Origin of the sequence: Comamonas sp. JNW, assembly GCF_003105075.1 — a bacterium.
Lineage (GTDB): Bacteria > Pseudomonadota > Gammaproteobacteria > Burkholderiales > Burkholderiaceae_C > Comamonas > Comamonas squillarum.
The window spans coordinates 1-46,979 of sequence record NZ_QETI01000020.1 but is presented as its reverse complement, the minus strand read 5'-3'; the positions used below and the strand labels follow the sequence as shown (position 1 = coordinate 46,979).

Below are 46,979 nucleotides of genomic sequence, written 5' to 3'. Positions count from 1 at the left end.
CGCGCGCGCCACGGCCGCCGCCAGGCGTGCGCCCGGGTCGCTGACGCCGGGCGTGCCGGCATCGCTCACATAGGCAATGCGCTGGCCTTGCTGCAGGCGGTGGATGACCTGCTCGGCCGCCTCGGCCTCGTTGTGTTGGTGCAGCGCAATCAGCTGGCCGCCCGACTTGCCAACGCCATAGGCGCGTAGCATGCTGTGGGTGTGGCGGGTGTCCTCGCAGGCGACGGCATCGGCCAGCTCCAGCACATGCAGCGCGCGCAGGGTGATGTCGGCCAGGTTGCCGATGGGCGTGGCCACCACATACAGGGTGGACGCAGGGTAGTGCTGGGTGCCGGCTGCAGCCTGGGCTGCTTGCAAAGCGGAGGTGAAAGATGCAGACACCGTGGAAGATCCTTGAAAAATGGCGCGGCCAGGGCCCGTCTGCTGCATCGCCCGGCGCCACCAGCGAAGGGGCAGACAACAGCAAGCTGCGTGGCCAGCAGGCAGAAGATGCCGCGCTCCATTATCTCCAACAACAGGGGCTGCGCCTTTTGGCGCGCAATTACCGCACGCCCGGGCGCGGCGGCGGCGAGATCGATCTAGTGATGCAGGAGCGCGATGGTACCGTCGTGTTTGTCGAGGTGCGCCAGCGCCAGCACAGCGGCTTTGGCGGTGCGGGCGGCAGCATTGGCAGCAGCAAGCAGCGGCGCATCATACTGGCCGCCCGCCACTACCTGGCCAGCCTGCGCCAGCAGCCGGCCTGCCGCTTCGATGCGGTGCTGGTCGAGCAGGAGATCGTCTGGCTGCGGGCGGCCTTTGATGTGCCAGAAGGGGGCTAGGGCCCTCTGCAAAATTCGCTGCTTGGTCTGAACGCGGGCTCGGCCGATCCGCGCCCATCCCATGGGGCGAGGGTGGTGCAAAGGGCCCTGAAGCGCGCAGTTGCTGGGCTTTGCATGCGCATGGGGACTGAGAAAAGTCATCATCCCGACCCAAGGGGGAAACCGGCCAAGGTTATCATCGGGCCTCCATGCTTGAGCAACACATCCAACAGCACTTTATCGATAGCGCCGATCTCCACTACCAGGTGTCACAGGAGATGAGCGAAAGCGTCGCCAGCGCGGTCTACGCGCTGCTCGCCTGTGTGACCAGCGGCAACAAGGTGATGTGTTGCGGCAATGGCCTGTCCTGGGCGCAGGCGGCGCAATTTGCCGCCATGTGCGTCAGCGGCATGGAGCGCGAGCGCCCCGAGCTGGCGGCCCTGGTGCTCGACAACGATGCACTGGCGCAGGCCCAGCTGGGCAGCAGCCTCACGCCCGAAGGCCTGCCGCAGGCGCTGGCGCGCCAGGTGCGAACTTTGGGCCAGCCTGGCGATCTACTGCTGGTCATCAGTGCCGATGGCCATGACAGGGCCCTGTTGGGTGCGATCGAGGCGGCGCATGAGCGCGACATGTCGGCCGTGGTGCTGACCGGTCGCACCGGCGGCCTGCTGGCCAATGCCTTGAGCGAAACCGATGTACTGATGCGCGTGCCGCATGACCGCAGCACCCGCGTGCGCGAGGTGCACCAGCTGGTGCTGCACTGTCTGATTGACGGAATCGATACCCAATTGTTAGGAGAAGAGGAATGATGCCTGTGTCTTGGAAGCGATTGACCCTGTGTCTGGTGGCGACCGGCGCCGTCGCTGGGGCCGTGTCCGGCTGCGTTCCGCTGGTGATCGGCGGCGCTGCCGTCGGCGGCACGGTGATGGCGATCGACCGCCGCACCGCCGGCATCCAGGTGGAGGACGAGAGCATTGAGATGCGCGTGGCCAGCGCCATCCGCGAGCGTGCCGGCAATGACGGGCATATCAATGTCACCAGCTACAACCGCCAGGTGCTGCTGACCGGTGAGGCGCCCAACGAGGCCTTCAAGCAAAAGGCCGAAGAGGCCGCCAAAACCGCGCAGAATGTGCGCTCCGTCGTCAACGACGTGGGCGTGATGTTCAACTCCAGCCTGTCGCAGCGTTCGACCGATACCCTCATCACCGGCAAGGTGCGCGCGAGCATCATCGACGCCAAGGACCTGAGCTCCAGCGCCATCAAGGTGGTGACCGAGCGCAATGTGGTCTACCTGATGGGCCGGGTGACCGAGCGCGAATCCAAGCGTGCGGCCGAAATCGCACGGGGCGTGGCCAATGTGCAAAAGGTGGTGCGCGTGTTCGAGGTGATCAGCGAGGAAGAGCTCAAGTCGCTCAGCAACAACCGCAGCACCGGCAATGCCGCCCCGGTTGTCAACGACAGCAGCGCATCGGCCATCACCACCCAGCCTGCGACCGTGGTGCCCGCGCCTGCCGCCGCACCGGCAGCGCCTGCGGCAGCGCCGGTGTCAACGGGCGTGACCACCTCGCCGGTCAACACCACGCCGGTGCAGCCGCTCAACGATGGTTTCACGACCAAGCCCTGATCTGCACAGATCCTCCAGCAAAAAGGCCGCATCAGCGGCCTTTTTGCATGGGGTGATCCGTTTCAGGCCTTCTTGCCCAGGCGGGTGATCAGGCTGGACGTATCCCAGCGGTTGCCGCCCGATTGCTGCACATCGGCATAGAACTGGTCGACCAGGGCTGTGAGCGGCAGGCGCGAGCCGTTGCGCTTGGCCTCGTCGAGCACCAGGCCCAGGTCCTTGCGCATCCAGTCCACGGCAAAACCGAAGTCGAACTTGCCCTCGACCATGGTCTTGCCCCGGTTTTCCATCTGCCAGCTTTGCGCTGCGCCCTTGCTCACCACGTCCAGCACCTGGGGCATGTCCAGGCCGGCATTCATGCCAAAGGCAATCGCCTCGGACAGGCCTTGCACGACACCGGCGATGCAGATCTGGTTGACCATCTTGGCCAGCTGGCCCGCGCCGCTGCTGCCCAGCAAGGTGAAGGCGCGCGAGAACGCCATGGCCACCGGCTTGACGGTGTTGAACACCGCCTCGTCACCGCCGCACATGACGGTGAGCTGGCCGTTGACCGCGCCGGCCTGGCCGCCGGAGACGGGTGCATCGATAAAGTGCAGGCCCTGGGCCTGGGCGGCGGCATAGAGTTCACGGGCCACATTGGCCGAGGCGGTGGTGTGGTCGACAAAGATGGCGCCGGGCTTCATGCCGGCCAGCGCGCCATCGGCGCCCAGCACAACCGAGCGCAGGTCATCGTCATTGCCCACGCAGCAGAACACGATATCGGCGCCGGCAACGGCTTCGCGCGGCGTGGCGGCATGGCGGGGCGCCTTGGAGCTGGCAAATTCGTCGCACCAGCCTTGCGCCTTTTTCGCAGTGCGGTTGTAGACGGTGACCGCGTGCCCGGCCTGGGCCAGGTGGCCCGCCATGGGGTAGCCCATGACGCCCAGGCCCAAAAAGGCGACGTTCAGGGAAGGGGTGCTGTCATAGCTGCGTGCTTGAATACTCGATGCCATTGCGGTGACTCCAAAAAGAGCGGCACCCAAGGCGGGCCTGGGTGCCGTGTCGCTGAAAACCCAAAACGCTGACAGCTTAAACGATTGTCAGGTGCTCCGTGCCCTCGGCCAGGTCACTGCGCTTGGCGCGCTGGCTGCCCAGCTTGATCTGCAGGCGCAGGTCGTTGACCGAGTCGGCGTTGCGCAGCGCGTCTTCGTAGGTGATCATGTTGGCCTCGTAGAGGTCAAACAGCGCCTGGTCAAAGGTCTGCATGCCCAGGTTGCGGCTTTTCTTCATGATCTCCTTGATCTCGCCCACTTCGCCCTTGAAGATCATGTCGGAGATCAGCGGCGAGTTGAGCATTACCTCGACGGCGGCGACGCGGCCCTTGCTGTCCTGCTTGCTCAAAAGGCGCTGCGACACCAGACCGCGCAGGTTGAGCGACAGGTCCATCAGCAGCTGCGCGCGGCGCTCTTCGGGGAAGAAGTTGATGATCCGGTCGAGCGCCTGGTTGGCGCTGTTGGCGTGCAGGGTGGCCAGGCACAGGTGACCGGTTTCGGCAAAGGCCACCGCGTGCTCCATGGTTTCGCGGTCGCGGATTTCGCCCATCAGGATGACGTCGGGCGCCTGGCGCAAGGTGTTTTTCAGCGCCGCTTCCCAGTTGTCGGTGTCCAGGCCCACTTCGCGCTGGGTCACGATGCAGTTCTTGTGCGGGTGGACAAATTCCACCGGGTCTTCGACGGTGATGATGTGGCCGTAGGAGTTTTCGTTGCGCCAGTCGACCATCGCCGCCAAGGTGGTGGACTTGCCCGAGCCGGTGGCGCCCACCATGATGCACAGGCCGCGCTTGGTCATCGCCAGGTCCTTGAGCACCTGGGGCACGCCCAGGCCGTCAATCGTTGGCAGGGTCAATGGAATGGTCCGCAGCACGAGGCCCACATGGCCTTGCTGCATGAAGGCATTGACCCGGAAGCGCCCGATGCCCGAGGGCGAGATCGCGAAATTGCATTCCTTGGTCTTTTCGAACTCGGCGACCTGCTTGTCGCTCATGATCGAGCGGGCCAGCGTCAGCGAGTGGGTGGGCGACAGCGGCTGGCTGGAGACCTTGGTGACCTTGCCATCGATCTTGATGGCCGGCGGAAAGTCAGCGGTGATGAACAAATCGCTGCCATTGCGCTGCACCATCAGCTTCAACAGGTCGTTGATGAACTTACTGGCCTGATCCCGTTCCATGACAATCCTCTCTGCGCTCCGTTATTGTTGCGGATGCAGCAGAAGCGCCCTGGGAACGGCCGCCCTGAGGGGCTCAGGGCTCGATCCGGGCGCTGGTCTGCCGCAGCCGCGTGGAGAGTTTGCGCGTGAACAGGGCCAGCAAATAGGCGGCCGTGGACGCGTCCAACTCCATCATGGCATCCAGTGTATCGGCCTTCAGCACGGCCAGTGCACAGTCGGTGGTGGTGGTGCACGAAGAAAAACGCGGACTGCTGTCAAACAGAGACATTTCGCCCAGCACTTCGCCGGGGTGGGTGTCGGCCAGGTGCACGCTCTGGCCATTGGCGAGTTGCCGATCGACCCGCACCTGGCCGCTCAGCACGATCAGCAGGTAGTCGCCCAGCTCGCCTTGCTGGATCAGGGTTTGCCCGGCCGGCACCTGGTAGAACTCCAGGTACTGCACCATCTGGTCGATAAAGGGCGATTGCAGCATGGACAGCGCCGCATCCTGGGCCCAGACCATGCGCAGCGCGGTGGCCGGGTCGGCCGGGGCCAGCAGCTGGGCGTGGATGGCCTTGCGGCGCTGGCTCCAGAGCACATAGGGGGCCTCCGACGTGCTGGCCTGCTGGAAACCATGGAGGAAGAAGCCGGTGTCTGCCTCGGCGGCATCGTCTGCCGGGGATGCGGAATGCAAGCGGTTCATGGCCCAGGGTCTCCTTTGATCCCGCAAAGCATAAAGGGCACCCGCGGTACTGGCAATGACCGCTGGTGCCCTTCGTGCAACCGTTTGTCAGTTGCTGTTTGTCTAGGCTCTTAACCTGGGAAGTTTTCTGGCGTCTTCGCCTTGGCGCGGGCCTCGGCCGGGCTGATCACATTGCGGCGCACCAGGTCGGTCAGGTTCTGGTCCAGCGTCTGCATGCCCATGCTATTGCTGGTCTGGATGGTGGAGTACATCTGCGCGACCTTGGCCTCACGGATCAGGTTGCGGATGGCGGGCGTGCCCAGCATGATCTCGTGGGCGGCCACGCGGCCCTGGCCGTCCTTGGTCTTGCACAGCGTCTGGGAGATCACAGCCTGCAGCGATTCGGACAGCATCGCGCGGACCATTTCCTTTTCTTCGGCGGGGAAGACGTCGATGATCCGGTCAATGGTCTTGGCGGCGCTGGAGGTGTGCAGGGTGCCGAACACCAAGTGGCCGGTTTCTGCGGCCGTCATCGCCAGGCGGATGGTTTCGAGGTCACGCATTTCGCCCACCAGGATCGCGTCCGGATCTTCACGCAGCGCAGAGCGCAGCGCGGCGCTGAACGACAGCGTCTGCGGGCCCACTTCGCGCTGGTTGATCAGGCATTTCTTGGACTCGTGCACGAATTCGATTGGGTCTTCCACCGTCAGGATGTGGCCGTATTCGTTTTCGTTGAGGTAGTTGACCATGGCCGCCAAGGTGGTGGACTTGCCCGAGCCGGTCGGCCCGGTCACCAGCACCAGACCGCGCGGCTTGAGCGACAGGTCGGCAAAGATCTTGGGGGCGTTGAGCTGCTCGAGGGTCAGGATCTTGCTCGGAATGGTCCGGAACACGGCACCCGAGCCGCGGTTCTGGTTGAAAGCATTGACACGGAAGCGGGCCAGGCCTTCGATCTCGAACGAGAAGTCGACTTCGAGAAACTCTTCATACTGCTTGCGCTGGGCATCGCTCATGATGTCGTAGACCATCGCATGGACCTGCTTGTGGTCCAGCGGGTCGACATTGATGCGGCGCACATCGCCATGGACCCGGATCATCGGCGGCAGGCCTGCAGACAGGTGCAAGTCCGACGCTTTATTTTTGACACTGAATGCCAGCAATTGGGTGATATCCACTGCAGTTCCCTCGTTGTTTTGGTACGCTTTGCGTGCAAGGCCTCGTTGTCAACCAGTTCCAAGGCCGTGCATATTTTTACATTATGAGCACGATTCCCGAAAAAATTCAGCAGGTTCGCCTGCAAATCGACAACGCCTGTCGTGCCAGCGGCCGGCCCGAGGGCAGCGTGCAGCTGCTGGCCGTCTCCAAGACCTTTGGCGTGGACGCCATTGCCGAGGCGGCCGGGACCGGCCAGCGCGCCTTTGGCGAAAACTACATCCAGGAAGCGGTCGAGAAGATCCGCTACTTTGCCGAGCATGACAGCTGGAAGGACCAGGGCCTCATCTGGCACTGCATCGGCCCGATCCAGAGCAACAAGACGCGCCTGGTGGCCGAGCACTTTGACTGGGTGCATACGGTGGACCGGCTCAAGACGGCCGAGCGCCTCTCCGCCCAGCGGCCCGCGCAGCTGGCACCGCTGCAGGTCTGCATCCAGCTCAATGTCGATGGCGGCATCACCAAGTCCGGCGTCGCGCCGGCCGAAGCCGCGGCGCTGGTGCAGCAGATTGCGCAGCTGCCCCGGCTGCAGCTGCGCGGCGTGATGAGCATCCCCGATGTGCTGCCCGACTTTGCCGCCCAGCTGGCCGTGCACCAGCGCGTCAAGGCTGTGTTCGATGACATCGCCGCACTGGGCCTGCCGCAGCTGGCGCAGTGGGACACCATCTCGCTGGGCATGACGGCCGATCTGCAGGCCGCCGTTGAGGCCGGCTCGACGATGGTGCGTGTGGGCAGCGGCATCTTTGGCCAGCGCGACTACGGCAGCGCCCACTGAAGGGCCGCATCTGCCAGCCCGCCAGCCCCGCAGCAGCGCTTGAAGCTGCGTGCTAAGCTGGCCCCGATTGTTCTGTGTACCCCCTCAAATAGACAGGAGACCCCCATGCCAGGATTGCTACCCGACGTTGACCCCGATGGCCTGCTGGAGTTTTCGGTGGTCTACACCGACCGCGCGCTCAACCACATGTCGCACCGCTTTATCGGTGTGATGGGCGAGGTGCTGCGCATCCTCAAGACCACCTACCACGCACACACGGCCGTGATCGTGCCGGGCAGCGGCACCTTTGGCATGGAGGCCGTCGCCCGCCAGTTTGCCAACCGCGCCAAGGTGCTGATCGTGCGCAATGGCTGGTTCAGCTACCGCTGGACGCAGATTTTCGACGAAGGCGGCCTGGGCGGCAGTGCGGTGATCTGCAAGGCCCGCCCCCAGGGCACGGGCCCGCAAGATGCCTGGGCCCCATGCCCGGCCGAAGAAGTAGCCGCCGCCATCCGCAAGGAAAAGCCCCAGGTGGTGTTTGCCCCGCATGTCGAGACGGCCAGCGGCATTGTGCTGCCCGACGACTACATCCAGACCATCAGTGCCGCGGCGCATGAGGTCGGCGCGCTGATGGTGCTCGACTGCGTGGCCAGCGGCGCGATCTGGGTGGACATGCAAAAGACAGGCGTCGATGTGCTGATCACCGCGCCGCAAAAGGGCTGGAGCGGCCCGCCTTGCTGCGCGATGGTGATGCTGTCCGAGCGTGCGCGCAAGGCCATCGAAGATACCAAGAGCAGCAGCTTCTCTTGCGACCTGAAGAAGTGGATGCAGATTGCCGAAGGCTACGAAAAGGGCCAGCATGCCTACCACGCGACCATGCCCACCGATTCGCTGGTGCAGCTGAGCAAGGTGATGCAGGAGGCCGAGGCCTATGGCCTGGACAAGCTGCGCAAGGAACAGACCCAGCTGGGCAAGGAAGTGCGCGCACTGCTCAAGGCGCGCGGCTTTCCGAGCGTGGCGGCGCCAGGTTTTGAGGCGCCCGGCGTGGTCGTCAGCTTCACCACCGACCCCGAGATCCAGAACAGCAAGAAGTTCGCCAGCGTGGGCCTGCAGACCGCCGCTGGCGTGCCGCTGATGTGCGACGAAGGGCCGGAGTTCAAGACCTTCCGCATCGGCCTGTTTGGCCTCGACAAATGGCATAACGTCGATCGCACCGTGGGCCATCTGCGCCAGGCGCTCGATGGTTTGGGTATCAAGGGTTAACTTGTGTTTTTAACGTGTTCTGCGCCTGCTATCCGGGTGCAGAATGCTGGTTTTTCTGAAGAACATTGGATTGGATTTCGCCATGAAAGCATTGACCGCCAGCGCCCTGTTCGCTGCCATCGCCCTGACCGCCGGCTTTGCCCAGGCACAAAGCAAGCCTGTGACGACCAAGAGCGGCCTGGTGTTTGAAAGCATCAAGGACGGCACCGGCGCCAGCCCCAAGGCCAGCGACACCGTCAAGGTGCACTACAAAGGCACCTTCCCCGACAGCGGCAAGGAATTTGACAGCTCCTACAAGCGTGGTGAGCCGATTGAGTTCCCGCTGCAAGGCGTCATCCCCTGCTGGACCGAAGGCGTGCAGCTGATGAAGGTTGGCGGCAAGGCCAAGCTGACCTGCCCGGCCTCCATTGCCTATGGCGCCCGTGGCGCGGGCGGCGTGATCCCGCCCAACGCCACCCTGAACTTTGAAGTGGAACTGCTGGGCATCAAGGGCCAGTAAACGCCGCTACTCACAAGCTAAAAAGCCTCCGCGTCTTGCTGGCGCGGAGGCTTTTTATTTAGTCGCTTTTACTGTCAGTGGGCATCAATGCGTCCTTGTTGCGCAGCGCTTCCACCAAGGCCAAGGTGCCCGGGTAGTCCGGAATCAGCCGGAGCGCAGCATTTTTGAGCTGGCCTAAGCGATCACGACTCTTGAGCGTGCCTTGTGCATGCAGCGTTAGCGATGCATCGACCAACTGCTGCAACTCATCTGGGGTCGGCTTGGCAAGCAGAGTCAAAGCGGAATAGCGTTGAAACGCGCGTTTGGCGGCCATGCGCTGCACACGGCATTCGGGGCAATGCACGCAGTCGGCGTCTACGTAAAACTGCAACACTTCAAACCAGTGTCTTTGTTCGGCCGCAAAAAAGATGAAGGGACGTTTGCAGCTACGACAGGTTTTGCGCATGTCGACATAGCACTCGCGCGGGAAGATGCTGAAATTCTGCTTGCTGGTATCCGCCATCAGCACCGATTCTGGAAAAATCTCCTCGGATTTATAGGACCAATGGCACTGCAAAATGGCCTCTTCTGAGACGCCTTGCACATGCGATGGCATGGGTGCACTTCCATAGCGCGGGTGCGGTACAAAGTCAGTTGACTGGCTGTGCTTTTTCTTTTTCATGTGCCTCATGTGCGGATGCTGTCCGGCTTAGTGTCGTTCAATCCCCAACCGCTTGGCCAGCCGCTGTAGGTTGGCGCGGTCCAGTTGCAGCTCGCGCGCGGCGGCGGCCCAGTTGCCGTTGTGGCGGGCCAGGCTGGCGCTGAGCAGTTGGCGCTCGTAGCGCTCCACCTGGGTGCGCAGGCCCAAGGTCTCGGCGCTGGCTGTTAGCCCTCCGGCCACTTCGGCCATTTCGGACGCGCGCAGGGGCGCGATAAGGCCCGTTGCCTGCTGGCCGGGTGGCAGCGGTGCGGCGGCGGCGCCGTCCCACAGGTCCTCCTCGCCAATGCTCAGCATGCGCGGTTTGCTGCTGTCCTTGCGCTGGCCCAGGGTGCGGCTGAGCGCCTTGAGTACCGCGCGACTGATGCAGTGCTCCAGCTCGCGCACATTGCCCGGCCAGGGGTAGCGCAGCAGGGCGGCCTGGGCGGCGGCATCCAAGCGCAGGCCGCCCAGTTGCAGGCGGGCGCGGTTCTCTTCGAGAAAGCAGCCGGCGAGGACCAGGGTGTCGCTGTCCCGCGCGCGCAGCGGCGGCACCACGACGGGGTAGACGCACAGGCGGTGGTAGAAATCGGCGCGCATGCGGCCGGCCTGCACTTCGGCGGCCAGGTCGCGGTTGGTGGCGGCAATCACACGCACATCGACCTGGTGCTCGCGGTCCGAGCCCAGGCGCTGCAGCTGGCCGCTTTGCAGCACGCGCAGCAGCTTGGCCTGCACCGACAGCGACAGCTCGCCGACCTCGTCGAGGAACAGGCTGCCGTGCTGGGCCTGCTCGAACTTGCCGCGCCGCTCGCTCAACGCGCCGGTGAAGGCGCCGCGCACATGGCCGAACAGCTCGCTCTCGACCAGGTTGTCGGGTAGCGCTGCGCAGTTGATGCTGACCAGCGGCTGCGCTGCGCGCGGCGACTGCGCATGCACGGCCTGGGCGACCAGCTCCTTGCCGGTGCCGGTCTCGCCGGTGATCAGCACGCACAGGTCGCTGGCGGCGACCAGCGCAATGCTGCTTTGCAGTTGCCGGATGGCCGGGCTGGTGCCCAGGATCTGGCGGCTGCGATCCGCACCCGGGTTGCGCGGCGCCGGCGCGCTGGCGCTGCGTGCGGCCTGGGACAGCTGCTGCACGCGCTCGGCCGTGGCCACGGTGGCGGCAGCCAGGTTGCTGAAGGCCTGCAGCAGTTCGAGCGCATTGCCATCGGCAAAACGGTCGGGTTCCAGCGCATCCAGGGTCAGCAGGCCCCAGGCCAGGCCGCCGGTCTGCAGCACGCAGCCCATGCAGTCATGCACATGCAGCTCGCCCGGGGTGGTGATCAGGCCGTCATAGGGGTCGGGCAGGGGGCTGTCGGGCGCAAAGCGCATGGCCTGGCCGGCGGCCAGCAGCTGGGCCAGGCGCGGGTGCTCGGCCACCTTGAAGCGCCGGCCCAGGGTATCGGGCACCAGGCCATCAATGGCCACCGGCTCCAGCCATTCGCCGTTGAGGCGCAGCAGCGCCACCGCATCGGCGGGCAACAAGGTGCGCAGGGCCGCGAGCAGGCGGCGCAGGCGCTCGCGCTCGGGCAGCTCCTGGGCCAGATCGGCCACCAGTGGAATCACGGCGTGGAGGATTTTGGAGGATGTCAAAACGACTCGGGGTGTCAAAAACACAGCATTTAGGTGTTGTCAGTATGACTGCATGCATTGTGCAAGATATTGATATTCCACAAACCCGGTGTTGGCACGTTGCATGCATTGATAAAACCAACCACATGCAAGGAGAGTTAGATGCTGAGCGATAGCCAAAAACAGATCATCCAGGCCACCGTCCCGCTGCTGGAGACCGGCGGCGAGGCGCTGACCACGCACTTCTACCAGATGATGCTGAGCGAGTACCCCGAGGTGCGCCCACTGTTCAACCAGGCCCACCAGCAAAGCGGTGCCCAACCCCGCGCACTGGCCCATAGCGTGCTGATGTATGCCAAGCACATCGACAAGCTGGAGAACCTGGGCGACCTGCCCGCGCAGATCATCAACAAGCATGTGGCGCTGCAGGTGCAGCCAGACCAGTACCAGATCGTTGGCAGCTGCCTGCTGCGCGCGATCCGCGAGGTGCTAGGCGCCGAGATTGCCACCGATGCGGTGATCGATGCCTGGGCTGCTGCCTACACCCAGCTGGCCGACATCCTGATCGCTGCCGAGGCCAAGGCCTATGACGCCATTGCCCATACGGAAGGCGGCTGGCGCGGTGCGCGTACTTTCAAGCTGGTGCAAAAGGTGGCCGAGAGCGCCGAGATCAGCTCCTTCTACCTGGAGCCGGTCGACGGCCAGGCCGTGATTGCCCACCAGCCGGGCCAGTACATCGGCCTGCGCGCCATCGTGGGTGGCACCGAGCAGCGCCGCAACTACTCGCTGTCGGCCCCGAGCAATGGCCGCAGCTATCGCATCAGCGTCAAGCGCGAGCCCGGTGGCAAGGTCTCCAACTACCTGCATGACCTGCAAGTGGGCGACACCTTGGAGCTGTTTGCACCGGCCGGCCATTTCACCTTGCAGGCGAGCGAGCGCCCGCTGGTGCTGATCAGCGGCGGCGTGGGCATCACCCCCACGTTGCCGATGCTCGAAGCCGCGCTGCAGACCGAGCGCCCCATCACCTTTATCCACTGCGCCCGGGACAGCGCCGTGCATGCCTTCCGCCCGCAGATCGATGCGCTGGCCCAGGCGCACCGCCAGCTGCAGCCGCTCTATGTGTACGACAAGGTGGCCGAGGGCGAGGCGGTGGCTGCCCAGGGCCATCTGACCGAGGACCTGCTGGGCCAGTGGCTGCCCGCCTCGCGCGATGCCGATGTCTACTTTCTCGGCCCCAAGCCCTTTATGCGCTCGGTCAAGGCCTCGCTGCGCAAGCTCGGCGTGCCCGATGCCCAGGTGCGCTATGAGTTCTTTGGCCCGGCCGAGGCGCTGGCCTGATCGCAAGCTTCTGAAGCGCTGAGGCGCGCGGCATTGACCGCGCCACATGCAAAAACCCGAGCCATGCTTGCCTTGAGTGGCCAGCGTGGGTCGGGTTTTCGTTTTACCGGGCCGCATTCTATACAGCCCAGCGGGGGCGATCAGGCCAGGACTCAGTCCTTGTAATAGGCCTCGACGGTGCCCTTGAGCTTGATCAGCAGGGGCTTGCCCTTGCGGTCCACGGTCTTGCCGGCGGGCACCTTGACCCAGCCTTCGCTCACGCAGTATTCCTCGACGTCCACGCGCTCGGTGCCGTTGAAGCGGATGCCGATGTCATGGTTGAAGACTTCGCGCACAAAGTGCGGGCTCTTGGGGTCGATGGACAGGTGGTCGGGCAGTTCGGGGCGGGCAGTGGTATCGGTCATGGTTGGTGCAGAAGAGAACGCGGCCCTGGGCCGCACAGGCCGCCATTGTCCACACTTTGGCGGCACCTCGCCCGGTGGAGGGAAACCCGCGGCCATGGCAGGCAAGCGGCAGGCAAACCGCGCAGTTGGCTGACTTGGCAAGCCCCGCTGCTTGCCGCTACAGTGGTCGCCATGCCTTTGCTACTGACCGACGAGCAGCAGCGTTTGCTGCGCCGCGCCAAGCTCACCCCCTTGCTGCTGCTGCTGCTGGTGGCCTTGCTGTTCATCGTGGCCAGCTGGTGCCTGGGCCAGCCGTTTGCGCAGTCACGCCACTGGCAGCTGGCGCTGCGCTGCCTGCGGGCGATGACCGAAGCGGGCATGGTTGGCGCGCTGGCCGACTGGTTTGCGGTGGCCGCGCTCTTCAAGCACATCCCGATACCGTGGATCTCGCGGCACACGGCCATCATTCCGCGCAACAAGGACCGCATTGGCGAGAACCTGGCCGTCTTTGTGCGCGAGCGCTTTCTTGATGGCGACTCGCTGGTGCAACTGGTGCGCACGCACCAGCCGGCCGACAAACTGGCGCAGTGGCTCAAGTCGCCGGCCAACGCCGAGCTGCTGGGCCACCAGGTGGCGCGCCTGGCCGCCGCTGCACTGGCCACCGTGCAGGATGCGCAGGTCGAGCGCTTTATCAAGCTGGCGCTGCGCACCTTGCTCGGCCAGATCGATCTGTCGCAGTCGCTGTCCAAGGTGCTGGCGGTGCTGACGCACAACGGCCGCCACCAGGTGCTGCTGGCGCAGGCGCTGGACAAGCTCGTCGAGCTGCTGCACGAGGCCGAAACCCGCGCCCTGATCGCGCAGACCATTGCGCATTGGCTCAAGACCGAGCATCCGCTCAAGGAAAAGATGCTGCCCACCGGCTGGCTCAGCGACAAGGGCTCGGCGATGATTGCCAGCAGCCTGGAGCACCTGCTCGACGCCATTGCCGACAACCCCAGCCATGTGCTGCGCGCCAAGTTTGACCAGACCATGCAGGAATGGGTGGAGCGGCTGGCCCAGGACCCTGCCTGGCATGCCAAGGGCGAGGAAGTGCGCCGCTACCTGCAGCACGACCCTGCCGTGGGCCAGTATGTGCAGGAGCTGTGGCAAAGCCTGCGCGCCAGCCTGCAGGCCGACCTGGCCAACGAGCATTCGGCGATGGCGCGCAATGTGCGCGGCATGGGTCTGTGGCTGGGCAAGTCGCTGGCGGGCGACGCGGCGCTGCGCACCGCGCTCAATACGCGCATGGAGCTGTGGGTGCGGGAGCTGGCGCCCGAGATTTCGCAGTTCTTCGGCACCCATATTGCCGACACCGTCAAGCGCTGGGATGCGCGCGAGCTGGGCGAGCTGATCGAGTGGAACATTGGCCGCGACCTGCAGTACATCCGCATCAATGGCACCTTGGTGGGCGGGCTGATCGGCTTTGCGCTGTTCTGGCTGGGCTGGCTGGTGAACCACCTGGGTGCGGGCTCCGTGTAGGTAAAACCGCAACAGTGGGCGGCGTCTATGCTTCACGCCGGCTTCACATTAGTCAACACTTCTTTATTGTTCTATATAATAAGAAGCATTCGCATTTGCTAAGCGTCAATCCACGTTCTTCGTTGCCCAGCCAGGTGGCGCCAGCCATCTCCATGCCGCACAGCCCGGCATGCACGCCAGGGCGGCCCAGGCTCAGCCCGTCCTGACCCTGCCGCGCCGCGACTGACCGCGCCAACCCCCCGCGAATAACCGCTGGCCCTGCGCCTGCGCCTTTGCCTGCTCGTTACGAGCGAGCAGGTAGCGCTGCCGCATGCCATACCTTGATCTGAACCGGAGTTTTTCCATGACCGCCCGCCCCCTCTCTGCAGCCTGCGCTGCCCGCCATTCCTTGCTGTTGCACGCCAGCCCGTCGCCGCGCAGTGCCGTGCCCCATGCATGGCGCGCCACGGCGCTGGTGGCCGCTGCCCTGCTGGCTGCGGGCCCTGCGCTGGCGCAGACCGAGGCGGAGGCTGACAAGACCTTGTCGACCGTGGTGGTGACGGCCTCGGGCTTTGAGCAGGCGGTAGAAGATGCACCGGCCTCGATCACGGTGATTCCGCGCCAGGAGCTGGAGAAAAAGGCCTACCGCGATGTGACCGATGCGCTGCGCGATGTGCCCGGCGTGGTCATCACCGGCGGCGGCAGCTCCAGCGACATCAGCATCCGGGGCATGGCCTCGAACTACACAATGATCCTGGTGGATGGCAAGCCGCAAAACTCGCGCGAGACCCGCCCCAACAGCGATGGCGCCGGCATCGAGCAAGGCTGGTTGCCGCCTCTCAGCGCCATCGAGCGCATCGAGGTGGTGCGCGGCCCCATGTCCTCGCTTTACGGCTCGGATGCGATGGGCGGTGTGGTCAACATCATCACGCGCAAGGTGGCCAAAGCGTGGACCGGCACCCTGAGCGCCGAGACCACGCAGCAGGAGTCTTCATCGTCGGGTGATATCTACCAGAGCAACTTCTACCTGGCCGGCCCGATCCAGAGCGAGGTGCTGGGCCTGCAGATCTACGGCCAGAAATCGCGCAGGCTGGAGGACAGGTTTGTCGGCGGCTTCAACGAGCAAGACAGCAGCTCGGGCACCGCCAAGCTCACGCTCACCCCCAACAAGGACCACGACCTGGCGCTCGAAGTGGGCCGCACCCTGCAAGACCGCTATGCAACGGCCGGCAAGAGCGCGAGCCGCGCCTCCAGCTACTCGGACTATGCGCGCAACCACATCGCCCTCTCGCACACCGGGCGCTGGGGCTTTGGCACCTCGACCACCTACCTGCAGCACGAGGAGATCGACAACCCCGGCCGCCAGATGAACCTCAAGAACACCGAGTTCAACAGCCAGATCGTGCTGCCGATCGGCGAGCGCAACCTGACCACCTTGGGCCTGAGCTACAAGCATGAAAAGCTGATGGACAACGGCAACCAGATGAAGGTGGACAACCCGATCAACACGCTCAAGCGCTACCAGTGGGCGCTGTTTGCCGAAAACGAATGGAAGGTGACCGATGCGATTGCGCTGACCACCGGCCTGCGCATGAACCATGACCAGAACTACGGCACCGACTGGACGCCGCGCGTCTATGGCGTTTGGCATGCAACGCCCGAGTGGAGTGTCAAGGGCGGTATCTCCACCGGCTTCAAATCGCCCAGCCTGCGCGCTGCGGTGGCCGATTGGGGCCAGATCACCGGCGGCGGTGGCGACCCGGCCATCATCCGAGGCAACCCCAACCTCAAGCCCGAGAAAAGCACCAGCCAGGAGCTGGGCGTGATCTGGGACAACCGCCGCGATTTCACCGGCAGCCTGACCCTGTTCAACACCGACTTCAAGGACAAGATCACCGAGGTGCGCAGCTGTGAGGACACCGAGGGCGGCGGCCGCGCCATCGTCACCGGCAACTGCACGGTGCTGGGCACGCCCTACAAGTTCATCAGCGACCGCACCAATGTCGACAAGGCCACCATGCGCGGCGTGGAAGCGACTGCCACCTGGAAGGCCAGCGAAGCGCTGCGCCTGGCGGCCAACTACACCTTCACCCGTTCGGAGCAAAAGAGCGGCCGCTTTGCCGGCCAGCCGCTCAACAAGATGCCCAAGCACATGCTCAACGCCACCCTGGACTGGCAGGGCACGGACAAGCTAGGCGTCTGGAGCCGCCTCAACTTCCGGGGCAAGAGCTCGGATTACCTCAGCCGCACCTCGATGGCCAAGGGCACGCCGTCCTTTACGTTCATGGACCTGGGCCTGAACTATGCCTACAGCAAGGATGTGCGCTTGAGCACCGGCATCTACAACCTGTTTGACAAGCGGGTCGATAGCGCCACCTATGACGCAGTCTATGACGGCCGCCGGTACTGGGCCAAGGTGACGGTCGGGTTTTAAGAACCTGTTCAAAGTATCCTCGCGCCGCGACAGTGTCTTTGCGGGATGGGATGCTAGGGGGCGCCCAGCCGCGCAACACCGCAGCAATAGCCGCGCTATTGCGAGGATTTGCAACAACGCAGACCGCCCCTGCCCGGGCGGCCCTAGCCGGGCGCCCGCAAAGCCACTGTCCCTACGGGTTGGAGTGAAATCGGGCGATTTCTGCGCGCTGGCCCTTGCTTGCACCCCGGTGCAAGCTGCGTTCCATCCCTTCGAACTCATCCCGATTGCACTCCAACGCGGCTGCGTAGTGACTTTGAACAGGTTCTAAGGCTGTAGCTTTTAAACCATAGCCAATTGCTGGCGCCACCGCAGGGGCGCCAGCAGCCGCAAACCCGCGCCCCGCCTGGCTGTCACGCGGCAGCACAGGGGGTGAATTGGTTGCGCCCGAAATAACTTTACAGTCGCGAAACTTCGCAAACCGTAACAATTCTTCATCAATCTATATAATGAGAACTATTCGCATATAAACGTCTCGCGTCCCTCTTGCTGCCTATCGCGCGATAGCGCAGCCATGCCTTCCCGGGACGGCGCCCTGACAAGCGCCGTGACCGCAGACCTGCACAACAAGCGAAGCATCGCTGGCCCGCCGCCAGTGCCTGCGGGTGGTCTCCATCTGCAGGCGCCTGGGGCGAGCTGTTGTCTACCTGATTACCGATTATTCCCATGTCCTCCTCTGCCCCGTTGGCAGCGGGTCGCGCGCCAGCACGGCCTCTGCGTCTTGATTTCCACCCACTGCCATCGGCACCCCAGCGCCATGCACTGCGCGCCATCGCGGGCGTGGTGGCCGGCATGCTGGTCCATGGCGCAGCGGCCGCGCAGGCGGCCGATGCCGAAGGGCAAGCTGCCAGCGACAAAACGCTGGGCACCGTGGTGGTGACAGCTGCAGGCTTTGAGCAGGAAGTGACCCAGGCGCCGGCCTCGATCACCGTGATTCCGCGCGAGAAGCTCGAGCAGGGCGCGTACAGCAACCTGCATGACGCGCTGCGCGATGTGCCCGGCGTCATCATGACGCCCTCGGACAACAACTCCAACGACATCAGCCTGCGCGGCATGGGTGCCAACTACACCTTGATCCTGGTCGATGGCAAGCGCATGAGCACGCGCGAGACGCAGACCAATGGCTCGACGGGGACCGACCAAAGCTGGGTGCCGCCGCTCGAAGCGATCGAGCGCATCGAGGTGGTGCGTGGGCCCATGTCCTCGCTCTACGGCTCGGACGCGATGGGCGGCGTGGTCAACATCATCACGCGCAAGGTCGCCAAAGAGTGGCATGGCTCGCTGCGTGCCGACGCCACCTTGCAGGAGCGCTCGGCATCGGGCAATGCCTACCAGAGCAACTTCTACCTCTCGGGCCCGATCAAGGAAGAGCTGCTGGGCATCAGCCTCTACGGCAACTACAGCAAGCGCGACGAAGACCGCATCTACCAGGGCTACAACGACAGCGATACCAAGGCGCTCAACGCCCGCATTGCGCTCACGCCCAACAAGGACCACGACATCATTGCCGAAGTGGGTTCGGCCAGGCAGCACTTTATCTCCACGCCGGGCAAGACCTTGCTGGAGACCGGCGAGCTGTCGGACCGCAAGTTCGAGCGTGAGAATTACTCGCTGCAGCACAAGGGCCGCTGGGGCTGGGCCTCGTCCGATACCTATGTGCAGCATGAGAAGACGCGCAATATCTCGCGCGAGATGACCATCAAGAACACGGTGGCCAACAGCAGCTGGGTGATTCCGGTGGGCGACGCGCACATCGTCAGCACCGGCTTGTACTACAACAAGCAGGACCTGACCGACACCACCACCAACACCTTGCCCGGCAGCAACCGCACCACCGCCGACCGCACCCAGTACGCCTGGTTTGCCGAAGACGAATGGCGCTTGCGCGAGGACTTTGCGCTGACCGGTGGGCTGCGCTATGACCACGACAGCAAGGGCGGCTCGCAATGGAGCCCGCGCCTTTATGGCGTGTGGAACCTGAGCCCGCGCTGGACTGTCAAGGGCGGCGTCTCGACCGGCTTCCGCGCCCCATCCTTGCGCCAGACCCTGGGCGACTGGGGCCAGGCCAGCCGAGGCGGCAATATCTATGGCAACCCGGATCTGAAGCCGGAGAAATCGCTGTCCAAGGAAGTGGGCGTGCTCTACAACGATGGCGCCGGCCTGTCGGCGGGCCTGACGGTGTTTGACAACGACTTCCGCGACAAGATCACCCGCATTGCCTGCCCCGAGTGTGGGCCGCTGAATTCGTCCGGCAACACGCCCACCACCAATGTCAATATCGACAAGGCGGTGACGCGCGGCATCGAGGCAACGCTGACCACGCCGCTGGCGCGCAACCTGGACCTGAACTCCAGCTACACCTTCACCAAGTCCGAGCAAAAGAGCGGCGAGTTTGCCGGCCAGCCGCTGTCGCAGCTGCCGCGCCACATGCTCAATGTTGCGCTCGACTGGAAGCCGTCGGACCGCTGGAACGGCTGGACCAAGCTCTCCTACCGGGGCAAGGAAAGCCAGCCCACTGGCGGCCGCTCGGCCCGCACCTGGGTCGCTGGCAGCTATGCGATGTTCGATGTGGGCGGCTCGTTCCACTACAACAAGAACACCACCTTCTTTGCCGGCATCTACAACCTGTTCGACAAGGACGTGTACTACGAAGACTACGCCACCGTGCAGGATGGGCGCCGTTACTGGGTCGGCATGAACCTGAAGTTCTAAACCACCGCGCGGCGCCCCGCATGCCTGCGGGCGCCGCCTCAACTTGATTGACATGCATTGGAGAAAGACATGACCCAGCCATTGACCACGGCCTGCTGGCGCGCCAGCGCCGGTGCTGCCCTCGCCACGTCGCTGTTTGCTGCCCCGGCAGCCTTTGCGCAAGCCCCCGCCCCCAAGGCCCCGGCAACGATCACCGTGCAACACGCCAAGGGCAGCACCGTGGTGCCCTTGGCGCCCAAGCGCGTGGTGGTCTACGACCTGGCATCGCTCGACACCATGCAAGCACTGAACCTGCCAGTGACCGCCTTGGCCAAGGCCAACTTCCCCAGCTATATGCAGGCCTATGCCGATGCGCGCTACCTGCCAGCGGGCACCTTGTTCGAGCCCGATTTTGATGCGCTCAGCCACATCCAGCCGGACCTGATCGTCGTTGCGGGCCGCAGCACCGGCAAGTACGAGATCCTGAGCAAGATTGCGCCTACGCTGGACCTGAGCGTCAACAACCAGCAGCTGCTGGCCGATATGCAGCGCAATGTGACGACGCTCGCCTCGCTGTGGGGCAAAGAGGCCCAGGGCGAGCAGCTGATGCAGCGCGTACGCGCCGAGGTGGACAGTACCCGCGCGCTGGCCCAGCAGCAGGCACCGGGCCTGTTGGTGCTGGCCATCAGCACCATGCTCAATGCCCAGCCTCCCGGCGCGCGCTTTGGCCTGCTGCACGATGTGCTGAGCGTCCAACCTGCCCTGCCCGCCGATGCCAGCAAGCCGCGCGGCGTGCCGATGAAGATGGAAGAGATCCGCCAGCTCAACCCCGCCTGGCTCTATGTGATCGACCGCAATGCCGGCACCGGCAGCACCACCGGGCGCGACGGCAAACCGGTCGTCGCCAGCACCGAGCTGTTCAACAACGACGCTATCCGCAACAGCGCTGCGGGCCAGCAGGGCCGGGTGGTGTTCCTGGATCCACAGGTCTGGTACCTGCTGGGTGTGGCCGGGCCGCAGGCGATGCTGCATACGACGGCGCAGCTGAAGGCCGTTTGGAGCCCACGCTGAGGTCTTGACGCGGGAAGACGCTTTCAGGGGGCGGCATGTTATGCCTCCCCTTTCTTGCGACGGGCGGTCAGGATGCCGTTGCCAGCGCAAAGCCCTCATCCAGCCAACCGGTGATGCCGCCGGCCATGATCTTCACGGGCCTGCCCAGTTGCGCTAGGCGCAAGGCGCCCCGGGCCGCGCCATTGCAGTGCGGGCCGGCGCAATAGGTCACAAACAGCGTATCGGCGGGCCAGGCCGCCAGCTTGCTCGTAACGATCTTGCCGTGCGGCAGATGCAGGGCGCCAGGGACATGGCCTTGTGCATACAGTGCCGCGCTGCGCACATCGAGCAGCACAAAGTCGGGCTGGCCATGGCCTAGGGCATCGTGCACATCCCAGCAGTCGGTCTCGAACGTGAAGGACCGGGAAAAATGCGCCACGGCATCGGCACTGGCGGCAGCGGGAATCTGGCTGACATAGCGGCTCATGAAGTACTCCTGGTAAACATGCCAGCGATTTTGCGGATCGAACCTGTTGCCTACAATTGGCGCAGAAGACATAAAGGGAAGGATTTGCGCCAATGTCTGCACGCTTGCTGGGCCCGCTGGTCGTCGCACCGGTCTACAACGGTCTTTGCACCTTTGAGTTCTCGATGGTGGCCGAGGTGTTTGGCCTGGAGCGGCCCGAGATGGGTGAGGGCTGGTACCGTTTTGCGAGTGTGGCCGTTGAGCCGGGCCCGCTGCGGGCCCAGGGGGGCTTGCTGGTACAGGCCAGTGCAGATATGGCCTTGCTGGAGCAGGCGGACCTGATCGTGGTGCCCGGCTGGCGCGGCATGGACGAGCCGGTCCCGCCCGCGCTTCAACAAGCCTTGCGGCGCGCGGCGCGGCGCGGGGCCACCCTGGCATCGATATGCTCGGGCGCGTTTGTGCTGGCCGCCGCCGGCTTGCTTGACGGGCGCCGTGCCGCCACCCATTGGCGCTACGCCCAGGCGCTGGCGCAACGCTACCCGGCCATCGACGTGGATGCCCAGGTGCTGTACGTGCAGGATGAGCGCATCTTTACCTCGGCGGGCAGTGCGGCGGGGCTCGACCTGATGCTGCATCTGGTGCGCTGCGATTTTGGCGTGCAGGCGGCCAACAGCGTGGCTCGGCGCCTGGTGGTTGCTGCGCACCGCAGCGGTGGGCAGGCGCAGTTCATCGAGCAGCCGCTGGTGGCCGATACATCGGGCAAGCTGGCGCAGCTGCTGGACCAGGTGCGCGCCGATCTGCGGCGGGACTGGACGGTGGCCGCGATGGCCGAGGTGCTGGCGATGAGCCGGCGCACCTTTTTGCGCCGTTTCACGGCAGGCACCGGCATGGCGCCCAGCGCCTGGTTGGCGCAGGCGCGGATGGAGGAAGTGCGGCGGCTGCTGGAGAGCACCAGCCTGCGTGTGGAGCAGATTGCCGACCAGGCAGGCTACCGCAGCGTGCAGGTGCTGCGCGACCAGTTCAAGCGCAGCCTGGGGGTGTCCCCCAGGGCATACCGCGCATCATTCACCGCGCCCTTGGGACCCTCTGCAAAACTCCCTGCCGTGGTCTGAACGCGGTCTCGGGCGATCCGCTGCGTTGTCTTCCTTGCCAATAGCTACGGCTATTGACTGCAAAAGACGCCTTGCGGCTCATCCCGATCCGCGTCCATCCCGCTTGGCGAGGGTTTTGCAGAGCATCCCTAGCGCCCAGACCCGCCGCTGTGGCGGCCGGGCTGCTGCACAGTCTCAGCGGCCGTGCAACTGCACCGCCTGGCTGGCGGCCAGCGCCGCGATGTCGTCGCTGCTGTAGCCCAGCTCCTGCAGCACCTCGGCGGTGTGCTCGCCATACTGCGGCGCGCCGCGCCGGGTCACGCCATTGCCGTGCGAGAACTTGATCGGCAGGCCCAGCGCCTGCACCTGGCCGGCGACGGGGTGGTCGACCTCGATCACCATGTCGCGCGCCAGCGTCTGCGGGTCTTCGAGCATGTCCTTGATCTTGCGCACCGGGCCTGCAGGCACACCGGCCTGCTCGAACTTCTCGACCCAGTAGTCGGTAGTGTTGCTGCGCATGGCCTCGGTGATGATCGAGATCAGCAGATCGCGGTGGGCCATGCGCTCGCGGTTGCTGGCAAAGCGCTCGTCTTCGAGCAGGTGCTCGAGCTGCAGCACGCGGGTCATGCCGACCCAGGTGGCCTGGCTCACCGCGCCGATGTTGATCCAGCCGTCCTGCGTCGGTATCGCCTGGTAGGGCGCGGCCACCGGGTGGGCCGAGCCCATGGGGCCGGCCGACTCACCGGTGGCAAAGGCCATGGCCACCTGCCAGTAGGTGTGGACCAGCGAGGCCTCGTACAGCGAGGTGTCGACATACTGGCCTTCGCCGGTGCGCAGCCGCTCGATGTAGGCGGCCAGCACGCCGGTCGAGGCCAGGATGCCGGCGGTCACGTCGCCAATCGGCACGCCGACCTTGACGGGCGGGCGGCCCGGGCCTTCGCCGGTCAGGCTCATGATGCCGGACATGCCCTGCGCAATCAGGTCATAGCCGGCGCGCTTGGCATAGGGCCCATTGAGGCCAAAGCCGGTGATCTTGCAGTAGATCAGGCCCGGGTTGCTCGCGCGCAGCACGTCGTAGCCCAGGCCGAGCTTTTCCATCGTGCCGGGGCGGAAGTTCTCGATCACCACATCGGCCTTGTCGATCAGGCGGCGCACCACCTGCAGGCCATCGGGGTGCTTGAGGTCGACCGCAATACCGCGCTTGTTGCGGTTGACCATCATGAAGGTGGCGGACTCGCCCTGGATCTCGGGCGGGATCGCGCGGCGGGTGTCGTCGCCGCCGGGCAGGCGCTCGACCTTGACCACCTCGGCGCCCATGTCGGCCAGCAGCAAGCCGCCAACGGGCCCTGCCATGACATTGGTGAGCTCAACAACAACGAGGCCCGACAGCGGGCCTTTGCGCGGGGTAGGGGAGGGCTGCATGAACGCTGTTACTTTCCTGTGAATACCGGCTTGCGCTTGTCCAAAAAGGCGCGGTAGCCTTCGATGAAATCCTGCGTGTCAAAGCAGGCGTAGCCCTCTTGCTGGTCGGCATCCGTCAATGGGGTGCCGCTTTGCAGCCGGGCGATGAATTTTTTGTGCCAGCGCGCCGACAGCGGCGCTAGATCACTGATGCGGGCGATGGTCTGGGCCAGCTCCTCGTCCCAGGCAGCTTGGGGCACCACGCGGGTCACCAGGCCTTTGCTGAGGGCCTCTTGGGCATCGAGCAGGCGGCCTTCGAGCAGCAGCTCCAGCGCCACCTGGGGGCCGGCGACATGCACCAGCGCCTCGAGCTCCGGGTAGGCGAGCACACCACCGAGGCGGCCGATGGGAATGCCAAAGCGGGCGTCGTCGCTGGCCAGGCGCAGATCGCAGCAGGCGGCCAGCTCCAGCCCGCCGCCGACGCAGGCGCCACGGATCGCGGCCAGGGTGGGAATGGGGCAGTGGCGCAGCAGGGCCATGGCCCGGTGCGCCTGCTGGGCAAACGCAATGCCCTTTTCCTTGGACGAGCGCAGCGATTCGAACTCGTCGATATCAGCGCCGCTGCCAAAGGCCTGGGTGCCTGCGCCGCGCAGCACGATGCAGCGCAGATCGCTGTCTTGCACCAGCACCTCCAGCTGCTCGGCCAGGTCGATCCACATCTGGTGGCTGATGGCATTGCGTTTGGCCACGTTGTCGATCAACAAGGTGGCGACATGGCCGTCGCGGCTAAGGGTGATCTGTCCACTCATGGGCTGGCTTTGTCAAAGGGTGATGGAAAAAGGCGCGCCAGTCAGCGCGCCGCTGGCGTTGAACGGGTGTTAGCCCCTGTCAGAACGCGGGGACGATGGAGCCCTGGAACTCCTTGTCGATGAACTGGCGCACCTCGTCCGAATGGTAGGCCTTGACCAGGCGCGCCACCCAGGGCTTGTCCTTGTCAGCCTGGCGCACGGCAATCAGATTGGTATAGGGCGACTTGGCTGACTCGCGGGCAATGGCGTCCTTGGTGGGGTTGAGCTTGGCTGCAATCGCATAGCTGGTGTTGATGACGGCGGCATCGAGGTCATTGAGCGCATGCACCAGCTGGGCGGCATCGAGCTCGCGCAGGCGCAGCTTCTTGGGGTTGTCAACAACATCCAGCGGTGTGGCCTTGATGCCGGCCGAGGCGCGCAGCTTGATGAGGCCATGCTCTTGCAGCAGCAGCAGCGCGCGGCCGCCGTTGGTGGGGTCATTGGGCAGACCGATCTGCGCGCCGGCGGGCAGGTCGGCCAGCGATTTCACTTTCTTGGAGTACAGCGCAATGGGCAGCACCACGGTGTTGGCGGCTGCCACCAGCTTGTAGCCCCGGTCCTTGACCTGCTGGTCCAGATAGGGGTGGTGCTGGTAGGCATTGGCATCCAGATCGCCGGCTACCAGCGCGGCATTGGGCTGGATGAAGTCGCTGAACTCGATCACCTGGATGCTGAGACCCTCTTTGGCGGCCGCTTGTTTGACGGCCTCGGCAATCTGCGCATGGGGGCCCGCCGTCACGCCCAGCTTGAGGGGCTTGTCCTGCGCAAAGGCAGGCGCGGCAAAGGTGGCAGAAACCGCCAGCAGGGCGGCGAGGGTGAAATGGCGCTTGAGCATGGAGGGCAGTCAGGAACAGGTAGACGGGCCCACATGCTACGTTCGATCGCTCAGATTAAAAAATAATATTATCGAATAACCAAAGACGCCATTCGCTATATGGAGCTGGTCAGTCGTCTGTTGGGTCGCCAGGTTCGGGGGCTTGGTCGCCGCCCGATGCCAAGTGCTGGCCGATCTGCATCCAGGCCTGGGCGGCTTCGGCATCGCCGGCAAAGTGGTGGCAGCTGGCCGCAGCCATGGCGATGCGGGCATTGCGCGGATCCAGGTCAAAGGCCAGCTCGTTCTGGGCGGCGGCGTTTTGCCACATCACCGTGGCATTGGGCGAGCCTTCCTTGTGCAAGGCATGGGCCTCGGCCATCCAGGCCTGGGCCAGGCGCAGCGCGGCTTCGGGCTGGTTGCGGTCGGCCTGGTGGGCGCGGTAAAACGCCTGGCCCGCCTGCTGCCACAGCGCACGGGCGGCAGCGAAATCGGTGGTGGCAATCTTTTGTGCCTCGGCAACGAACTGGTTGCCGGTGGCGAGGTGGTGGCTGTAGCTGTCTGCGGTCATGGGGCTGCGATGGTAGCAGCGATAGCAAGGGCTTGCAGGCGGCCCAGCACTTGCCACCGCGCGCGGTTTAGCTGTGCGAAATACGCGTTCCGAGCAAGGCCAGGAACTGCGCCAGCCACTGCGGGTGGGCAGGCCAGGCGGGGGCGCTCACCAGGTTGCCGTCGGTATGGGCCTGGTCCACGGCGATATCGGCATAGGTGCCGCCGGCCAGCACCACCTCGGCTTTGCAGGCCGGATAGGCCGAGCAGGTTCGGCCTTGGAGCACACCAGCGCCGGCCAGCAGCTGCGCGCCGTGGCAGACGGCGGCGACGGGCTTGTTGGCCGTGAAGAAATGGCGCACGGCGGCCAGCACCGCTTCGTTGTTGCGCAGGTATTCGGGGCCGCGTCCACCGGGGATCACCAGCGCGTCGTAGTCCTCTGCCTTGACGTCGGCAAAGCTTGCGTTCAGCGTGAAGTTGTGGCCGGGCTTTTCGCTGTAGGTCTGCGCACCTTCAAAGTCATGGATCGCCGTCTTGATATGGTCACCGGCTTTCTTGTCCGGGCAGACCGCATGCACCTGGTGGCCGACGGCCAGCAAGGTCTGGAAGGGCACCATGGTTTCGTAGTCCTCGCAGTAGTCACCACAGATCATCAGGATTTTCTTGGCCGGCATAGGTTCTCCAAAGGTTGGGTTCAGGCGGGTCTGCCTGCGCCATTGTGGGCCGGGCGGGCCCGGATGCCAAGGGCGGCGCGCGCGGGCAAAAAAAACCCTGCTCGTGGAGCAGGGTGGCAAAAGATGGCTTGGAGCCATCGCATGCTGTGGCATTCATGGATACAGGCCACATCTTGGGCGCAGCGCAGGCGCTACGGGCTTCTCCTCTCGGAAAAATCAGAACTTGTAGGTGACGTAGAGGAACGGGATGATCGGGTCCAGCGTCAGGCGGGTCTGCGATACCGCCACCTTGTTGCCATTGACCGTGGTGGTCAGCTTGGCGTCGGTCTTCATCGGCACATAGGACACCGAGAAGGTGATGCCCCAGTTCTTGTCGATCGCGTAGTTGGCACCGATGTTGAAGACCGGCGCCCATTGGCTGTCGATCTTGGCCGTGGTCTTGGCAACCCCTGGAGGCGCGCCGATCACACTGCCCAGCGTGTTTTGCAGACCGCTGGTCAGCCGCACACTGCGGAACTGCGAGTAGGTGACACCCAGGCCCAGCGAGACGCGGAACTTGTCATCGGCATTGCCAAAGAAGTACTTGCCCAGCAAGGAAGGCGCATACAAGCGCGCATTGCCCAGCTCACCAATGGGCTCCAGGGTGCCGGCGCCGTTGAGCTTGAGGCGCGGCGGAATGCCCAGCACGCCTTCGACTGCCCAGTTGTCGGTCAGGAAGTAGTGCACGTTCAAGCCCAAGGTGGTGGCGCTCTTGAGATCGGCACCCGAGCCAGGGATCTGGCGCTCAAAGGGCTCGACAAAGGTCAGCGGCTTGCTCTTGTCCTGGGGCGAGTAATTGAGCGCTCCGGCCCCTAACACCCAGTCGCCTGCCTTTTGGGCATAAGCGCTGCTTGCGAGCAAGGCGGTGGCCGCCAGCCACATCCATTTCTTGGCTTGTCTCATTGCTTTGTCTCCTTGGGTTGCTGTTTGAACGATCGTCAAATCTGGCTTGTCTCGAAGACAGAGCATAGGAAGCCTGGCAGCCCATGTCGACAGGGTAAGCGCTGAATTTCAGCAAAAAAAGCACACTCGTTCTAATTTGTGCAGACTTGGGGAAAATGCAGATGGGAAAGGGCGGGAGTTTGTTGTAAAAGCAGGCCTTTCTTATGCAGGCGTCTGCGGATCAAATGCAAGGATTTCCCATGCGGAGGGCGTGTAAACCTCGAACGATCCGGATGTGCAGCCCCTATCTATTGGTGCAAACATTTCATTCCAACCGGCTTGAATCAACGATCGGTTTCGCGCTCCACCTGCCGTGCAAAGTCCTGCACCGATCCCTCGTAGGGCTGGTTGTTGGCATCGAGCAGGATCTGGCGAATGGCAGGCGAGCGAAGGGCTTGTTCGATCAATGCATACAGATGCACCACCACCTGGGAGGGCGTACCCGGTGGGGCGAAGAGCCCGAACAGGGAATCCAGATTCGCGGATGGGTAACCTAGTTCCGCGAGGGTCGGCACCTCTGGGAGCACTGGCAGGCGACGCGGTGCGCCAACCGCCAAGGCCTTGAAGCGCCCGTCACGCAAGGCTGCGAGCTGGCTCGGTGCGACGTTGGTCGACAGCAGCTCGAAGTGGCCACCGAGCGCATCGGTCAATTGCTGCCCGCCGCCCTTGTACGGAATATGGCTGATGCGCACGCCCGCAAGCTGACTCACGCGTTGCAGCACGGTGTGCCCCGTCGTGCCTTCGCCTGTCGTTGCCCAGCGCAGCATGCCCGGGTGCTTGCGCGCCTCGTCGATCATGTCGGCGAACGCAGTGGGTGCGAGCGCGGAGGTGCCCACCAACAGCAGCGGCGTGCGCATGACACCCGCCACGGGCTGCACGGGCAATGGCGCTGCACCCCCTGGCGCTCGGGCACGCCGCGCGGCCGCGTGGCGCAGCAGGCCCAATGCGGCGGCGGCGGTAAAGACCAGCATCTGGCCATCGGGCGGACTGCGTTGCAAGAGCTCAAGCGCCAGCGTTCCACTCGCGCCAGACCGGTTCTCGACGATCACTGGCGCCTGGCGCTGCTCGGCCATGGCTTTGGCCAAGGCGCGCGCCACCAAGTCGCTGACACCGCCGGGTGGATAGGCCACCAGAATCTTGAGACCAGCGCCTGGCCTTTTCTGGGCGGCCAGTCCCTCAGTGGCCACGAGCGATGCGCCCATCAAGCCGCTCAGTAGCATGGCTCTTCGCGACCATCGTGGGGCGTTTGCCGGGGTCAGCTTGGGCCATTCGGACATAGGTTCACCTGCTTTTGGAGGCATGGCGCTTGGCCAGCTTCTTGGCCAAGGCGATCACCGTGCCCAACGGGCCATCGCAGTCATGCGCGCGGTACACCAAGGTCAACGGCGCCCAAAGGTCGAGGGACGGATCGAGTGAGCGATACACCACCGCATGGCGATGCGATCCTTTGATCGACGCCGGAACAATGGACAAGCCCACGCCTGCTGCCACCAGGTTCACATTGGTCATCATGCGCTCGACTTCGGCGGCCACTTCCACATGGACATGGCGTTGTGCACACAGCGCCAGCAGATTGGCATACAGGCCCGGTGCACCGGGCCTGCGCACCAGCACCAGTTTTTCGCCATCGAGCTCCTCCAGCATGACGGGCTGGGCGCTGTTGTGCGCCAACCGGTGGTCCACCGGGATGGCCAGCAGCGCTTCTTCCCGCAGCAGGGGCTCGAACGCCAATCCCTCCGGGTGTGCCACCGGCACGCGCAAAAAGCCGCAATGCAGACGTTGGGCCGCGACCGCTTCGGTGATTTCAGCGGCGTTGTTTTCGCTGACGCTCAGCAAGATGTCGGGGTGCGACTTGCGGCAGGTGCGCAGCACTTCCGGGGTGAAGGCATGCGCCGCCGCCGAGCTGGTGAAGCCTATGCGCAGATGGCCCCGCTCACCGCGCGCATACGCCTCGATGCGCTGCTGCATGGCGCCAAAGTCGCCCAGCAGCCGCTCGGCTTCTGCGCGCAGCTCATGGCCCAGATCGGTGAGATCCACGCCTTTGGGATGGCGACGAAACAGCGCGCTGCCCAGCTCGTTCTCCAGCGCCAGAATCTGCTGCGACAACGGCGGCTGCTGGATGCCCAGGCGCTCTGCGGCACGCGTGATATGGCCGCATTCGGCCACCGCAAGAAAATACCGGAGATGACGCAGTTCCATATATTTGAAAAGTATGCAGTTGATATCTTAGAAATCTTTGAAATATTTTGCAAGCCGACCAAGAATAGGGAGGCCCTCGCCAACCAAGCGCTGGTCCGCCAGCCTTGCGGGGAGCCGCACCCATAAAAAAACGCTTGATAGGAGACAAACCATGAAATCGCCTCTTCCCAAACTCGGCCTGCCCCTGCTGGCGCTGCTCGCGCTCAGCGGCTGCGGCGACGGCTCCCTGGTGCTGCAAGGGCCGTCCACCTCCAACGAGGCAGCGCCGGTGACGGCCACTTGCCCTGCCGATGTGCCCAGCGACGCGAAATGCCTGTCTGGCCGCGACTCCAAGGGCGCGTTCTACATGATTGCAGTGCCGGCAAAGTGGAATGGCATCCTGGTAATGCATGCGCATGGAGGCCCCGATCTGGCCGCCCCCGATCTGGACCGCTCCATGGAAGACCTGACCCGCTGGTCCATCATGGTGAAGTCAGGCTACGCATGGGCGGGCTCCTCCTACCGCCAGGGCGGAGTGGAAGTGCGCGCTGCCGCCGAAGACACGGAGCGTCTGCGCGGCATCTTCCGCAAGCATGTGGCGATCCCCAGCAAGACCATCTTGCATGGTCAGTCCTGGGGCGCTGGCGTGGCAGCCAAGGGCGCGGAGATGTTCACGCTAGAGACCGTCGGCGAGCGTCCCTACGATGGCGTTTTGCTGACCAGCGGCGTGCTGGGCGGGGGCACCCGTTCCTACGATTTCCGGCTTGATCTGCGCGTGGTCTACCAGTACCTGTGTGGTAACCATCCACGTCCCAGCGAACAGCCTTACGCACTCAACCTCGGCCTGCCCGCCAATGTCACGATGAAGCAGGCGGACGTGGCGCTGCGTGTCAACGAATGCCTGGCGCTCAACAAGCCCGCTGCCGAGCGCACACCCGAGCAGAAGGCCAAGATCCAGACCATCGTCCATGTGATCAAGATTCCGGAGAGCGCCATCCAGTCGCACATGAACTGGGCGACCATGCACTTCCAGGATATCTCCGCCAAGCGCACCGGCGGGGAGAGCCCGTTCGGCAATGAAGGCGCGGTCTACAGCGGCTCTACCGACGATGCGGCCCTCAACGCCGGCGTGCTGCGCTACAAAGCCAACCCTGCCGCCTACCAGACGTTCGCCACCGACACCGACCCGGTCGGCAAGATCCCTGTGCCGGTGCTGTCCACCAAATGGATCAGCGACCCGACCGCATTTGTAGAGCTCGATTCTCGTTTCCGCGAGGTGATGCAAGAAGGCGGCAGTGCTGCGCGTCTGGTGCAGACCTTCACGACAAACGGCACCCACAGCTTTATCAGCGATCCAACCTATCCCGCGCTGATGGACGCGCTGCTGCAGTGGGTGAACACCGGCACCAAGCCCACGCCTTCCGGCATCGCCAGTGCCTGCCTGGCCCTGGAAGCGACCTACGGCAAGGGCTGTAGCTTTGATGCGAGCTACACCTCACCTGCACTGTCCACACGCGTCGCTCCACGCCAACGTCCGCAGTGATCGCTGCTTGCGCTTGCCCGGTGCTTGGGTTCCACACGCAAGCGGGCAATGGTTGTTGCACTGGCCCAAGCTGAGGCCGGTGCAAAATCTGCTGCACAACACGGCACACCGGCCCGTGTTTCTGCGTCCTTCCTCAGCCTTGCGCTGCCCGCACACACACCAGCGCATCCACCTGGTCCAGCAGCATCTGCAGATGGCGCTCGCGCAGTGCGTGGCCCAGCAGGTCCACCTGCAGCAGGCTGCGCCAGGTGGCGGCGTGGTCGATGCGAAAGCCGCTCAGCGCAGAGATCAGGTAGTGCACATCGGTGGCAGTGACCTCGGGCTTGAACAGGCCCTGGGCCACGCCGCGCTCCAGGATGCGCTCCAGGGGGGTGAGGGCCGCCCGGCGCAATGATTCGGTGTTGGAGATCTGGCCCAGCATTTCGCCGCCCTGGAAGTTCTCCTGCAGCACCAGGCGCGTGAAGGCCTGGTTGTTGGCGTGGTAGTCAAAGCTTTTCTGGGCCAGTGCATGCAGCGCTTGCAACGGCTCTAGCGCGTCGAGGTTCAGGCTTTCTTCGGAGGCGCGGATATCGGTGTAGCTTTGCTCGATGACGGCCAGGTACACATCCTTCTTGTTGCCGAAGTAGTAGTACAGCATGCGCTTGGCGCAGCCGGCCTTGGCGGCAATGCGTTCGAGCCGGGCGCCGTCATAGCCATAGTTGGCAAACTCGGTCTTGCCGGCGTCGAGCAGGGCCTGGCGCATGCCTGCCGATGCGCCGGGCTCATCGGTCTGGGGGGGTTGAGAGGTTGGCTCTTGCTGGCCTTGCTGCTTGCTCACTGCCGGATCTCCGTGGACACAAGCGGGCAAGCGTACCATGCGCGCCCTTCGCGGAGCGTCGGCGATAAAAAAGCCATGGCTTGCAGTGCAGGCCATGGCGGGTTTGTGGGTCAAGGGGCTGGTGGCCCGACCCCATGCAGGTGCTTACTGGGCCTTGTCAGGCAGCGCGTAGGCGATCACATAGTCGCCACGGTCGGGCGACTGGCGCGCGCCGCCGGCAGAGATCAGCACATACTGCTTGCCGGTCTTGGGCGATTGGTAGGTCATCGGGCCGCCCTGGCTGCCCACGGGTAGGCGGCTTTTCCAGATCTCCTGGCCGTTGGCGGTGTTCCAGGCGCGCAGGTAGTAGTCCTGCGTGCCGGCAAAGAACACCAGACCGCCCTGGGTGGACAGGCTGCCGCCCAGGGTGGGCAGGCCCACGGGCATCGGCATGCGCATCTTGATGCCCATCGGGCCGGTGTCCTGCACGGTGCCCACGGGCACCTGCCAGACCACTTGCTGGGTCTTCATGTCAATCGCTGAGAGCGTGCCAAAAGGGGGCTTCTGGCAAGGGATGCCCAGCGGCGACATGAAGCGGTCCTTGATGACGGCATAAGGCGTGCCGCCCAGCGGCACCTGGCCCATGCCGGTGTTGGGTTGCTCGCCACCATCGGACAGCGCGGCCTTGGGCTTTTGCGGCATCATCTGCACCCACAGGCCCAGGCGCATGTCGTTGACAAAGATCAGGTGGTTGTTCGGGTCGGCCGAGATACCGCCCCAGTTCATGCCGCCCAGCGAGCCGGGGAAGCTCAGCGACACATCGGTGTCAGGCGCGGTGAACAGGCCTTCATAGCGCATCGACTTGAACTTGATGCGGCAGACCAGCTGGTCCAGCGGCGTCGCGCCCCACATGTCGGCCTCGGTCAGGGTCTGGGTGCCAATCTGCGGCATGCCGACGGAGACGCGCTGGGTGGCGGCATATTTCTCACCGGCAATGCCTGCGGGCTTGACCGGCACATCGTCCACCTGGGTCAGCGGCTGGCCGCTTTGGCGGTCCAGCACAAAGATCTGGCCGGCCTTGGTGCCAACCACCAGCGCGGGCGTGGTGCTGCCATCTTTTTGGGGGAAGTCGATCAAGGTCGGGGCCATCGGAATATCAAAATCCCAGAGGTCGTTGTGCACGGTCTGGTAGACCCATTTCTCATGGCCGTTGGTGGCATCCAGCGCCAGGATGGAGGCGCCGTACTTCAGATCGGCGGCCGAGCGGGGCACGCCATACAGATCGACCGAGGGCGAGCCCATGGGCAGGTAGACGGTGTTGGAGCTGGGGTCGTAGGTGGTGCCGGCCCACACATTGGCGGACGAGCGCGTGTAGGTGGCGCCGGGGGCCAGCACCTCGTTGGGCGTGTTGGAGCCCGCATCAAAGGCCCAGCGCAGCGCGCCGGTCATCACGTCAAAGCCACGGATCACGCCGCCGGGCATATCGACCTGGACGTTGTCGGCCACCCGTCCGCCGACAACGATGGTGGTGCCGGCCACGGTGGGGGCCGATGTGAGCGTGTAGTAGGCCGGGTTGGCAATGGCGCCCAGGCCCTGCTTCAGATCGACAATGCCCTGGTTGCCAAAGCCGGCGCAGAGCTCGCCGTTGTCGGCATTGATGGCAAACAGGCGCGCGTCGATGGTGTTCATCACAATGCGGCGCTGGCACTGGTCGCCTGCGGGCAGTGCGACGGGCTGCACCGGCGACGATCCCGCCACCTGCGGCACCGGCAGCGGCGCATTCGCATCAAAGTAGGCCAGGCCCCGGCAGCGTTCCCAGACACCGCCCACATGCGAGTTGGTGTCGTGGCGCCACAGCTGCTTGCCGGTATCGGCATCGAGCGCAATCACGTTGTTGCTGGGCGTGCAGACAAAGACCTTGTCACCCACTTGCAGCGGCGTGGTCTGGTCTTCGGCACCGGCGCCGGTGGATTGGGGTACATCGCCGGTGTGGAAGGTCCAGGCCACTTGCAGCTGGTTGACGTTGTCCACATTGATCTGGTCCAGCGCCGCAAAGCGGTCGTTGTTCGTGCCGTTGCCGTAATGGCTCCAGTCCTTTTGCGCGCTGGCGGCATCGACCGGCTTGCGGCTGATGGCCGCCTGGTTCTGCACCTCGGGATGGATCTGGAACATGGAGGCAAAGCTCACCAAGCCCACCAGCAACAGCACGCCCGCCAAAGCCAGCGGGCCCTTGTTGCTGCGCGCGCGCGGGGCGCCCGCTTGCAGCAGCGGCAGGCAGGCGCTGACCACCGCTGCGCCAAAGGTCATCGCCAGCAGGCGCGAGACCAGGCTCCAGTAGTCCAGCCCCACCTCGGCCAGGGCCCAGAGCACCGTGGCGGCAAAGGTAGTCAGGTACAGCCAGCCGCCCGAGCGGCGGCCGCGCAGCACCTGCACGCCCGACAGCAGCAGGCCCAGGCCTGCCAGCAAAAAGTACCAGCTTCCGCCCAGGCTGATGAGCTTGCCGCCGCCGACCAGAAAGGCCAGGCCGGCGATGGCCAGCACCGCGCCCAGCACGCCGAGCAGCAGGCGCACGGCCAGTGACGGTACACGCGCTTGTTGTGTCATATCGATCCTCGAATCTGACTTGGGCCTGGCAGGCGCAGCAGCCCTCTGCGCAAGGCCCGGGATGGGGCGTTGTGCAGAGGGCCCGAAGCAGTCGCTGCTACAGACCTTGTCTTGTGTGAGAAAAAATGTCCATTGTGGTGAGAAATAAAGTCCATCGCTGCCTGATGTGTACCGGATATTTCAAGAACTTCTGAAACATATAGCCGCCAAGCAGCCATGGGTTGGCGCAAATGCTGCTGGGGCGCGCGCTGAAGCGACGTGGATTCAGGCGCTGAAATGCTGCTTCATCAGCGGCTTCAGAATGCCGTGCACGGCCTTGACCAGGCGGTTGTGCGGCCGCGCTGCCGGTGTGGCCAGCACGATGCGGTTGCGGATCACAGGGTGGCTGACCTGGGCGGTGAACACCGGCGCGCTGCCCGGCCAGGTCTTCACAGCGCTGGCGGGTACCACCGAGCAGCCCACATTGCGGGCGACCAGGGACAGCACCATCTTGATCGAATCAACCTCGGCGACGATGCGCAGCGGCAGCTGCTGGTCTTCGACCGCGTCGTCAAAAATCATGCGCAGCGCCTGCGGGCGGCTGGGCAGCACCAGCGGGTAGTCCACCAGCTGGGCGACCTTGACCCGCTCGGGCAGGGGGCGGGTGCTGATCAGCACCAGGGGCTCGCGCGCCAGCGGCTCGGTCAACAGCTGCGGCGTGGGGCTGGGGTCAAACAGCACGGCCACATCCAGGCGGTCGGCCAGCAGCCATTCGCGCAGGCGAATGCTCAGGCTCTCTTCGACAATGATCGAGGCATCGGGGCAGGCCTGCAAAAACTGCTGCACCACATCGGGCGTGACCAGGCTGGCCACCAAAGGCGGCAGCCCCAGGCGCACCTTGCCGCGCGGGCTTTGCAGACGCGCGGCCATGTCCGCCTTGGCGGCATCGACGGCCGCGCAGATGCTGCGCCCATGGGCCAGCATGGCCTTGCCCGATTCGGTCAGCCGCACGCCCCGGCCATGGCGCTCGAGCAGCGGCTGGCCCAGCTCGGCCTCGAGCAGCTGCACCTGGCGGCTCAGGGTCGGCTGGCTCAGGTTCAGCGCCGCAGCGGCCTTGCTGTAGCTCTGTGCCTGGGCGACCGCCATGAAGTACTGCAAGCGCAGAAAATCCATGCATCACCTCTATATCTGATATTTGGATTTTATAGGCGATCAAAAAACTGGCAGTTCCACAATGCGCTCAAGACGACTCTTTGATGGCCTTGCATGAACGCCCCGACCCCCCACCTCCAGCAGCCCGTACAGACCTATATGCTGGCGCCCTCGCGCCCCAGTCTGGTGCTGCCCGCCGGCAGCTGCGACAGCCATGTGCATGTGTTTGGCCCGGTGAACGAATTTCCGTATGCGGAGCCGCGCAGCTTCACCCCCGCCGATGCGGGCAAGGAGACCTTGTTTGCGCTGCACCGCCATCTGGGCATCAGCCGCTGCGTGATCGTGCAATCGGCCTGCCATGGCTATGACAACCGCGTGGTCGAGGATGCGATTGCGCATGGCGGCGGCCGCTACCTGGGTGTGGCCCTGGTGCCGCTGTCGGTCGAACGCACCGAGCTGCAGCGCCTGGCCGCAGCAGGTTTTCGGGCGATCCGCTTTAACTTCATGAAGCACCTGAACACCGGCGCCTCGGTTGAGGACGTGGTGGCCTTGACGCCCATGCTGGCCGAGCTGGGCATGCACCTGCAGATCCATTTTGAGAGCGCGCTGATCCACAGCCTGGGCCCCGTGCTGCAGCAATCGGCCTGCCCGGTGGTGATCGACCACATGGGCCGTGTGGATGCCACGCTGGGCCGGGAAGGCGCCGATTTTCAGGCACTGCTGCGGCTACTGGAGCAGCCGCTGTTTTACGTGAAGGTCAGCGGTATCGACCGCATCGATGCGACGCCGCCCTACCAGCACGGCATTGCGCGGGCGCAGGAGCTGGTGGCCCATGCGCCCGACCGCGTGCTCTGGGGCAGTGACTGGCCGCACCCCAACCACACGCATGTGCCCGATGACGGTGTGCTGGTCGATGCGCTCGCGCGGTTCAGCCCCAACCCGGCGCATCTGCAGGCCCTGCTGGTGGACAACCCCCAGCGCCTCTACCGCTTCCCAGCCTGAGATATTCGCAAGGAAAAAAGCATGGCGATTTTTGATGCCCATACCCCCGTCAACCCGCAAGGCCGGCTCGCCGGCAAGGTGGTCTATATCACCGGTGCCGGGGCCGCTGGCGCGGGCTGGGGCAATGGCCGGGCGACGGCGATCCGCTTTGCGCAGGAAGGCGCACTGGTGTTTGGTGTGGACCGCAATGCCCAGGCGCTGCGCGAGACCGAGGGCAGCATCCGCAGTGCGGGCGGCCAGTTTGTCGCCGGCCACTGCGATGTGATGGATGCGGCCTCGATAGCGGCATCGGTGCAGGCCTGCCAGGCGGCGCTCGGGCGCATCGATGTGCTGGTCAACAACGTGGGCGGCTCGGCCAAGGGCGGGCCGGTCGAGATGGACGAAGCGGTCTGGGATGCCCAGCTGGACTACAACCTCAAAAGCGTGTTCCTGTGCTGCAAGGCGGTGCTGCCGCTGATGCAGGCGCAGGGCGCGGGCAGCATCGTCAATATCTCGTCGACCTCGGGCATGCGCTGGACCGGTGCGGCCCAGATTGCCTATGCATCGAGCAAGGCGGCGGTGATCCAGTTTTCCAAGGTGCTGGCCGTGCAGTACGCGCCGCACCGCATCCGCGTGAACACCGTCGTGCCGGGCCAGTTGCACACGCCGATGGTCGAGACCCGCTTGGCCGGCCAGCGCGCTGGTGGCGATGTCGAGGCGCTGCTGGCCCAGCGCCAGGCGCGTATTCCGCTGCCCTTCATGGGCGATGGGCGCGACACCGCCAATGCGGCGCTGTTTCTGGCCTGTGACGAATCGCGCTTTGTGACGGGCACCGAGATTGTGGTGGACGGCGGTATGACCGTGCGCTGCGGATAAAGCAAGATTATTGAAGGAGAAAACGATGAGATTCCACGCCTTTCCCGCAGCCCGCCAGTGGCTGCACGCTGCCGTGCTGGGCACCGCGCTGGGTTGCGCCAGCAGCGCCATGGCGCAAAGCGAGATGACGCGCCTGCTGGTGGCCTTTCCGCCCGGCGGCCCGGTGGACTTCATTGCGCGCACGATGTCGCAGCAGCTGGCCAAGGAATTGGGCCACCCGGTGATTGTGGAAAACAAGCCAGGCGCCAACGGCGCGATTGCTGCCGACAGCGTGATCCGCTCAGCACCCGACGGCAAAACCCTGTGGCTGACCAGCGTGGGTGCGGTCGCCATCAACCCTGCCCTCTACCCCAAGCTGAACTACAAGCCCGCCAGCGACCTGGTGCCCGTCTCGCTGGTGGTCAACAACGTGGAGATCATGGTGGTCAATGCGCAGACCAGTTTCAAGGACGCCAAGGACTTTGTGCAGGCCGCCAGCCAGCGCAAGGACAAGCCGATGACGATGGCGTCGTCCGGCACCGGCAGCGTGCCGCATCTGGCAGCCATCCAGCTCAATGAATCGGCCGGCCTGAATCTGATGCATGTGCCCTACAAGGGCGCGGCCCCTGCCATTACTGACCTGATGGCCGGCCATGTCGATGGCTTCTTTGGCGATATTCCCGGCCTGGTGGGCGCCATTGACAGCGGCAAGTTCCGGCCCGTGGGCATTGCCGCTGCCAAGCGCAGCGCCCGCTACCCGAACGTGCCCACCTTTGACGAGCTGGGCTACAAGGGCGTGGATTCGAACAACTGGTATGCGGTGTTTGCGCCCAAGGGCACCAGCGCCCCGGTGGCAGCCGCTTTGAGCCGCGCCATCCATGCGGCCTTGCATGCACCCGATGTGCAGCGCAAGATCGAGGCCTCGGGTGCCGAAGTGGTGGGCTCCAGCCCCGAAGCGCTGGCCCAGCAGCTGGCGACCGACACGGAAAAGTGGACCGCCATCATCCGCCGCAACCGCATCACCCCCGATTGAGTTTGAAAGACTGCCATGCGCATTGAAGCGATTGAGCCAGGCACGCGCAGTGCCCTGGCGGAGTTGGAGCAACAGATTAAGGCCGAGCGCGGCCGCATCTCGCCGCTCTACCAGGTGCTGCTGCACAGCCCGGCCATTGCCAAAGGCTGGGAGCAGATGCTCTCTGCCGTGCGCAACTACAGCAGCATCGATGCCGGGCTGCGCGAGCTGATCATTCTGCGGGTGGCCATGCTCAACCAGGCCGCCTATGAGTTCGAGGCCCATGTACCGCATGCGCTCAAAGCCGGCGTGACGCAGGCCGCCATCGATGCGACGCGCGACACCGGCACCACTGCCAGCCCGGCCTGGGATGGCCTGCAGCAGCTGGCCATCGCGGTGACCGACGCGCTGACCCGCGATCTGCAGGTGCCCGAACCCTTGTTTGCGCAGGTGGCTGCGCGCTTCAATGCACAAGAGCAGGTGGAACTGTTTGCCACCATCGGCGCCTACAACATGGTGTCGCGCTTTTTGAACGCCTTTGAGATTGGCCACTGATGCCCGCACCTGCTAACGCTATCGACAGCCTGCTGCTGCGCTGCACGCCGGCAGCCCATGAAACCGCCACCACGCTGGCGCAGGCCGCCCTGGCGCTGCTGCGCCAGGACTTGGCCGATCTGCAGCTTGACCTGCGCCTGGCGCGCGTGGCCCAGCAGCCCCAGGGCATTGCCTATCTGTACTTTGCACTCGGCAACCCGCAGCCGCTGAGCGCTGATCAAACCGCGCAGGCCGAGTGCCGTTTGCAGGGCGCGGGCATGGCCGGCCTGGCCGCTTGCGAGCTCTCGCGCCTGCAGCTGGTGATGCACCGGGTGGGCCCCACACACGGCGAGGCCACACCGGTGCACTATGCCGTTGAGATGGACCCCGAAGCCGGCTGGCAAGACGAGTTGTTCGCCTGGTATGACCAGGAGCATCTGCCCGGCCTGGCCGCCGTGGCCGGCACCGCCCAGGCCTTTCGCTACCTGAACCTGGACCATGGCCCGCTGTCGCTCGCCTGCTATGACCTGGTCGATGCCGAGGTGATGGGCTGCCCGGCCTGGCTGGCGGTGCGGGGTACAGATTGGAGCGCGCGCGTGCGGCCCCATTTCACCAACACGCGGCGCACGATGTTTGATGCGCAGCCGCTGGTTGTGGCGATACGCTAGGCACCGGCCACTGGCGAGCACAGCTCCACCAGCGTGCCATGCGGGCAGCGCACATAGGCCACTACCTGGCCCCAGGGCTTGGTGGTGGGCGCAGCGAGCGCCGTAGCACCGGCCGCCAATGCGCTGGCATAGGCCTGGGCCACATCACTGCTGACCAGCGCAATCTCTACCCCCAGCGGTTGGGCCGATTCGGACGCGGCCACATGACCGCCGCTGAAGTTGGCATGGCCCAGCGCATGGTCGGCAAAGGCCAAGGTGGTGGCACCGGTCTCCAGCTCGCCATAGCTGCCCGAGGGGTGCAGAAAACGGGTGGCCAGGCCAAAGGCCTGCGAGAAAAAAGCCAACGATGCCGCGACATCGGGCACATAGACGATGGTGTAGCCGAACTGCAGTGCTTGCATGGTGGGCGCCCTTTTTTTAGAACATATTCCTGGACCCGCACCAGCGGGCCACGCTTGCCGAACGCCCGAGACCGTGTTCAGACCACGGCAGGGAGTGGGGCTGAGGGACTTTAGCGGCTGGTGCAGGCCTTGCAGGTTTGCAGGGCCAGGCGGTGCAGTGCCTGCCAACCATTGGCCGGCCACTCGGGCACCTTCAGGCCCTTGACGATGCCATCGACCGCGTGGGCCGAGTGCAGCAGGCGGGCGACGGTGGCATCGCTGATGCGGGGCAGCACGCGCTCAAAATGGCGCTCCTTGTTGCCCCAGACGCGGTTCTCGCGCAGGGCCATTGGCATGGGCCGGCCGTTGCGCAGCGCGTCTTTCACCCGCTTCATCGCGCGGATGTCTTCGGCCAGCGCCCAGTGCACCAGCACCTCGGCCTCGCCCTCAGCCTGCAGGCCGTTGAGCATGCGCTCGGTGCGCAGCACCTGGCCGGAGAGCACGGCATCCGAGAGCTTGAACACGTCGTAGCGGGCGACATTCAGCACCGCCTGTTCGACCTGCTCAAAGCCGAGCTCGCCTGCCGGGTAGAGCAGGCCGAGCTTTTGAATTTCCTGGTGGGCGGCGAGCAGGTTGCCCTCGACCCGGTCGGCAAAAAAGGCCAGGGTGCGCTGGCCTTCCTCGCCGGCTTTGACATGCTGCTCCTGCCGCTGCAGGCGCTGGGCGATCCAGGCGGGCAGCGCGGTGCGCTCGATGCTGTCGACCTGCAGGGTGACGCCATGCGACTCCAGCGCGGCAAACCAGGCGCCGGTCTTGGTGGCCTTGTCCAGGCGCGGCAGCACCACGATGGTCAAGGTGCTGTCGTTGTCCACACTGCTGCTGACCAGCTGCTGCAGCGCCGTGCTGCCATCCTTGCCAGGCTTGCCGCTGGGGATGCGCACTTCGATGATCTGCTTGTCGGCAAAGAGGCTCAGGCTCCCGCCGGCAGCGAGCACTGCGCTCCAGTCAAAATGCGCGCCAGCGACGGTGAAGCTGCTGCGCTCGGTGTAACCGTTGGCGCGCGCGCTGGCACGGATGGCATCCACGGCCTCCTGCACCAACAGGGGCTCGTCGCCATGCACGGTGTACAGAGACCGCAGCCCCTTGCCCAACTGGGCACTCAACTGATTCAACGGCACTTGCATGCTTGGTGGCGCTTCCAGCGCGGCGTGGCCGCAGCGCTTGTCATTCGGTAGGGGTGACGGACTTGACGATGGCCAGGCGCCGCACGATCTGCTGAACGATGTCGGTCTGCATGTTGCGGTAGAGCATGTCCTCTTCGTTCGCCTTGGACAGTGCGTAGGTTTCCAGGTAGCTGATCTCGCGGTACTGCATCAACTCGGAATCGGGCACATAGAGGGCGCCCTTGGCATCACGCACCCGAAAACGTGTGATCAGGCGGATCTGCAGCTCGCGCACCTCGCCGGCCGCATTGCGCGAGACGACGACGCGCTCGCGGCGCTGGCCCAGGTCATCGAAGATGGCCTCGGCCTGCGTGGCCTGGCTCGGGTCGCGCAGCACCTGCAGGCTGCCGGCAGCCTCCAGGTGGCGTTGCAGCTCTTTGAGGAAGCCCGAATTGGCGTTGCCGTTCAAATACAGCGATTTGAACGCGAAATCCACCGATCCGCGCAGTTTGAAGCCGCATGCCGCCAGCAGCGGCACGCTTGCCAGGGCAGTAAGCAGCGTGCGTTTTTGCATGGCGCTTAGACTACCACGTTCACCAGGCGGCCCGGCACGATGATGACTTTCTTCGGGGTCGCGCCATTGGCGATTTTCTGGAAGTCTTCATTGGCCAGAGCAGCCGCTTCAATCGTGGCCTTGTCAGCGCCGGCAGCGACGATGATGGAGCCGCGCAGCTTGCCGTTGACCTGCAGCATCAGCTCGATTTCGTCCTGCACCAGCGCCTGGGCATCGACCTCGGGCCAGGCGGCATCCAGCAGGCCGCCAAAGGCCTGCTGGTAGCCCAGCGCATCCCACAGCACCTGCGTCAGGTGGGGCGTGGCCGGGTAGAGCGCGCGCAGCAAAATGCCAAAGCCCTCGACCAGCGCGGCGCGGCCGCCTTCGCTGTCCACGGCCTTGAAGTCTTCCAGCGCGTTGATCATCTTCATCGCGCCCGACACCACCGTGTTGTACTGCATGCGGCTGTAGTCATAGGCCACTTGCTTGAGCACGGTGTGGATCTCCAGGCGCAGCGCCTTGGCTTCCTTGCCAAAGGCGGCGTTCGCAGCACTGGCCGCCTGGGCGCGGGCGGCATCGAACTCAGGCGCATGCAGCTTGCTGCCGAAGTTGTAGACGCGGCGCAGGAAGCGGTAGCTGCCTTCGACGGCCGACTCGTTCCATTCCAGGGTCAGCTCGGGTGGCGCGGTGAACATGGTGTAGAGGCGCGCGGTATCGGCGCCGTACTTCTCGATCAGGTCCTGCGGGTCGACCCCGTTGTTCTTGGACTTGGACATCGTGCCCACGCCCTCGTAGTCGATCGCGGTGCCAACGGGCAGCAGGCCATCGGCGCTGTCCACGGCCACCTTGAGCTGGGCGCCCACGACCTTGCCGGTCTCGTCCAACACCTGCTCCACATCCTTGGGCCAGAAGTATTCCTTGCCACCCTTGGCGGTGCGGCGGCTGTAGATGTGGTTGAGCACCATGCCTTGCGTGAGCAGCTTGGTGAAGGGCTCGTCGACCTTGACCAGACCCAGGTCGCGCATGACCTTGGTCCAGAAGCGTGCATACAGCAAGTGCAGGATCGCGTGCTCAATGCCACCGATGTACTGGTCCATCGGCATCCAGTAGTCGGCGCCGTCGGCCACCATCTTCTCGCTGTTCTTGGCATCGCAATAACGCATGAAGTACCAGGACGAATCCACAAAGGTGTCCATGGTGTCGGTCTCGCGGCGGGCCGGCTTGCCGCAGCAGGGGCAGACCACGCCGGCGTGGAAGGCTTCGCTCTTGATCAGTGGGTTGCCCGAGCCATCGGGCACCAGGTCTTGGGGCAGAACGACTGGCAGGTCCTTCTCGGGCACGGGCTGGGCACCGCAGTCTTCGCAGTGGATGATCGGGATGGGGGTGCCCCAGTAGCGCTGGCGGCTCACGCCCCAATCGCGCAGGCGCCAGGTGGTTTTCAGTTCGCCCAGGCCCTTGGCTTCGAGCGCCTTGGCCACCGCTTGCACGCCTTCCTTGTAGTGCAGGCCATCAAAGGCGCCGGATTCGATGAGGACGCCGCGCTCCTTGTCGCCATACCAGTCATGCCACTGCTGCTTGTCGTAGGGGCCTTCGCCTTCGACGGCCACCACCTGGCGGATCGGCAGGCCGTATTTGTTGGCAAACGCAAAGTCGCGCTCGTCGTGGGCGGGCACGCCCATCACGGCGCCGTCGCCATAGCTCATCAGCACATAGTTGCCGATCCAGACCTCGACCTGCGCGCCGGTGATCGGGTGCGTGACGAACAGGCCCGTGGGCTTGCCTTCCTTTTCCTTGACGGCCAGTTCGGCCTCGGTGGTGCCACCCTTCTTGCATTCTTCGATGAAGGCCGCCAGCTCGGGGTTGGAGGCAGCGGCATGGGTGGCCAGTGGGTGCTCAGGGGCCACTGCGCAGAAGGTCACACCCATGATGGTGTCGGCACGCGTCGTGAAGACATACATCTTGCCCTCGCCGATCAAGCTGCCATCGGCGTTCTTCACGCCATGCGTGAACGCAAAGCGCACGCCGGCGCTCTTGCCGATCCAGTTTTCCTGCATCAGGCGCACCTTGTCGGGCCAGCCGGTCAAGGTTGCCTTGTCGTTGCCCATCTGCACATGGTCCAGCAGCTCTTGCGCGTACTGGGTAATGGCCAGGTAGTAGCCCGGGATCTCGCGCTTTTCCACCAGCGCGCCGGTGCGCCAGCCACGGCCGTCGATCACCTGCTCATTGGCCAGCACAGTCTGGTCCACCGGGTCCCAGTTCACGGTCTGGGTCTTGCGGTAGGCGATGCCCTTGTCCAGCATCTTGAGGAACAGCCACTGGTTCCACTTGTAGTAGTCGGGGTCGCAGGTGGCCACTTCGCGGCTCCAGTCGATCGCCAGACCCATCGCCTGCATCTGCTTTTTCATGTAAGCGATGTTGTCGTAGGTCCACTGCGCAGGCGGCACGCTGTTCTTGATCGCGGCGTTCTCGGCCGGCAGACCAAAGGCATCCCAACCCATGGGCATCAGCACGTTGTAGCCTTGCATGCGCAGCTGGCGCGTGAGCATGTCGTTGATCGTGTAGTTGCGCACATGGCCCATGTGCAGCTTGCCGCTGGGGTAGGGCAGCATGGAGCAGGCGTAGAACTTTTTCTTGCCCGCGTCCTCGGACACGCGGTAGGCATCTTGGGCTTGCCACTGGCTTTGCGCGGCGGCTTCTACGTCGGAGTGGTTGTATTTTTCTTGCATGGAACTGGTCAGGAAAAAGCGGCCGCCCACGGGCATTCCGGGGCGAGGTCAATTGGGCAAAGATTGTAGGCCCATCGCCATAGCCCGTGGATGGCGAGTGCCGCACGCTGGGGTGCGGTTATACATGCCATGTAAAAATAAATGAATATCTCTCTATTGATAGCCAATATGGTGGTGGCTTGCCCTTGGCGGGTCGCCCTGGGCGGCGCCGGCCGCATCCCCCCATTTCCAACCGATTTATCCCCCCTTTGAAAGGACTCTGCCTCGTGACCTGGGAAACCCTGGACCAATACGAACCCTGGATGCAAACGGCCGCCGGTCTGGCGGCCTTGGTATTGCTGGCCTATGCACTGCGCCTGGTGGTGCGCATGGCGCTGCTGCAGATCGTGCCGCGCTTTCGCTCCAGCCTGGGCGCGGCCTGGCTGCGCACCTTGCTGGACAACCGCATTCTGGTGCGCGTGGCGCAGATCGTGCCCTCGCTGGTGGTTCAGACGGGCATTGCCGCGGTGCCGCACCTGCCAGTCATTGCCAGCACGGTGATCCGCAATGTGGCGATTGCGGTGACGGCGCTGCAGGTGGCGCGCCTGCTGTGCGCCATCATGGACGGCATCCAGCAGGCCAACGAGAGCCAGCTGGAATCGGCCCAAAGCACGCGCTCGGTCAAAAGCTATGTGCAGCTGGGCAAGATGCTGGTGATGGTGGTCGCGGGCATCGTGATGGTGGCGACCTTGATCGACCGCTCGCCGCTGATTCTGCTCAGCGGCCTGGGCGCCATGTCGGCGGTGCTGATGCTGGTGTTCAAGGACACGATCCTGTCGTTTACCGCTGGCGTGCAACTGTCGAGCAATGACATCCTTCGCGTGGGCGACTGGCTGGAGATGAACCAGGTCGGCGCCGATGGTGCCGTGGTGGACATGGCGCTCAACACCGTCAAGGTGCGCAACTGGGACAACACGATCACCACCATTCCCACCTGGCGCTTGATGAGCGACAGCTTCAAGAACTGGCGCGGCATGTCGGAATCGGGCGGCCGCCGCATCAAGCGGCCCCTGTGCATCGACACCACCTCGGTGCGCTTTCTGACCCGCGCCGAAATCGCTGAACTCAGCCGCATCGCCTTGCTGCGCCCCTACCTGGAAGGCAAGGTCGCTGAGATCACCGCCTACAACCAGGATTTCTCGGCCAAGGCGCCGGACATGGCCGACGAGATCGTCAACCTGCGCCAGCTGACCAATATCGGCACCTACCGCGCCTACTGCAATGCCTATTTGCAGGCCCACCCCAAGCTGCGCAAGGACATGACCTTGATGGCCCGCGCGATGGAGCCGACCAACCAGGGTTCGCCGCTCGAGATCTATGCATTTACCGATACCACCGCCTGGCTCGAGTACGAGGCGATCCAGGGCGATATCTTTGACCACCTGATCGCCATCCTGCCGGAGTTCGGCCTGCGCGTGTTCCAGGTGCCCTCGGGCAATGACATGCAGGTGGCGCTGCGCCAGCACGAAGTGCAGGCCCTGCAGCGCTGATCGTGTCTGTTGCCTAGCGCCGCGCCCCCTGGGCCGGTGCTGGCACGGGTGACGGCGACGATGAGGGCACATTCGCTACCGCTTCGGGCAGCGGCTCGGGCGCCACGGCCACCGGCTCGTCGGCCTCTGGCACGGGCGCTTCGCTGGCCACACCGGTCGCTTCCGGGCTGGTGATGCCCAGCGGGCTTTCCCAGATCGAGCGGCCTGGCAGCGGCAGCACCGGCTGGCCATCGCCATCGGCCAGGCCCACCAGCAGCGCGCGGCCATCGGGCAGCACGCGGAAGTCGCCATAGCGGGTCTGCTCAAAATGCCGGCCCTGGCCTTCGGGGAAGAAGTAGGCATCGGTCACCAGCACCCACTGGCCCTTGAGGCGCTTGAGCGGCAGCGCCACCTCGCCTTTTTGCAAGGGCTCGGTCGCGGTCAGCAAGCCCAAGATGGTGGCCACGCCCTGGTCGTCAACGCTGGCGCGCACCAGCTGGCTGGCGCTGACGATGTCCTTGAGCTTTTCACGCATCTCAAAGGGCAGCGCAAAGTTCAGCGCCATATAGTCGCCCTGCATCAAGGAGCGCGGGTCCACCGGGATCAGCGGCACCAGAATGCGCTGGCCATGGGCAATGACCTGCTCCTTGCCGCGCACATCCCAGTTGACCAGGCCCAGCGCCAGCACCGCGCCCACGACCAGACCGACCCATTGCAGCCGGCGCTGCGGCGCTGCAGGCGGCGTGTCTGCGCCAGCGCCGGCATCGGCCGCGCGGCGCAGCGCCCACAGGCAGG

43 protein-coding genes and 1 pseudogene are annotated in these 46,979 nt (G+C 64.7%); 19 read left to right on the top strand and 25 right to left on the bottom strand.

Annotated features, from left to right (window positions below; translation table 11 throughout):
* On the bottom strand, positions 1–381 hold a 381-nt coding region (locus DCO45_RS21195), incomplete at its 3' end, for an SAM-dependent methyltransferase (RefSeq protein WP_243419447.1).
* Here DCO45_RS21195 and DCO45_RS21190 point away from each other — a divergent pair.
* From DCO45_RS21190 to DCO45_RS21180, 3 genes and pseudogenes are all read left to right on the top strand, one after another.
* A complete protein-coding gene (locus tag DCO45_RS21190) occupies positions 372–818 on the top strand; it encodes a YraN family protein (protein ID WP_116927666.1) in 447 nt (148 codons plus the stop codon). The genes DCO45_RS21195 and DCO45_RS21190 overlap by 10 nt on opposite strands.
* 188 nt (positions 819–1,006) lie before the next feature.
* Positions 1,007–1,606 (top strand): SIS domain-containing protein, encoded by a 600-nt coding sequence (locus DCO45_RS21185; RefSeq protein ID WP_116927665.1) that lies wholly within the window; start codon positions 1,007–1,009, stop codon positions 1,604–1,606.
* Positions 1,606–2,202 (top strand): annotated as a pseudogene (locus DCO45_RS21180) (BON domain-containing protein); the annotation flags it as partial. The gene DCO45_RS21185 and the pseudogene DCO45_RS21180, both read left to right, overlap by 1 nt.
* A gap of 281 nt (positions 2,203–2,483) precedes the next feature.
* Here DCO45_RS21180 and DCO45_RS21175 read toward each other — a convergent pair.
* From DCO45_RS21175 to DCO45_RS21160, 4 genes are all read right to left on the bottom strand, one after another.
* On the bottom strand, positions 2,484–3,410 hold the full coding sequence (locus tag DCO45_RS21175; RefSeq protein ID WP_116927664.1) for an NAD(P)-dependent oxidoreductase: 927 nt from the start codon (positions 3,408–3,410) through the stop codon (positions 2,484–2,486).
* 76 nt (positions 3,411–3,486) lie between these two features.
* Positions 3,487–4,623 carry a PilT/PilU family type 4a pilus ATPase gene (locus DCO45_RS21170; protein WP_116927663.1) on the bottom strand — a complete coding sequence of 379 codons (1,137 nt, stop codon included), beginning with the start codon at positions 4,621–4,623 and terminating at the stop codon, positions 3,487–3,489.
* Positions 4,624–4,696: 73 nt separating this feature from the next.
* The gene (locus DCO45_RS21165) at positions 4,697–5,305 is read right to left on the bottom strand and encodes a cyclic nucleotide-binding domain-containing protein (protein ID WP_116927662.1); all 609 of its coding nucleotides are present in this window, start codon (positions 5,303–5,305) and stop codon (positions 4,697–4,699) included.
* 110 nt (positions 5,306–5,415) lie between these two features.
* Positions 5,416–6,459, bottom strand: a complete 1,044-nt coding sequence (locus tag DCO45_RS21160) for a type IV pilus twitching motility protein PilT (protein WP_021027363.1) — start codon at positions 6,457–6,459, stop codon at positions 5,416–5,418.
* An 83-nt stretch (positions 6,460–6,542) separates the two neighbouring features.
* Between DCO45_RS21160 and DCO45_RS21155 the strand changes: the two genes are divergently transcribed.
* From DCO45_RS21155 to DCO45_RS21145, 3 genes are all read left to right on the top strand, one after another.
* Positions 6,543–7,271: a YggS family pyridoxal phosphate-dependent enzyme gene (locus DCO45_RS21155; protein WP_116927673.1), complete on the top strand. Its 729-nt coding sequence runs from the start codon at positions 6,543–6,545 to the stop codon at positions 7,269–7,271.
* Positions 7,272–7,376: 105 nt separating this feature from the next.
* Positions 7,377–8,513 (top strand): aminotransferase class V-fold PLP-dependent enzyme, encoded by a 1,137-nt coding sequence (locus DCO45_RS21150; RefSeq protein WP_116927661.1) that lies wholly within the window; start codon positions 7,377–7,379, stop codon positions 8,511–8,513.
* A gap of 82 nt (positions 8,514–8,595) precedes the next feature.
* A complete protein-coding gene (locus DCO45_RS21145; RefSeq protein WP_116927672.1) occupies positions 8,596–9,012 on the top strand; it encodes an FKBP-type peptidyl-prolyl cis-trans isomerase in 417 nt (138 codons plus the stop codon).
* A gap of 58 nt (positions 9,013–9,070) precedes the next feature.
* Here DCO45_RS21145 and DCO45_RS21140 read toward each other — a convergent pair whose 3' ends face one another.
* Positions 9,071–9,673 carry a zinc-ribbon domain containing protein gene (locus DCO45_RS21140; RefSeq protein WP_165841247.1) on the bottom strand — a complete coding sequence of 201 codons (603 nt, stop codon included), beginning with the start codon at positions 9,671–9,673 and terminating at the stop codon, positions 9,071–9,073.
* A gap of 27 nt (positions 9,674–9,700) precedes the next feature.
* Positions 9,701–11,320: a nitric oxide reductase transcriptional regulator NorR gene (norR, locus tag DCO45_RS21135; RefSeq protein WP_116927659.1), complete on the bottom strand. Its 1,620-nt coding sequence runs from the start codon at positions 11,318–11,320 to the stop codon at positions 9,701–9,703.
* A gap of 141 nt (positions 11,321–11,461) precedes the next feature.
* On the opposite strand from norR, the gene hmpA reads away from it, so the two are divergent.
* Positions 11,462–12,637 (top strand): NO-inducible flavohemoprotein, encoded by a 1,176-nt coding sequence (hmpA, locus tag DCO45_RS21130; protein ID WP_116927658.1) that lies wholly within the window; start codon positions 11,462–11,464, stop codon positions 12,635–12,637.
* 152 nt (positions 12,638–12,789) lie between these two features.
* On the opposite strand, the gene DCO45_RS21125 is transcribed toward hmpA, so the two are convergent.
* On the bottom strand, positions 12,790–13,041 hold the full coding sequence (locus DCO45_RS21125) for a DUF3297 family protein (protein WP_116927657.1): 252 nt from the start codon (positions 13,039–13,041) through the stop codon (positions 12,790–12,792).
* 171 nt (positions 13,042–13,212) lie between these two features.
* Between DCO45_RS21125 and DCO45_RS21120 the strand changes: the two genes are divergently transcribed.
* From DCO45_RS21120 to DCO45_RS21105, 4 genes are all read left to right on the top strand, one after another.
* Positions 13,213–14,538 carry a DUF445 domain-containing protein gene (locus DCO45_RS21120; protein ID WP_021025983.1) on the top strand — a complete coding sequence of 442 codons (1,326 nt, stop codon included), beginning with the start codon at positions 13,213–13,215 and terminating at the stop codon, positions 14,536–14,538.
* A gap of 343 nt (positions 14,539–14,881) precedes the next feature.
* Complete coding sequence (locus tag DCO45_RS21115; protein ID WP_116927656.1) at positions 14,882–16,951, top strand: ligand-gated channel protein; 2,070 nt, start codon at positions 14,882–14,884, stop codon at positions 16,949–16,951.
* Between the two features lie 705 nt (positions 16,952–17,656).
* Positions 17,657–19,702, top strand: a complete 2,046-nt coding sequence (locus DCO45_RS21110) for a ligand-gated channel protein (protein WP_279324832.1) — start codon at positions 17,657–17,659, stop codon at positions 19,700–19,702.
* 69 nt (positions 19,703–19,771) lie between these two features.
* Positions 19,772–20,752 (top strand): ABC transporter substrate-binding protein, encoded by a 981-nt coding sequence (locus DCO45_RS21105; protein ID WP_116927655.1) that lies wholly within the window; start codon positions 19,772–19,774, stop codon positions 20,750–20,752.
* 67 nt (positions 20,753–20,819) lie between these two features.
* Here DCO45_RS21105 and DCO45_RS21100 read toward each other — a convergent pair whose 3' ends face one another.
* Positions 20,820–21,218 carry a rhodanese-like domain-containing protein gene (locus DCO45_RS21100; RefSeq protein WP_116927654.1) on the bottom strand — a complete coding sequence of 133 codons (399 nt, stop codon included), beginning with the start codon at positions 21,216–21,218 and terminating at the stop codon, positions 20,820–20,822.
* Between the two features lie 92 nt (positions 21,219–21,310).
* Here DCO45_RS21100 and ftrA point away from each other — a divergent pair, with 92 nt between their 5' ends.
* Positions 21,311–22,309, top strand: coding sequence for a transcriptional regulator FtrA (gene ftrA / locus DCO45_RS21095; protein ID WP_116927653.1), 999 nt, complete (start codon positions 21,311–21,313; stop codon positions 22,307–22,309).
* Positions 22,310–22,483: 174 nt separating this feature from the next.
* On the opposite strand, the gene DCO45_RS21090 is transcribed toward ftrA, so the two are convergent.
* The 8 genes from DCO45_RS21090 to DCO45_RS21055 form a co-directional block, all read right to left on the bottom strand.
* Positions 22,484–23,710 (bottom strand): CaiB/BaiF CoA-transferase family protein, encoded by a 1,227-nt coding sequence (locus tag DCO45_RS21090; protein WP_116927652.1) that lies wholly within the window; start codon positions 23,708–23,710, stop codon positions 22,484–22,486.
* 8 nt (positions 23,711–23,718) lie between these two features.
* Positions 23,719–24,498, bottom strand: coding sequence for an enoyl-CoA hydratase-related protein (locus tag DCO45_RS21085; RefSeq protein ID WP_116927651.1), 780 nt, complete (start codon positions 24,496–24,498; stop codon positions 23,719–23,721).
* 79 nt (positions 24,499–24,577) lie between these two features.
* Positions 24,578–25,372: a MetQ/NlpA family ABC transporter substrate-binding protein gene (locus DCO45_RS21080; protein WP_116927650.1), complete on the bottom strand. Its 795-nt coding sequence runs from the start codon at positions 25,370–25,372 to the stop codon at positions 24,578–24,580.
* A 109-nt stretch (positions 25,373–25,481) separates the two neighbouring features.
* Positions 25,482–25,919, bottom strand: a complete 438-nt coding sequence (locus tag DCO45_RS21075) for a hypothetical protein (protein WP_116927649.1) — start codon at positions 25,917–25,919, stop codon at positions 25,482–25,484.
* 67 nt (positions 25,920–25,986) lie between these two features.
* Complete coding sequence (locus DCO45_RS21070; RefSeq protein ID WP_116927648.1) at positions 25,987–26,571, bottom strand: DJ-1/PfpI family protein; 585 nt, start codon at positions 26,569–26,571, stop codon at positions 25,987–25,989.
* Positions 26,572–26,787: 216 nt separating this feature from the next.
* Positions 26,788–27,513: an OmpW family outer membrane protein gene (locus DCO45_RS21065; RefSeq protein WP_182343900.1), complete on the bottom strand. Its 726-nt coding sequence runs from the start codon at positions 27,511–27,513 to the stop codon at positions 26,788–26,790.
* A gap of 323 nt (positions 27,514–27,836) precedes the next feature.
* A complete protein-coding gene (locus DCO45_RS21060; RefSeq protein ID WP_243419446.1) occupies positions 27,837–28,754 on the bottom strand; it encodes a tripartite tricarboxylate transporter substrate binding protein in 918 nt (305 codons plus the stop codon).
* Between the two features lie 79 nt (positions 28,755–28,833).
* Positions 28,834–29,751: a LysR family transcriptional regulator gene (locus DCO45_RS21055; protein ID WP_116927645.1), complete on the bottom strand. Its 918-nt coding sequence runs from the start codon at positions 29,749–29,751 to the stop codon at positions 28,834–28,836.
* A gap of 151 nt (positions 29,752–29,902) precedes the next feature.
* Here DCO45_RS21055 and DCO45_RS21050 point away from each other — a divergent pair, with 151 nt between their 5' ends.
* Positions 29,903–31,273, top strand: a complete 1,371-nt coding sequence (locus DCO45_RS21050) for a hypothetical protein (protein WP_116927644.1) — start codon at positions 29,903–29,905, stop codon at positions 31,271–31,273.
* 133 nt (positions 31,274–31,406) lie between these two features.
* On the opposite strand, the gene DCO45_RS21045 is transcribed toward DCO45_RS21050, so the two are convergent.
* The 3 genes from DCO45_RS21045 to DCO45_RS21035 form a co-directional block, all read right to left on the bottom strand.
* On the bottom strand, positions 31,407–32,090 hold the full coding sequence (locus DCO45_RS21045; protein WP_116927643.1) for a TetR family transcriptional regulator: 684 nt from the start codon (positions 32,088–32,090) through the stop codon (positions 31,407–31,409).
* Positions 32,091–32,234: 144 nt separating this feature from the next.
* Complete coding sequence (locus DCO45_RS21040; RefSeq protein ID WP_116927642.1) at positions 32,235–34,673, bottom strand: membrane-bound PQQ-dependent dehydrogenase, glucose/quinate/shikimate family; 2,439 nt, start codon at positions 34,671–34,673, stop codon at positions 32,235–32,237.
* A gap of 264 nt (positions 34,674–34,937) precedes the next feature.
* A complete protein-coding gene (locus tag DCO45_RS21035) occupies positions 34,938–35,825 on the bottom strand; it encodes a LysR family transcriptional regulator (protein ID WP_116927641.1) in 888 nt (295 codons plus the stop codon).
* A gap of 93 nt (positions 35,826–35,918) precedes the next feature.
* Between DCO45_RS21035 and DCO45_RS21030 the strand changes: the two genes are divergently transcribed.
* From DCO45_RS21030 to DCO45_RS23130, 5 genes are read left to right on the top strand one after another with little or no spacing between them, the layout of a single operon-like run.
* On the top strand, positions 35,919–36,806 hold the full coding sequence (locus DCO45_RS21030) for an amidohydrolase family protein (RefSeq protein WP_116927640.1): 888 nt from the start codon (positions 35,919–35,921) through the stop codon (positions 36,804–36,806).
* Positions 36,807–36,827: 21 nt separating this feature from the next.
* The gene (locus DCO45_RS21025; protein WP_116927639.1) at positions 36,828–37,661 is read left to right on the top strand and encodes an SDR family oxidoreductase; all 834 of its coding nucleotides are present in this window, start codon (positions 36,828–36,830) and stop codon (positions 37,659–37,661) included.
* Positions 37,662–37,686: 25 nt separating this feature from the next.
* The gene (locus DCO45_RS21020) at positions 37,687–38,673 is read left to right on the top strand and encodes a tripartite tricarboxylate transporter substrate binding protein (RefSeq protein ID WP_116927638.1); all 987 of its coding nucleotides are present in this window, start codon (positions 37,687–37,689) and stop codon (positions 38,671–38,673) included.
* Between the two features lie 15 nt (positions 38,674–38,688).
* Positions 38,689–39,207: a carboxymuconolactone decarboxylase family protein gene (locus DCO45_RS21015; RefSeq protein ID WP_116927637.1), complete on the top strand. Its 519-nt coding sequence runs from the start codon at positions 38,689–38,691 to the stop codon at positions 39,205–39,207.
* A complete protein-coding gene (locus tag DCO45_RS23130) occupies positions 39,207–39,854 on the top strand; it encodes a hypothetical protein (RefSeq protein WP_207788105.1) in 648 nt (215 codons plus the stop codon). The genes DCO45_RS21015 and DCO45_RS23130 overlap by 1 nt, the downstream gene beginning before the upstream one ends.
* Here the strand turns inward: DCO45_RS23130 and DCO45_RS21005 are convergent.
* The 4 genes from DCO45_RS21005 to leuS all read right to left on the bottom strand — a co-directional run bounded on the left by DCO45_RS21005 (position 39,851) and on the right by leuS (position 44,676).
* Complete coding sequence (locus DCO45_RS21005) at positions 39,851–40,246, bottom strand: VOC family protein (RefSeq protein ID WP_116927670.1); 396 nt, start codon at positions 40,244–40,246, stop codon at positions 39,851–39,853. The two genes, DCO45_RS23130 and DCO45_RS21005, sit on opposite strands and share 4 nt — an antisense overlap.
* Positions 40,247–40,365: 119 nt before the next feature.
* Positions 40,366–41,418 (bottom strand): DNA polymerase III subunit delta, encoded by a 1,053-nt coding sequence (holA, locus tag DCO45_RS21000; RefSeq protein ID WP_116927636.1) that lies wholly within the window; start codon positions 41,416–41,418, stop codon positions 40,366–40,368.
* A 40-nt stretch (positions 41,419–41,458) separates the two neighbouring features.
* Positions 41,459–41,971: an LPS assembly lipoprotein LptE gene (lptE, locus tag DCO45_RS20995; protein WP_116927635.1), complete on the bottom strand. Its 513-nt coding sequence runs from the start codon at positions 41,969–41,971 to the stop codon at positions 41,459–41,461.
* A gap of 5 nt (positions 41,972–41,976) precedes the next feature.
* On the bottom strand, positions 41,977–44,676 hold the full coding sequence (leuS, locus tag DCO45_RS20990; RefSeq protein ID WP_116927669.1) for a leucine--tRNA ligase: 2,700 nt from the start codon (positions 44,674–44,676) through the stop codon (positions 41,977–41,979).
* A 266-nt stretch (positions 44,677–44,942) separates the two neighbouring features.
* Between leuS and DCO45_RS20985 the strand changes: the two genes are divergently transcribed.
* A complete protein-coding gene (locus tag DCO45_RS20985) occupies positions 44,943–46,205 on the top strand; it encodes a mechanosensitive ion channel domain-containing protein (protein ID WP_243419445.1) in 1,263 nt (420 codons plus the stop codon).
* Positions 46,206–46,218: 13 nt separating this feature from the next.
* Here DCO45_RS20985 and DCO45_RS20980 read toward each other — a convergent pair.
* The coding region (locus DCO45_RS20980; protein WP_243419444.1) for a GDYXXLXY domain-containing protein at positions 46,219–46,979 on the bottom strand (761 nt) is incomplete at its 5' end.

Coding starts and splice junctions, on each gene's coding strand:
- DCO45_RS21020 (WP_116927638.1), top strand. CDS start 37,687: ATGAGATTCCACGCCTTTCCCGCAGCCCGCCAGTGGCTGCACGCTGCC.
- DCO45_RS23130 (WP_207788105.1), top strand. CDS start 39,207: ATGCCCGCACCTGCTAACGCTATCGACAGCCTGCTGCTGCGCTGCACG.
- DCO45_RS21100 (WP_116927654.1), bottom strand. CDS start 21,218: ATGAGCCGCTATGTCAGCCAGATTCCCGCTGCCGCCAGTGCCGATGCC.
- DCO45_RS21125 (WP_116927657.1), bottom strand. CDS start 13,041: ATGACCGATACCACTGCCCGCCCCGAACTGCCCGACCACCTGTCCATC.
- ftrA (WP_116927653.1), top strand. CDS start 21,311: ATGTCTGCACGCTTGCTGGGCCCGCTGGTCGTCGCACCGGTCTACAAC.
- DCO45_RS21060 (WP_243419446.1), bottom strand. CDS start 28,754: ATGGGCGCATCGCTCGTGGCCACTGAGGGACTGGCCGCCCAGAAAAGG.
- DCO45_RS21085 (WP_116927651.1), bottom strand. CDS start 24,498: ATGAGTGGACAGATCACCCTTAGCCGCGACGGCCATGTCGCCACCTTG.
- DCO45_RS21145 (WP_116927672.1), top strand. CDS start 8,596: ATGAAAGCATTGACCGCCAGCGCCCTGTTCGCTGCCATCGCCCTGACC.
- DCO45_RS21090 (WP_116927652.1), bottom strand. CDS start 23,710: ATGCAGCCCTCCCCTACCCCGCGCAAAGGCCCGCTGTCGGGCCTCGTT.
- lptE (WP_116927635.1), bottom strand. CDS start 41,971: ATGCAAAAACGCACGCTGCTTACTGCCCTGGCAAGCGTGCCGCTGCTG.
- DCO45_RS21140 (WP_165841247.1), bottom strand. CDS start 9,673: ATGAAAAAGAAAAAGCACAGCCAGTCAACTGACTTTGTACCGCACCCG.
- DCO45_RS21185 (WP_116927665.1), top strand. CDS start 1,007: ATGCTTGAGCAACACATCCAACAGCACTTTATCGATAGCGCCGATCTC.
- DCO45_RS21175 (WP_116927664.1), bottom strand. CDS start 3,410: ATGGCATCGAGTATTCAAGCACGCAGCTATGACAGCACCCCTTCCCTG.
- DCO45_RS21050 (WP_116927644.1), top strand. CDS start 29,903: ATGAAATCGCCTCTTCCCAAACTCGGCCTGCCCCTGCTGGCGCTGCTC.
- leuS (WP_116927669.1), bottom strand. CDS start 44,676: ATGCAAGAAAAATACAACCACTCCGACGTAGAAGCCGCCGCGCAAAGC.
- DCO45_RS21155 (WP_116927673.1), top strand. CDS start 6,543: ATGAGCACGATTCCCGAAAAAATTCAGCAGGTTCGCCTGCAAATCGAC.
- DCO45_RS21115 (WP_116927656.1), top strand. CDS start 14,882: ATGACCGCCCGCCCCCTCTCTGCAGCCTGCGCTGCCCGCCATTCCTTG.
- DCO45_RS21035 (WP_116927641.1), bottom strand. CDS start 35,825: ATGGATTTTCTGCGCTTGCAGTACTTCATGGCGGTCGCCCAGGCACAG.
- DCO45_RS21065 (WP_182343900.1), bottom strand. CDS start 27,513: ATGAGACAAGCCAAGAAATGGATGTGGCTGGCGGCCACCGCCTTGCTC.
- DCO45_RS21025 (WP_116927639.1), top strand. CDS start 36,828: ATGGCGATTTTTGATGCCCATACCCCCGTCAACCCGCAAGGCCGGCTC.
- DCO45_RS21190 (WP_116927666.1), top strand. CDS start 372: ATGCAGACACCGTGGAAGATCCTTGAAAAATGGCGCGGCCAGGGCCCG.
- DCO45_RS21165 (WP_116927662.1), bottom strand. CDS start 5,305: ATGAACCGCTTGCATTCCGCATCCCCGGCAGACGATGCCGCCGAGGCA.
- DCO45_RS21075 (WP_116927649.1), bottom strand. CDS start 25,919: ATGACCGCAGACAGCTACAGCCACCACCTCGCCACCGGCAACCAGTTC.
- DCO45_RS21105 (WP_116927655.1), top strand. CDS start 19,772: ATGACCCAGCCATTGACCACGGCCTGCTGGCGCGCCAGCGCCGGTGCT.
- DCO45_RS21120 (WP_021025983.1), top strand. CDS start 13,213: ATGCCTTTGCTACTGACCGACGAGCAGCAGCGTTTGCTGCGCCGCGCC.
- DCO45_RS21040 (WP_116927642.1), bottom strand. CDS start 34,673: ATGACACAACAAGCGCGTGTACCGTCACTGGCCGTGCGCCTGCTGCTC.
- DCO45_RS21110 (WP_279324832.1), top strand. CDS start 17,657: ATGTCCTCCTCTGCCCCGTTGGCAGCGGGTCGCGCGCCAGCACGGCCT.
- DCO45_RS21170 (WP_116927663.1), bottom strand. CDS start 4,623: ATGGAACGGGATCAGGCCAGTAAGTTCATCAACGACCTGTTGAAGCTG.
- DCO45_RS21070 (WP_116927648.1), bottom strand. CDS start 26,571: ATGCCGGCCAAGAAAATCCTGATGATCTGTGGTGACTACTGCGAGGAC.
- DCO45_RS21150 (WP_116927661.1), top strand. CDS start 7,377: ATGCCAGGATTGCTACCCGACGTTGACCCCGATGGCCTGCTGGAGTTT.
- DCO45_RS21080 (WP_116927650.1), bottom strand. CDS start 25,372: ATGCTCAAGCGCCATTTCACCCTCGCCGCCCTGCTGGCGGTTTCTGCC.
- DCO45_RS21015 (WP_116927637.1), top strand. CDS start 38,689: ATGCGCATTGAAGCGATTGAGCCAGGCACGCGCAGTGCCCTGGCGGAG.
- holA (WP_116927636.1), bottom strand. CDS start 41,418: ATGCAAGTGCCGTTGAATCAGTTGAGTGCCCAGTTGGGCAAGGGGCTG.
- DCO45_RS21030 (WP_116927640.1), top strand. CDS start 35,919: ATGAACGCCCCGACCCCCCACCTCCAGCAGCCCGTACAGACCTATATG.
- DCO45_RS21055 (WP_116927645.1), bottom strand. CDS start 29,751: ATGGAACTGCGTCATCTCCGGTATTTTCTTGCGGTGGCCGAATGCGGC.
- hmpA (WP_116927658.1), top strand. CDS start 11,462: ATGCTGAGCGATAGCCAAAAACAGATCATCCAGGCCACCGTCCCGCTG.